Origin of the sequence: Cryobacterium sp. Hz9, assembly GCF_004402825.1 — a bacterium.
Classification (GTDB): Bacteria; Actinomycetota; Actinomycetes; order Actinomycetales; family Microbacteriaceae; genus Cryobacterium; species Cryobacterium gelidum.
Genome location: NZ_SOFC01000009.1, coordinates 1 through 57,671 on the forward strand (window position 1 = coordinate 1; position 57,671 = coordinate 57,671).

Genomic DNA, 57,671 nt, shown 5'->3' on the forward strand with positions numbered 1-57,671 from the left:
GGGTGAGCGTCCGCCGTACCGCGGCAACTCCGACCGCCCTTCCGGTGGTAACGACCGCGCTCCGTACCGCGGCAACTCGGATCGTCCCGCTCAGGGTGAACACCCGCCGTACCGCGGCAACTCCGACCGCCCTTCCGGTGGTAACGACCGCGCGCCGTACCGCGGCAACTCGGATCGTCCCGCTCAGGGTGAACGTCCGCCGTACCGCGGCAATTCGGATCGTCCCGCTCAGGGTGAGCGTCCGCCGTACCGCGGCAATTCGGATCGTCCCGCTCAGGGTGAGCGTCCGCCGTACCGCGGCAATTCGGATCGTCCCGCTCAGGGCGGGGACCGCAAGCCGTGGGCCAAGGATGGCGCACGGCCCGAGCGCAGCGATCGGCCCAGCAGTGATCGGCCCCGCTCCGACAACGACAGCAAGCCGTGGACCCAGCGCGGGGGTTCGCCGAACCGTGCTGGCGCCCCTCGCGTGGATGCCGGCAAGAAGCTGTGGACCCGCGACGGCGCCCCGGCCCGTAACGACCGCGATGCCCGCGTCGTCGAAGAGGAGATGACCGAGGAGCAGCGCATGCAGCGTGAGCTGCGTTCGGTGCGTCCGCGCCACGATGACCCGGAACTTCCCGACGACATCTCGGCCAACGACCTCGACCGCATTGCCCGCAACGAGCTCAAGACGCTGACCAAGGAAAACGCCGAGACCGTCGGCCGCCACCTGGCCATGGCCGCCCGCGTCATCGACGAGGACCCTCAGCTCGCCCACCGGCACGTGATGAGCGCCGCCCGCCGGGCTGGCCGGATTGGTGTGGTGCGCGAAAGCCTCGCGATCACCGCGTATGCCACTGGTGACTTCGCCCTGGCCCTGCGGGAACTGCGCACTTACCGTCGAATCTCCGGCTCGAACGACCAACTTCCCCTCATGGTCGACAGCGAACGCGGCGTCGGCCGCCCCGACCGCGCCCTCGAGCTGGGCCGTTCGGTCGATCGCTCCACACTCTCCCCATCCGTCCAGGTGGGCCTGGCGATCGCCATGTCGGGTGCTCGCCTGGACCTCGGGGAAGCGGACGCTGCGCTCGTCGAACTCGAAATTCCGCAGCTCAACCCCACTACCGCCTTCTCGTACAGCCCCGAGTTGTTCGCCGCGTATGCGGAGGTGCTCAGCGAACTTGGCCGCGAGGATGAAGCCGACGTGTGGCTGGAACGTGCCTCGCGCGCCGACGCCGCCCTCGGGGCTTCCGGTGCAGATGACGAAACCATCGAAATCGAAGAGATGGAAGACGACGACGACGACGCCCTCGCGTCCTTCGCCGCAGACGCCGGAGATGACGACGACGACGATGACAACCACGACGAGGTTGTCGACGACGCCGACGACATCGTCGCTGAAGCTGTCGACACAGCTGAAACTGATGACGAGAGCGAGCCGGATGTTGCATCGCCGAAAGCCTGAGTGGGCGACGCCGCTGGCCGGCGTTGACGTATTGCTGGCGGATCTTGACGGTGTTGTGTACAAGGGCTCGGCGGCTATTCCTTTGGCCGTCGAGAGCCTGAACCGTGCCGCTGAGACCATTCGGGTGGGCTACATCACCAACAACGCTTCCCGCACCGACCAGTCAGTCGCCGACCACCTCACCCAGCTTGGGCTGAGTGTGGCAGCAGCGGACGTTGTCACCTCGCCCCAGGCGGCCGTTCGGCTGCTGGCAGAGCACGTGGAACCCGGCGCCAGCATCCTCGTCATTGGTGGCGACGGGCTCGTCGACGAGGTCGTCAAGGCCGGGTTCGTCGTGACCCGATCGGCCGACGACAAGCCGGCCGCTGTGATTCAGGGCTTCGCGCCAGAGATCGGCTGGGTGCATCTCGCCGAAGCGGCGTTCGCACTCAACGCCGACGGTGTGGGTACGGGTATCCCGTGGATCGCCACCAATACCGACTGGACCATTCCGGTCGCCCGCGGCATTGCTCCCGGCAACGGCACGCTTGTTTCCGCCGTGCACACGGCCGTTGGTCGACTTCCCCTCGTTGCGGGCAAACCCGAAGCAGCCATCTTTCTGGAAGCCACCCGGCGATTTAATGCGCGGAATGCGCTCTTCATCGGTGACCGACTCGACACCGACATTCTGGGCGCCAATCGAGCCGGAATCCCGGCCGTGCTCGTGCTCACCGGCATCGACCGGGCCAAACAGGCCCTCGCCGCCGATAAGGAGTCCCGGCCGACGTTCATCATCGAGAACCTGCAACAGTTGCACGAACCGTACCCGGAGACCGTGTTCTCCAAGGACGGGTCGACCGCCACGGTGAACGGCGCGAGCGTGCGCATCACCGGCAACGACGTGCAAATCGTTAAAGACGGCGACGGCGGAATCAACCTGTTGCGCGCCGCTTGCGCCGCGATCTATCGATCCGGGCGGGCGATCTACGGGCTCAACGTTCCGGAGCGACTGTATCTCGCGCAGTAGCCTAGACAGTGTGAAACCCGAGCCCGTCATGCCCGAACCAGACCCGGTTGATCTCGCCGCGCAACTGGCCGACATCGAGACCCGGCCGCTCGAGCAGCGTGCCGAAGCGTTCACACAGCTCCACGAGCGGCTGCGCGAACAACTCGAAGACGCTGATACCGACCCGGCGGGCCGGGCATGACCGGCGATGAGACCCCCCATGACCATGAGACAGAGGCACCTATGCCTGAGCACCTGACCGACACCAACCCGCTTGACGGGCTACCAGAACGGATGCCCGACTCCCGTCTCGACGCCGCCCTGGCCGACCGCGGGCTGGTTCGCTCCCGAACCGTAGCCGCGAAACTCATTGCCGACGGCCTCGTCACGGTGGATGGCCTCCCGGTCGTGAAGGCCAGCACCAAAGTCTCAGCGGACGCCGTTCTCGAGGTGGCCGCGACCGACCACTACGTCAGCCGCGGTGCCCACAAACTCAACGCCGCCCTTGACGCCTTCACTCTCAGCGTCACCGGTCGCACAGCGCTCGATGCCGGCGCGAGCACCGGCGGTTTCAGCCAGGTGCTACTCGAACGCGGCGCCGCCCAGGTGATCGCCGTCGATGTCGGCCACGGTCAGCTCGCCGCGCAATTGAAGGCCGAGTCGCGGCTGAAGCTGGTCGAGGGTTACAACATCCGCTATGCAACCCCGGAAACCCTTGCCGGTGCATCCGGAATCGACACCCGACCCGACCTCGTCGTGGCCGACCTGTCGTTCATCTCGCTGACCACCGTGTTACCGGCCCTCGTGGCCACAGCCGCGGCGGGCGCCGACTTCGTGCTTCTGATCAAACCGCAGTTCGAGGTAGGCCGCGGCGGCATTCGTGAGGGCATCGTGCACGACAAGGGACTGCGCTCCGATTCCGTGGCCGGTGTACTCTGGGCCGGCTGGGACCTCGGCTTGAAAACCTGCGGCGTCATCGCCTCGCCCATCATTGGGGCGGCCGGAAATCACGAGTATCTGTGCTGGATGAGTGCCACGACCGGCTCAAATCCGACAGAATGGATGGACCGGATCGAAACCATGGTGGGGGCGTGACGAATTGAGCGAGACCCCGCGGTACTTTCTGATCGTGGCCCATACGGGCCGCACCGACTCTGTCGAAGCCGCCTCGACGGTCTGTAAGCAGCTTCTGGCCGCCGGGGCCGTGCCGGTGCTCGCCAGCGATGAACGCGCCGACCTTCTGGCTGCCTGTCCGGAGCTGAACGGCCATATCGCGATTCTCGGTGACACGGTGCGCATGTCCGAGCTTGAACTTGTCATCGTGCTCGGCGGTGATGGCACCATTCTGCGTTCGGCCGAACTCGTACGTGGTTGTTCGGCCCCGCTGCTCGGTATCAATCTCGGCCACGTCGGTTTTCTCGCCGAGAGCGAGCGGGACGACCTCGGTGAGGCGGTGCGCCGCGCCCTCAAGGGCGACTATGAGGTCGAAGAACGACTCGCCCTGTCTGTGCGGGTCAAGGTCGCCGACGAGGTGGTCTACGAAACCTGGGCGCTGAACGAGGTCACCGTCGAAAAGGCCAGCCGCGAACGCATGATCGAGGTTGTCGTCGAGGTCGACGGCCGTCCACTATCGTCGTTTGGCTGCGATGGCGTCGTGCTCTCCACCCCGACCGGCTCGACCGCGTACTCGTTCTCGGCCGGCGGCCCCATCGTCTGGCCCGGCGTCGAAGCGCTGCTGCTGGTACCGCTCAGCGCGCACGCCCTGTTCGCCCGGCCGATCGTGGTCGGCCCGGAATCGTCTCTGGCAGTGGAGGTTCTATCCCGCACCGGTGCCCGTGCGGTGCTCTGCGCCGACGGCCGCCGCACCCAGGACCTTTCAGGCGGCGCCCGCGTGATCGTTCGCCGCTCGGATGTTCCGGTGCGATTGGCCCGCCTGCACATCGGCCCCTTCACCGACCGTCTGGTCAACAAGTTCAACCTGCCGGTCACCGGCTGGCGCGGCCCGGTCGGCCGCGAGTGATCGACGAGCTGTTCATTCGCGACCTCGGCGTCATCGCCGAGGCGACGTTGCCGCTCGGCCCGGGGTTCACCGCCGTCACCGGTGAAACCGGCGCCGGTAAAACCATGGTGGTCACCGCGCTCGGACTGCTGCTCGGTGACCGAGCGGATGCTGGCACCGTGCGCCAAGGCCAGCCGCAGAGTTTCGTCCAGGGTCGCTGGGTCATTGACCCCGCCGGTGCCGTCGCCGAGCGGGTACGCGACGCCGGGGGAGACCTCGACGGCCCCGAGCTCATTCTCGGACGTTCCGTCTCGAGCGAAGGGCGCAGCCGCGCCGTCGTCGGCGGACGGGGAGCTCCGGCGAGCGTGCTCGGCGACCTGCGCAATGACCTCGTCGTCGTGCATGGGCAGAGCGATCAGGTGCGCCTGCGTTCCGCCGCCGCCCAGCGCGACGCCCTTGATCGCTTCGCCGGCGGCGAACTCGCCGCCGTACTCGGCGACTACCAGCATGCCTTCCACCGCTGGCAGACCAACCAGGCAGACCTGGACCGGCTCGTCATAGAACAAGACCTGCGCGCCCGCGAGGCCGACGACCTGCGGGCCGCGCTGATCGAGATCGAAACCGTCGCCCCGCAACCCGGCGAGGACGCCGAGCTGGGTGACCGCGCCGAACGCCTCGGCAACCTCGAAGAGCTGCGTCTGGCCGGCGAACAGGCCCGCCAGCTCATCTCGGCCGAAGACAACCCCGACGATCTGCCCGACGTCGTCGCCCTGCTCGAAACCGCTCGGCGCGCCCTCGACCGGGTCGCCGCCCACGATGTGACCCTGCCGCCGCTCGTTACCGCCATCGCCAATGCTGGTTTCGTCGTTGCCGACATTGCCGCCGAACTCTCGAGCTACCTGGCCGGCCTCGACGCCGACGGTGCGCGCGAGCTCGAAATCGTGCAGGAACGCCGTGCCGAACTGAGCATTCTGGCCCGCAAATATCCGGGCGGCCTCGAGGAAGCGATCGAGTTTCAGGAAACCGGCAGTACGCGTCTGCTCGAGCTCGACTCCGACTCTGACCGCATCAACCAGCTCACTGCCGCAGCGGATGCCGACCATCAGCTGGTCACCGGCCTCGCCGCCGCCCTCAGCGCGTTACGCGCAGCGGCAGCCGTGCAACTCGGTGCCCGGGTGACCGCCGAGCTCGGCGCGCTGGCGATGCCGGACGCCGTCCTCCACGTGCAGGTCGAACCCGGTGCGGAATTCACCGTCACCGGCTGCGACCTCGTGCGCCTGCTGTTCCAGCCGCACGCCGGTGCTGAGCCGAGAGCGCTCGCGCGCGGGGCATCCGGCGGAGAACTGTCCCGAGTGATGCTCGCCATCGAGGTCGTCATCAACGCGACCGACCCGGTGCCCACCTTCATCTTCGATGAGATCGACGCCGGCGTGGGCGGAGCCGCCGCGATTGAAATCGGTCGACGACTGGCCCGACTCGCCGAAACCGCCCAGGTGATCGTGGTCACCCACCTCGCCCAGGTCGCCGCGTTCGCCGGCAACCACCTCAGTGTCGTCAAAGACAGCGACGGATCGGTCACCGCCTCAAGCGTGCGCCAGCTGCGCGGCGACGACCGTGCCGCCGAAATGGCCCGCCTGCTTTCGGGGCTCCCCGACTCGAAGAGCGGCCTCGCACATGCCAGAGAACTGCTCGACCTTGCGCAGCCCGCCACTCCTCCGTCTCACAAGTAAGCGACCAAATTCAGGTGATAGCATTGAAGCCCGTGGTGGAAAATATAATTACACGCGGTTTAGACAACACGCGATCAGACGGCCCGAGCAATTCCAGCGGCACCGTGAAGCACATTTTCGTGACCGGGGGTGTGGTCTCCTCGCTCGGTAAGGGCCTGACGGCGGCCAGCCTCGGAAACCTTCTCACGGCACGCGGCCTGCGGGTTGTCATGCAGAAGCTCGACCCTTACCTCAACGTCGATCCGGGAACGATGAATCCGTTCCAGCATGGTGAGGTCTTCGTCACCGACGACGGCGCCGAGACCGACCTCGACATCGGGCACTACGAACGCTTTCTCGACATCAATCTCGGCCAGTCGGCCAATGTGACGACCGGGCAGATCTACTCGCAGGTCATCGCCAAGGAACGCCGTGGCGAGTACCTCGGCGACACGGTGCAGGTCATTCCGCACATCACCGATGAGATCAAACGTCGCATGCGCCTGCAGGCCAGCGACGAGGTGCGCCCCGACGTGATCATCACCGAGGTTGGCGGGACCGTGGGTGACATCGAATCCCAGCCATTCCTCGAGGCCGCCCGCCAGGTGCGCCACGAACTCGGCCGCGGCAACGTGTTCTTCGTGCACGTCTCGCTCGTGCCGTTCCTCGGCGCAGCCGGCGAGCAGAAGACCAAGCCCACTCAGCACTCCGTCGCCACCCTGCGCTCGATTGGAATCCAGCCCGACGCCCTCGTGTTGCGCAGCGATCGGCCCGTCTCCGAGTCGAACAAGCGCAAAATCGCGCTCATGTGCGACGTCGACGAAGACGCCGTCGTCAACGCCGTCGACGTCGCCTCAATCTACGAGATCCCGACCATGCTGCACGACCAGGGCCTCGACAAGTACATCGTCACCGCCCTCGGCCTCACCGCGGACACGGTCGACTGGACTGGCTGGAAGAACCTGCTCGAGGCCGTGCGCCACCCCAAGCACGAGGTCACCATCGGCCTGGTCGGCAAGTACATCGACCTGCCGGATGCCTACCTCTCGGTCACCGAGGCGCTGCGAGCCGGCGGATTCGCCAATCAGAGCAGGGTCAAAATCGTCTGGATCGGCTCAGACGATTGCGAAACCGACGAGGGAGCCGCACGGCTGCTCGGTGAGCTCGACGGCATCTGCGTGCCGGGTGGCTTCGGTATCCGCGGCATCGAGGGCAAGCTCGGTGCTCTCAAATTCGCCCGGGAAAACGGTATCCCCGTGCTCGGCCTGTGTCTCGGCCTGCAGTGCATGGTCATCGAATACGCCCGCAACAAGGCCAACCTGCCGGGAGCCTCCTCCAGCGAGTTCGACCCGGAAACCGAGTTTCCGGTCATCGCGACCATGGAAGAGCAGGTGGAGATCATCGCCGGCGGCGACCTCGGCGGAACCATGCGCCTCGGCCTCTACCCGGCCAGCCTCGCCGAAGGTTCCCTCGTTGCCGAACTGTACGGCGCCAATGAGGCCTCCGAACGTCACCGCCACCGCTACGAGGTCAACAACGCTTTCCGCGACCAGATCGCCCTGGCCGGCCTGTGGTTCTCCGGTACCTCGCCCGACCGTCACCTGGTCGAGTACGTCGAACTCAAGCGCGACGAGCACCCGTTCTACGTCGGCACGCAGGCGCACCCGGAGCTGCGGTCGCGGCCGAACCACGCGCATCCGCTGTTTCGCGGTCTGATCAAGGCCGCGCTCGAACGCCAGGAGGCCAGCCGGTTGTTCGAGGTGAAAGAAGAACTCAGTGCTTGAAGATTTGCTGCAGGATGACGTTGTACCGGTCCACGTAACCGCGAGCGACGTCGTCTACGACGGTGCCATCTGGAACGTGCGTCGTGACTCGTTCGGCTACAACGGCGCGAGTATCACCCGCGAATATATCGACCACCCCGGCGCAGTCGCCGTGCTCGCCCTCGACGAGCACGACCGGGTGCTCCTGATCAAGCAGTACCGGCACCCGACCGGCCTGCGTGGCTGGGAGATACCGGCCGGGCTGCTCGACGTGACCGGTGAGAACGCCGTCGTCGGTGCCCAGCGCGAGCTGGCCGAAGAAGCGGATGTCGTCGCCTCCGAGTGGTCGCTGCTCACCGAGTTCTACACCTCGCCCGGCGGCAGCAACGAAGCCATTCGCGTCTACCTTGCCCGGGGCGTCTCCGCGGTCGCAGCGTTCGAGCGCACCGAGGAGGAAGCCGACATCGAGCTGCGCTGGGTCTCACTCGACGAGTGCGTCGACGCCGTGATGGCGCGGCGCATTGCCAACCCGATTCTCATCTTGAGCATTCTGGCCGCTCAAGTGGCCCGTTCGCGCGGGTGGGGCGCACTCGCGCCGGCGGACCTGCCGTGGCCGCGGCATCCGCGTAATCGGAACACTACGGCCTGAGAACGCTGGCCTGAGCATGTCGATCGCGGCGCCCGTGGCTACGGCGGTGCATTCCTATCTGCGGCACGTGGCGGTCGAACGTGGCCTCGCCGGCAACACCGTCGCCGCCTACCGCCGGGATCTCGGCCTGTATACGGCCTGGCTGGCAGCCGAACCGGAGACAGACACGGCCGCCACGATTGCCGCCGGTGCTCCGCCGCGACCGATCACCGATCTGCGCGCAGTCACCCGACAGCACATTTCGGCGTTCGTGCAGCACCTCGGCCTGCGTTCGACATCACCGTTGACGGCGGCGTCGATCGCCCGAATCCTTTCAACCGTGCGCGGCTTCCATCGCTTTCTGCTCGATGAGGGCCTGGTCGAAGCGGACGTCGCGCACGATACCAAACCGCCCAAGCTCGCCCTGCGCCTGCCCAAGGCGATCTCGATCGAACAGGTCACCGCGCTGCTCGCCGCCACCGACGGCGGCGACGTGCAGCGGCTGCGCGATAGGGCCCTGCTCGAACTGCTCTACGCCACCGGCGCCCGGGTGAGCGAGGTGGTCAACCTCAACGTCGACGACGTGCTCGTGGAGGGCTTCGACTCGGTGCGCCTCACCGGCAAGGGCGACAAGCAGCGCATCGTGCCGGTCGGCAGTTTTGCGCGCACCGCCGTCTCGGACTACCTCGTGCGGGCCCGGCCGATGCTGTCGGCGCGTGGACGGTCGACGCCGGCCCTGTTCCTCGGCCTGCGCGGACAACGGGTCAGCCGACAGAACGCCTGGCTGATCATTCGCGCCGCCGCCGAACGCGCCGGGCTCACGGTACCCGTGTCGCCGCACACCCTGCGACACTCCTTTGCCACGCACCTGCTCGCCGGCGGCGCCGACGTGCGTGTCGTGCAGGAGCTTCTGGGTCATTCCTCGGTCGCAACCACCCAGATCTACACCCTCGTCACCATCGACACCCTCCGCGACATGTACACCACTGCCCACCCGCGGGCCCGTTGACCGCTGGGCGCACCCATGGTGGCGGGGCGAACGAGAGAACCGGTGCCTCGCGGCCACCAGAGACCGGCCCGCGCGGCGATCCTCCAAGCGACCAGGTGTTCCACTCGCTAGAATCAACCAAGTGATGGATGCAGGACGAATCAAGGACGGGCCAGTGACGCGTAAGTTGAGCGAACGAATTTCGCTTCCCGGTTTCGAGGAGATACCGGTAGGTCCGACGGGGCGCGAAAAGCACGAGTTCGCCGAACCGGAGCCGCTGAAAAGCCACGGTCCCGCCCGCATCATCTCTCTCTGCAACCAGAAGGGTGGCGTCGGTAAGACCACGACGACCATCAACCTCGGCGCAGCCCTGGCCAGGTACGGGCGCCGGGTACTCGCCATCGACTTCGACCCCCAGGGTGCACTGTCGGCCGGCCTCGGCGTACCCACGCATGACGTCACGACCATCTACGATCTGCTGCTCAACGGCAAGGTCGACCCGAAAGAGGCGATTCAGCCGACGTCGGTCGAGGGACTCGACGTCATTCCGGCCAACATCGACCTGTCCGCCGCCGAGGTGCACCTGGTCAACGAGGTCGCCCGCGAGCAGATTCTCACTCGTGTGCTGCGCAAGGTCTCGGGCGACTATGACGTCATCCTCATCGACTGCCAGCCCTCGCTCGGCATTCTCACCGTGAACGCGCTTACCGCCAGCCACGGCGTGCTGATTCCGCTCGAGTGCGAATTCTTCGCGTTGCGCGGCGTCGCTCTGCTCATTGAAACCATCGACAAGGTGCGCGACCGACTCAACCCGGCCATCGAACTCGATGGCATTCTCGCGACCATGTACGACTCGCGCACCCTGCACTCCCGCGAGGTGCTCGAGCGCGTCGTCGACGCCTTCGGCCACAGCGTGCTGGAGACCGTCATCGGCCGCACCGTGAAATTTCCCGACGCGAGCGTGGCCGGGGTGCCCATCACCGACTTCGCGCCCGAGCACGCCGCAGCGAAGGCTTACTTGCAGGTGGCCCGCGAACTGATCCACCGTGGCGCAGTCGCCTAGCGCGGCCGAGAAGCCCGCGTTTTCGGTCGCCCTCGGCAACTTCGAGGGCCCGTTCGACCTGCTGTTGAAACTGATCACCCGGCACGAACTCGACATCACCGAGGTCTCGCTCAGCCAGGTCACCGACGAGTTCATCTCCTACCTGCGCGGCCTCGAGCCGGACCAAGAACTCGACCAGGCCACCGAGTTCTTGGTCGTCGCCGCGACGCTGCTCGACCTCAAAGTGTCCGGACTGCTGCCGCAGGGCGAACTCGTCGACGCCGAAGACGTGGCCTTGCTCGAAGCCCGCGACCTGCTGTTCGCCCGCCTGCTGCAGTATCGCGCCTTCAAAGAAGCCGCGCGTTGGTTCAACGGCCAGCTCGACATCGAGACCCGCCGCCACGTGCGCTCGGTGCGCCTCGAGGAGAAGTACCGTCAGAAGACCCCCGAGCTGGTCTGGACGCTCTCGCTCGCGGACTTCGCCGCTCTGGCCGCCGTCGCCCTGGCGCCGCGCGAGCTGCCCGTTGTGGGCCTCGACCACCTGCACGCGCCGCTGGTCAGCATCCGCGAACAGGCCGCCTATGTCGTCGCCGTGCTCCAGTCGGGGGAGCCGATCTCGTTCCGGGCGCTCATCGCCGGCGCTGATCTGAAGGGCGTCATCATCGCGCGCTTTCTCGCGGTGCTCGAGCTGTACCGCCACGGGGCACTCTCCTTCGACCAAATCGAGCCGCTCGGCGAACTCATCCTGCGGTGGAGCACCGAGTCTCTCAATGGGCTGGCCTGGACCGATGAAAATCTCGCCACACTGGGAGCCGACTATGACCATTAACCGCCTGACACTTCAAGAACCAACCACCGATACGCGCCTCAGCGCCCCGAAAACGGATGCCGCAGCATCCGTTTCCCTCGAAGCTCACGGCCTCGACCGCCAGCTCGAGGCCGTGCTCATGGTCGCCGACGAACCACAGGGCCTCGTGCACCTCGCGACCGCCGTTGGGCGGCCGATATCCGACGTGGCGGCATCCGTTGCGCGGCTCGTGGCCGATTTCAACGGCGTCGCGGGCCCGGACGGTACCCGAACCATTCGCCGCGGTTTTGAACTGCGCGAGGTCGCCGGCGGCTGGCGCATCTACGTGCGCGCCACGCACGACGAACTTGTGACCGACTTCGTGCTCACCCAGAATCCGAGCCGGCTCAGCCAGGCGGCCCTGGAGACCCTCGCCGTGATCGCCTACAAACAGCCGATCAGTCGCGGCCAGGTCGCGAGCATCCGCGCCGTCAACGTCGACTCCGTCGTGCGCACCCTGCTCGGTCGCGGCCTCGTGATCGAAACGTTCACCGACAGTGAAACCGGCGCGATCAACTACGCCACCACAGACTTGCTGCTCACCCAGCTCGGAATCAACTCGCTCGACGAGTTACCCCACCTATCGCCGCTGCTCGACGGCGGCACCGACGGATTCGAGGATCTGCTTTGACCCAGGACAACATGCCCCACGACAACGCCCCCCGCGACCCCAACTTCAATCCAGAGGCCGCGGCCGACGGCGTGCGCCTGCAGAAGGTGCTCGCCTCTGCCGGCGTCGCCAGCCGCCGGGTCTCTGAAGACCTCATCACCTCGGGCCGCGTGCGCGTGAACGGCAAGGTCGTCACCGAGCTCGGCCGCCGCGTGCACCCTGAAACCGACCAGGTCGCCGTCGACAATATCGCCGTGCAACTCGACACCACCCGCCGCTACCTCATGCTCAACAAGCCGGTCGGCGTCGTGTCCTCGATGCAGGACGAGGGCGGCCGCCCTGACCTGCGCGAATTCACCGACCAGTTCGACGAACGGTTGTTCAACGTGGGCCGGCTCGACGCCCAGACCAGCGGCCTGCTCATTCTCACCAACGACGGTGACCTCGCGCACGTGCTCGCCCATCCCTCCTTCGGCGTCTCCAAGACCTACATCGCCAAGGTCGAAGGCCGCGTCTCGCCGCAGACCATCGGCCAGCTGCAAAGCGGCATCGAACTCGACGACGGCCCCATCCACGCCGACAAGGCACGCATCCTCACGAGCCCTCCCGGCGGTGGGCACAGCATGGTCGAGCTCACCCTGCACTCCGGTCGCAACCGCATCGTGCGACGGATGCTCGACGCCGTCGGTCACCCCGTGGTTGACCTCGTGCGGCGCCAGTTCGGGCCGCTGAACCTGGGAACGCTGCAGCAGGGCGCCGTGCGGGAACTCACCCGCGAAGAACTCGGCCAGCTGCTCACCGTGTCCCGCCAGGCGCCCAGTGCGCGGCCCGACGCCAACTAACGAACCAGCGACCTCAGATAGGGGACACAACCATGGCTGAAAGCCGCCTCGTCGGCCCGGTGCGCATCGTCGGCGTCGGCCTGCTCGGAACCAGCATGGGCCTCGGCCTGCGCAATCGCAAGATCGAGACGATCCTCGCCGACGCGTCACCGACCAACCTGCGCATCGCCATCGACTATGGTGCCGGCCGCGCTGCGCAGCCCGGCGACCAACCGCAACTCATCGTGGTTTGTGTGCCTCCCGATGTCACCGCCGAGATCGTCGCCCGCGAACTCGAGGCCTACCCGGGCGCGATCGTGACGGATGTCGCGAGCGTCAAGCTGGCGCCGCTCGCTGAGCTGCGCCAGCGTGGAGCCGACATCAGCCGCTACATCGGCTCGCATCCGCTCGCTGGTCGGGAGAAGGGCGGCCCGCTCTCCGGCCGCGCCGACCTGTTCATCGGTCGCCCCTGGGTTGTGGCCGCGCACGACGCGATCAGCTATCAGCAGGCTGGACCGCTCGACGACCTCATTCTTGACCTCGGCGCGATTGTGGTCGAGATGACTCCCGAGGAGCACGACCTCGGCGTCGCGCTGGTCTCGCACGTGCCGCAGGTCATCTCCACCCTGATGGCTCGTCGACTCACTGGCGCTGCCCACTCCTCACTCAACCTGGCCGGGCAGGGCCTGCGCGATGTGACCCGCGTTGCGGCGAGTGACCCCGATCTGTGGGTGCAGATTCTCGGCGCCAACGCCGGCCCTGTGCGCGATGTGCTGGTGGCCTACCGCGACGACCTCGACCGGTTCATCGACGCTCTCGAAGACCCGGCCAAGCCTGGCGCGCAGCGTCAGGTCGCCGAGGAGCTCGCTGGCGGCAACGCCGGGGTGGCCCGGTTGCCCGGCAAACACGGGCAGGACCGCCGATTTTCCTCGATGGTGGTCATGGTCAACGACCAGCCCGGCCAGATCGCCCGCCTGCTCAACGACATCGGTGAACTCGGCGTTAACCTCGAAGACTTACGCTTGGAACACTCGCCGGGCGCTCAAATCGGTCTCGCCGAAATCTCTGTACTGCCCGAGGCCGTCACTCGCCTCACCGAAGAGCTGGCCGACCGCGGCTGGCGGATTGCTGGTTAAAGCATGGCACGTCACTCCTTCCCCATCCTGGTCGCCATCGATGGGCCGGCCGGCAGCGGCAAGTCGAGCGTGAGCCGTGCGGCTGCGCGCCGCCTCGGTTTCGCCTACCTCGATACCGGCGCCGCCTACCGGGCGCTGGCCTGGCTGGTACTCGACCGAAACATCGATGAGACTGCGCTTTCTGATGCGGCACAAGCGGATGCCGTGACCGCGCTCCTCAAAGACTTCGACTATTCGATCGGTACCGACCCGGACGAATACTTCGTCACGGTGGGCCAGGCCGACGTGACCGACGCCATCCGCTCACCGGAGGTCAGCGCCGCGGTCAGTGCTGTGGCCCGCGTTCCCGCGGTGCGCCAGGCGCTCACCGAGCTGTTCCGCAGCCTCGCCGCCAACGTGGATCGGCCCGGTGTGGTGGTCGAAGGACGCGACATTACGACCATCGTCGCCCCCGAGGCCGAGGTGCGCATCCTACTCACAGCATCTGAGGAGGCTAGAATGACTAGACGCTCTGCGGAAATAACGACCCAATCGGCTGAAACCGTGGCAGAACAGCTGCGATCGCGTGATCGCGCTGACTCACAGGTTGTCGATTTCATGAGCGCTGCAGACGGTGTGATAACCGTCGACTCCACCCATCTCGACTTCGAGCAGACCATTGAAGCGGTCATCGACGTCATACACACACGCACGAAGCGGGCTTTTAATGAGTAACGAATACGACGACACGAGCTCAGTGCTCGACACCGAGCTGGCGGAACGACTTGCCAACCTCGACGAGGAACTGGCCACCCGGCGCTCCGCCGCGCTGCGCACCGGACTCGACGACTACGATCTCGACGAGGAAGACCTCGACGTACTGCAGGCCGTCACCGACGACCCCGACGCCATTCAGTACCTGCCGGCCGTTCCGGTGATCGCGATCGTCGGCCGCCCCAACGTGGGCAAGTCGGCGCTGGTCAACCGCATCCTCGGCCGCCGTGAGGCCGTCGTCGAGGACACCCCCGGGGTCACGCGGGACCGCGTGGCGTATAAGGGCGAATGGCACGAACGCAAGTTCAGCCTCGTCGACACCGGTGGCTGGGAGCCCGACGCCAAGGGTATCGACGCTTCCGTCGCCGCTCAGGCCGAGATCGCCATCGACCTCTCCGACCTCGTCATGTTCGTCGTCGACTCCAACGTGGGCCCGACCTCGACCGATGAGGCCGTCGTGCGCATGCTGCGTAAGAGCGGCAAGCCCGTCTTTTTGATCGCCAACAAGGTCGACGACGTGCGTCAGGAGCCCGAAGCGGCCAGCTTGTGGTCGCTCGGCCTTGGCCAGCCGTGGCCGGTCTCCGCCCTGCACGGTCGTGGTGTTGCCGACCTGCTCGACGCGATCCTGCTCGTGCTGCCCGAAATCTCCAATGTTGCCAAGCAGGAGGTCGGCGGCCCGCGCCGCGTGGCCATCCTCGGCCGCCCCAACGTCGGCAAGTCCAGCCTGCTCAACAAGGTGGTGGGGGAGGAGCGCGTTGTTGTCAACGAGCTCGCCGGCACCACCCGCGACCCGGTCGACGAGCAGGTCGAACTCGGCGGCAAGGTCTGGCGTTTCGTCGACACTGCCGGTATCCGTCGTCGTGTGCACCTCTCGCAGGGCGCCGACTTTTACGCCTCGCTGCGCACCAGCGCCGCCCTTGAAAAGGCCGAGGTGGCTGTTGTACTGCTCGACGTGACCGAGGTCATCAGCGAGCAGGACGTGCGGGTGATCGACCTGGTCATCGAATCGGGCCGTGCGCTCGTGCTCGCCTTCAACAAGTGGGACCAGATCGACGACGACCGTCGCCGCTACCTGGAGCGTGAGATCGAGCAGGACCTGGCCCACGTTGCCTGGGCCCCGCGGGTGAACATCTCGGCCAAGACCGGTCGCCACATGGAGAAGCTGGTTCCGGCCCTCGAGCTTGCGCTCGAGTCGTGGGACACCCGCATCGCTACCGGCAAGTTCAACGCCTTCCTGGCCGAGCTCGCTGCCGCGCATCCGCACCCCGTGCGCAGCGGTAAGCAGCCGCGCATCCTGTTCGGCACGCAGGCTTCAAGCCGTCCGCCGACGTTCGTGGTGTTCACCACCGGGTTCCTCGACCCGGGCTACCGTCGTTACATCCAGCGTCGCCTGCGCGAGATCTACGGCTTCGAAGGAAGCCCGATCAACCTCAGCATGCGCGTGCGCGAAAAGCGCAAACGCTAAATTTCACAACGGATGCGGTCGGCCCTGTTCACGCAGGTCCGGCCGTATTTTTATGCCTCCCGGGCGGTGCGGTAGCCATCCGTCACAACCGTGCCTGACCCGGCCGCAGGCGCTTGAGGCGCCGCTCAACAGCATCGAGGGTGGGATCGAGATCCTAAATCCTGACGTCCCACTGCCGGTCGGCAACAGAACTTGTATCCGCCAGACAACTCGGCATTTTCGACTGCGTGACAAAAATCTAGACGGTGCGGCCAGGAATTTCCCGATGACGCACAGTCTCGCACGGGGCTGCTGCCGGCGGGCACCCTATTGATCGTCGGTCACCGGCACGACCCCGGCTCCGCCGGCCACGGGCAGTACCCTGCCGGGGCGACGGCGACCGGGTCGGATATCCGATGCGGCCTCGACTCGTCCGTGTGGCTCATCGAAAACGCCGAAGAGTGATTGTTGACCGGCCTACTGCGCGGGCCCGCGCTGGCCTCCGTTTGGGGCGCCCCGTGATAGCCTCGAAACCTACCTTGAGGAGAGCTGTGAATACGGCCTTGACTAAACCTGCCCGTATCGGCGCACCTCGTTTCACCGCCACGCTAATGCGAGTCTTCACCCTGGCCGCTGCGCTCGCCATCGCCGTTCTCGGCTTGACCCTCGCTCCTTCGAGCGGGTCTGCTTCCGCCGCTGAATCGATCACGCAGTGCAATGGCGCCGACAACACCGGTGGTTTGGGACTGAACTGTGACGTCACCGTCATCAACAACCTCAACACGACCACGGGAGTGACGAGTTCCGTTGTGACCGTCACAGAATGTCACGCGGCTGCGAATACGGCCCCGATCTGCACGGCGCCGGTTACGACCTCCTACGACTCGCTCACCACGTCGGTGAACCAGTGCAACAACGCCGCGAACGGCGGAGGTGCCAGCGTGGTCTGCAACGTTTTCGTAACCAACAACATCACCGGGGCGGCGTCGACCACCCTCACCGGAGCAACGGTCGACCAGTGCAACGGGTCCGGCGCGGAAGGCACCCAACCGACTCTCGATTGCAATCCGTTCCCCGCCAATACGACGGGCGCGACAATCACGCAGTGCAACGGGTCAGTCAACGGTGGCGGCGCTGCTGCGCGGGTCATCTGCAGCGTTACACCGTCCACGATGAGCGCGCAGCTGCCGGTTTCCATCAACCAGTGCAACGACACGGCCAACGGTGGCGGATCTCTCGTGACCTGCACCGCCTCCCTGACGAACATCGCCCTCGCCTCCGCGACAGCACCGATCGCGACGGCGACGCCGGTTGCGGGAGCACCTGTCGCGACGGCGACGCCGGTCGCGAAAAACACTCTCCATGATTCCAGGACCGACGGCTTCACCCACGTTGCCGCCAGAGGCGACACGTCCCCCCTCCTCATCGTGGTCGGCCTGTTGATGCTGGCTGGGCTGCTGGTTGCGGCCGTTGCCGTGCGCCGGATCGGTGCTCGTCGCTAGACGAGCGCTGCTTGGCGGCGGAGCGGCGCTGCTCTGCGCCGTACTCGTCGGGTGGATCGTCCTCCACCCGACCGAGCAGGTGTCTGCCCCGACGGTCCAGCCGATGAGCACGACTCAGCGGCCGGCCCCGGAAAGATCGGCGTCGCCCGCGGCCGTTTCTGACCTCGTGATCAGCGCATCCGCGCCGCTTCGTCTCCGGGTGCCCTCGATCGGAATCGACGGAGCCGTCCTCGAATACACCCAGACGATGATCGACGAACTGGGCGGATTCGATCCCCCCGAGCTCACCACCATTTCCTGGGACACCACCATTCCTGGCGGTTTGGCCGGAACGGATGCGACGAACACGCTCTACCTCTACGGTCATTCCTCGGTCAACGAGGCCGTTTTCAACGGCCTCCAGGACGTGCCCTCCGGAGCGGTAGCGAGCATCGATACGGCCAACGGCCGGCTCTGCTACGTCGAACAGAAGGCCCTCAAGCTGGCTAAGGCTGAGTACAAGTACAACGACGAACTCACCGACGCGATCCCGAACCGCTTGGTGCTCGTGAGCTGCTACCGCCCTGTCGGCTACGATCCGAACGCCGCCACCGTGCAGAACATCGTTCTCGTACTGCAACTGGACCAGGACAAAACCAACGCCGGGTGCTGATCGCCGCTGCAAGCAGTCAAGGGCGCCCGAGACTAAGTGACACATGGTGACCGTCTGCGTCGTCACGGACCGCGAGAACGGTGGAACATCGCTCTTCCCTTGTCGTTCAGCGTTCTTCCAGCGAAACCCGATTACCTCTAAGTCAGCATTCTGGACAACTCCAACGAACCATTCCGATCACGAGGAGAGAACATGCCCTTCATCACCGTCCCCGGTCAGAACGATCCCGACGTGGAACTGCACTATGAAGATGTCGGCGCCGGGGAGCCCGTCGTCCTGATCCATGGCTGGCCCCTGAGCAGCCGGTCCTGGGAGGGTCAGGTGCCCGCGCTGGTCGACGCCGGCTACCGGGTGATCACGTACGATCGTCGCGGGTTCGGCCAGTCGTCGCAGCCGTGGAATGGGTACGACTATGACACCTTCGCCGCCGACCTGAAGGCTGTTGTCGACACCCTGGACCTACGGGACGTCACCCTGATCGGATTCTCAATGGGTGGCGGTGAGGTTGCCCGTTACGTGGGCACGTACGGTACAGATCGCGTCGCGAAGCTCGTCTTCGCCAGCGCAGTGCCACCATACCTGTGGAAATCGGATGACAACCCAGATGGCGGCGTGGATGCCGCATTGGCACAGTGGTTCCACGACGGGTTGACCGGGGACCGGCCGGCTTTCCTGCACGAATTTGTTCAGATGTTCTTCACCGCCGGTAAGCCGTCGCTGCTGAATAAGCCGAAGGTCAGCTCGGAGCAGATTGCTTACAACCTTGATATCGCCGAAATGGCGTCGCCGAAGGGCACGGTCGACAGCACGACCGCATTCGCCACGACGGACTTCCGCGACGACCTGACGAAAATCACCGTGCCGACCCTGGTGATACACGGTGATTCCGACATCATCGTGCCGTTCGAGGTCAGTGGCAAGCGCACTCACGCGGCCGTCTCCGGCAGCGAACTCGTGGTGATCGAAGGCGCCCCCCACGGTCTCACCGTCTCACATAAGGACGAGTGGAACCGGCACGTACTCGCCTTCCTCGCGAAGTAGCAAAACCAACGAAGGCCCTTCACCACCTGGTGAAGGGCCTTTTTGGGCTTTCACGACCTCGCGCCTCTGGCACCAGATGAAGATACATTCAGTCCCCTCGCAATGGGCGTTGAAAACGAATACTCGGGCCTGGTGGCGACCATGGCAAAGCTCGACCCCTCGCACGGGTCCTGCCCGGGTTGAGCGCGCCTGCTCGTAGACACCGCGCACTCAGGTTTCTGAGATAACCTCGGTTCTTCTGCACTTGGCGTCATGACGATCTCCTTGTCGCAATTTAGGGCTCTTCTCACCGGTAAGTGCCGTTTCCCCGGGCCCTGTCCCGGCTGAAACGCCTCCGGTGAAGTGTTCTACCGCCCCGCGCTCCGCCGCGATAACGAGAGTTGAAGCATGCGTCCCATCCAAAATCTGTTCGCCGTGCGCCGGCGGGCGCCCGTAACTGGCCGCACCGATGGGGCGCCACCAGCCGGCCCTCGTGACGCCTCGCTTTCAACCGTGGGCAGGGTGAGGACGTCGATGCAGCGCTACGTAATCGGGCCGGTCGCTATGGCTTTCGTTGCCGTCCTCGCCGTTAGTGGTTCCGTACCGGCTTACGCGGTGGTCGCGGACGCGTCGTCCGCACCGGGACAGACCTCATCCATTTCCAGGCCCGTCCAGAGCCTGCAGGTCAGTTCGGCTGCACCGCTCACAGTCCAGCGAGATGGCTACACCTCCGCTGCTGCCCCGAAACCGGAGCCCCAGCCCGAGCCCGTCGCGCACGTGCAGGCCGCCGCCACCGATGTTGCCGCAGTAACGGGCGACGGCTGGACGCTCCCGGTATCGGGCCGCCTCAGCTCTCCTTTCGGAGAGCGCCCCAATGCGCCAGTCGCCGGTGTTAAGCCATTCCACTCGGGTGCCGATATAGCCGCACCGTGTGGTCAGCCCGTTCAATCCGCCCAAGCGGGAACTGTCGTCGAGTCTGGCTTCCAGGGCAGTTACGGCAACTGGGTTTTGATCGATCATGGCAATGGGATCCAAACCGGTTACGCGCACAACAGCGAGCTCCTCGTCAGCACGGGCGAGCAGGTTGCCGCTGGCGCCACCATCGCCCTCGTCGGATCGACGGGGGCTTCGTCGGGTTGCCACGAGCACTTCGAAGTCCGTGTCGGCGGAGCCCCGGTTGCGCCGGTACCGTTCATGAGTTCCCGGGGTATTCCGCTCGGCTGAGCCCCGAACGCTTTACTCCAAACGGTCCTCTGAGGCCGTGTCACTGCCCGCGTTGGCGATGGGCTGGCGTTCGAGGGTGATTTCTTCAGGGATCATCGGCACCGTAACGGTGTGGGGTGAACGGTGAGGGGCAGTTACGGGTGCCGCTGTTCAACGCCCGAAGCCAGCCTTGTCGACCTTGCGATGAAATCGCATCCCCGCGATGCCACCCAGGACGGCACCGCCCAGGCTGACGATTGCGATCGCGACCGCCGTGATGACGCCGCTCAAGGCGAGTTCGCCTTCGTTGATCGGGATGCGCGGGAAGCTGTTCAGGTTGGCGAGAATGTCGAACTGGCTACCGGCAATGGCTGTCACGACGGCCAGGACCACTGCGATGATCAGCGCCCACAGCCAGACCGCGATGCCCTGCTTCGCGCCGCTAAACCGCGCTATGCGGCCGGCTACGTAGCCGCCGCACAGATACGAGACGAAAACGACGACGATCAGGGCGATGGCTCCAATGAGGCCGGCAGCCGACGCGTTCTCGGCCGCGAGATCAGCGGACCGGTTGGGGTCGGCCTGTGTTCCAAGCCCGACGGCTGCGCCGGCTCCGGCAACAAGCGCTGTCAGGAGTACCGCGGCTCCGGTGGCGGTCAGCCATCCAAAAAATGCCGTGCGAAACCTCATGCCACCGAACTGTTCTTTCTCTCTCGCGACGACGCCTTTCCGAACGGTATTGTCGTTCGGCGCTGCGTGGGCACCCGGCTGGGCTGCGTTGGGCGTCGTGTCTCGATTATCAGAGCGGGGTTCAACAGGTGCAGAGGACATCAGGTTCTTCCTTTCCATGAAACGAGCAGCAGATCGAAGGTCAGGAAGGCCGGTGGTCTTCCCCGCCAGGAGGCGCTATCTCTAAGACGTGGAATGTTGCGAATCTGTCACGTCCGTCATTGAAAAAATATTCACAACATTCGATTCTCACTCACGGGCGCCGGACGATGAGCGACACGGTGTGGCGGCCAGCTGACTGTGCCGCATCGGCCACCGGAATACCGCTGCTTACCAACACGGCGGCGTACGCCCGCTTTGTTTTTGCAGGGGCCGCGGAATTGCCGGGTGCGGTTCGCGCGCGGCAACGCCGAACGTGATCAGGTCAGTGATTGGGGCCAGCGCCGGCTAGATGAATGCGGACCCGGTGACAACGCACCGGGGGATCGGCCTCAGTCAGGCGGTTCGGTTTCACCGTACGGGGGCGAGTTGATGCCGACCCATCCATATCCACGTCTCCGGGACCGTCCGGTCCGCCGGCCCCCGGGGCCACCTTGACGTCGTCAGCGGCGTCCGCATCGATCGATTGTGGTACGAACTGAGCCTGCTTCGCTTGGGCCTCGGCTTCGCTCGCCGAGCTCTAGCTACGGTCTTTGCGTTTTTGAACGTTGTTTTGAGACATTTGTCTACTTTTTCGAGAACCTATTCGGTTCAAGGCTGGCGATGCGCTGTGCATGATCTTGAAGGGTGTCCTCGCTGACGTGTATTCCGACGTCAGTAAAACGCTGACGCAGAGCGCTCAAGACGTGCGCCTCGTCATGACCGGCCAGATCAGCCTCCTGCTGCACCAGGATCCCCGCCACCTTGGCGTCATCCGGTTGGGTATGTTGATCTTGGATCGGTTCGTCTTGGGTGCTGCTGTCATCGGTCATTCTTACCTTCTCTTCATCGGATACGTCATGAGCGTTGGGCCTGACTGCGTCAACGACTACGTGGTCTAGCCACGGACGTTCATTAGCGGGTGGAAAAGCAACGGTAGTCCTCGAAGTTGTGGCTGACCAGTGTGATGAGTTCTCTATTTAGACTCGTGCACCTCGCACGGCCATCCCGCCACCCGCGTGAGCACGAAGTACGATCCCGCGCGGCGGCTTCGTTCCCACCGTGCCTGGCCGACCCTGGGCAAGACCAACCCCACCCTGCTAGCCCACATCCGCTTCCGTCCGTATGCTTCGAGGATGACGGACTTCAGCAAAGGTGACCGGGTAAGTTGGGCGACATCTCAGGGGCGAACTCAGGGAGAAGTAATCGAGAAGAAGACGAGCGACTTTGATTTCGCGGGCCAAGCGTTCCACGCTTCGAAAGAGGAGCCAGCGTTTATCGTGAAATCTGACAAGACGGATGCGGAAGCCGCGCATAAGGCCAGTGCCCTTCGCAAGCTGACGCCACACAAAGGCAACTAAGCGCGCGGCCTCCGACAGATGCAACCTGGCCGGACTGCCCCGGGTAGGTGACAGTACGACTCAGCCTCTCAAAACCAAGCGTTGGCCCGCGGCGAGTCAAAGTATGCCGCTGAGCAACTAAGCAACTGAGCAACTGAGCAAGGAATCAGCCTTAGTGATTCAGGCGACGGCGCGGACGGTAGGCGTGCACGGTCGGATTCGGCTCCTCACGCTACTGCACACGCCGGTGAGTGAAACAATTCCGGACTATTTCGGCTGCGTAAGATTCTTGCGCCACGCCGAAAAACTCTGGACAGAGCCGGCATGTGGTTGGCCAAGCCAGGGCCACGGATGAAGCTCCGCGGCGGTCCCGGAGTATTTTTCAAAGCTCGGGACCGGCGCCCAGGTGATCGCGGCGCGGAGGTCTGGAGCGATCTGCCTCGGGTCTCCGAGATGCACGATCACCTCACGGCGCATCGCCAGATCCTGGAGCGTCTCGACGAAAAATACCAGCCGTTTGCTCGAAAGCTGAAGTTTTGCAAGGGCCGGTTCGTCGAAGATAAAGAAGGCCGGTAGCTGTGGATGCGCAAGAAGAGCTGGATCCGCATCGCCAAGCGATTCGACGGTGAGCAAGACCGATTGTGGCGTGGTGCGCTGGACGACCGTGGTGGGACCTCGGGTCGTTGCAAGATCGTCGTCTCGCGCGAGCAGCGGCGTCGGATTCGAAACGGGGCGCAGATCCAGGTCGGGAGGAAAGTTTTGAATCGGGCAGTTGCGGTTGAGGGGGCAAGCCGCACACAATTGGGGCGCGCGTTTCTCGACCTGCCAACGTGCGAATCCGTAGGGTTTGCTCGAGCCCGCACCAACCGTCCATTGCCATCCGAGCAGGTTGGCAGCGCGAGAACCATCTAGCAGGTGGCGATGAAAATACTCCTGCCCGGCTACCCATCCCGCTCCGGATCGCACCGCATACTGCGAGGCGAGCCACATACGAGACTGGTTCACCAGCCAGCCGTCCGTTTCCAAACTCGCGAGTGCCCAGTCAATGCAGGCCATTTCGCGCGGCCAGGCCGCTGGCGCAAAATCCCCCAACCATGCAACGTCGAACCGCAAATTGCGGTGCAGATGCATGCCAACTCGAGCATATAAATGTCTGGCATACTCCTGCCAGAGCAATTCGTCGCGGAATTTGGAGACATCCGAAGCCGGACCTGCTGCCACCGCGTTCCAGACCTCCGGTAACGGAAGTAACCCGTGGCGAATGTAGGGCGACAACCGGGAGGCTCCGCGACCTGATTCCGGAAGCACTTGGTTGCGCGTCGCGGCGTACCGTGCCACATCGAACGCGTCGAGCGCAGCATCCGCCGCCATTTGGCCACCGCGAATGTTGGGACTCGCCCTGATGCCATCACTCACGAGGTGCGACAGGTGTTGATCGACAACGGCTTCCGGGGAGATACCAGCAAGTGCAATGATCACCGGATGATTCTAACGCCCGAAAATATCGAAGTGCGATACACGAAACCCACGTCCCCGGCAGGCGTCATCCGTGCCAACGCGCCTTCGATCCCGTGCAAGGTGCGGATCGGGTGATGAACACAATCACCCCGAGAAACCCAAAGCTGACCAGCATTTCTAGGAATCCGTCTTGAATTGGCTGGCAAACTCTTGTCTGCCGGAGTACGTTGAGAAACATAACCTAATCAGCTATTAATTTTCGTTTGATCCCCGTCATTTCGGCGAATGCTCGTGAACAGCAGAGGACATCGTGATACCTGACTCCCTGACCCAGACCCAGTACGACACCATCTACAACATGTTCTCCCTCGTGATCGCTTCGCAGTTGTTCACGTCTCTTTTTCTGGTCATCTGCCTACCGCGAGTACTTCCGCGCTACCGCCAGGCGATGACCGTTGCGGCCATCGTTTGTGGCATTGCGGCGTACCACTACTTCCGCATCTTCAACTCCTTCACCGAAGCGTTCGTTACAGAAGCCGTCGGCGGCCGCGGGAACTATGCCCAAGTCGCCGGAGCATCCTTCAACGAGGGCTACCGCTACGTCGACTGGCTACTGACCGTGCCGCTGCTGCTGCTTGAGCTCGTGGCCGTTCTGGCCTTGGCGCGTAAAGTGCAGACCAGCCTGCTCACACGGCTGATTCCCGCCGCCGCCCTCATGATCGCCCTCGGCTACCCCGGCGAAATGGCCGGCGACAACATGACCCGCGGCATCTTCGGCCTGCTGTCCTCGATCCCGTTCGCATACATCCTCTACGTGCTTTTCGTCGAACTCACTCGATCGCTGGAACGTCAGCCCGCCACAGTGCGCAAGACCATCAGCCTGCTGCGACTGCTGCTGCTAGCCACCTGGGGCGTCTACCCGATCGCCTACCTACTGCCCGGCATCGGCATCGACGGATCCGACGCCTGGGTAGGCCTGCAAATCGGCTACTCCGTGGCCGACATCCTCGCCAAGTGCCTCTACGGCCTGATCATCTACCGCATCGCACGCATGAAGTCCTTCTCAGACGATCAGACCTTCGCCGACTCCGAACTATCACTGGAAAACATAACAGGCCTCAAACGATCCACCACCAAATCGTAGGTGGCGCTGGAGCTAACAGCGGCGCTTGTGCAGCCGAAAGTGGGACGTACGTTCTCGGTGCCGGCCGCTTGCAGAGCAGCGATCGACTTCCGGCGGAGCACGGCGACAAGCGTTGGTGGTGTCAAGGAATCGCTCACCGTGTCCTCGCGGCGCAGCGGAGAGGACGGCCCTCGCTGACATATCCGGTCGCTTCAATAAAATACGGGTCGCAGTCAACGAGAAGCTCGTGACCGTGGCACCTGAGGCGTTCTGAGCGGACTCTGCTGTGGCCGACGGCCTGCGGTCTCACCGAAGAAGAGCGACGCACTGCCGGTGTTCCGGCCCGGAACGGGGGCTTCGCAGTTGCCTTCATGGGCCTGGGGCGATGCGTGTGATCATTCATCGTCTCGGTCAGACGCGGCTCAACCGCCGAACTTAGCGGGCATAGTGACGGAGGACCCAGCAGCGTGGCAGGCCTGGGCAATGGCAGACGTAAGACTGCGCCAGTCAGCGGTCTCATGATCAAATCGTGCACCGCTGGCTGAAGGCTCCGCTGCTTTCAGGAACGACACGGAATCCTGACAGGGTCCCCGACCTCAAAATCGTGCACTAACACGTGGTCGTACCCGGTGACAACTATGTCCAGCTGGGCAACGAGTCGACCGTCGCTCAAGACCCCGGCCGCAAAACCGGGTGCAGTGTGTCCTTTCATCGAGGCTATTGCCGTGACTTGTCCGCAAACATGGTCTGTGCTGGGGGTGGATTCACCTGGTTACGGGGCGGTCTCGCCGGTGGCGCCGCACCGATCCGTGCCTCCCCGATGGCTGGAGGATCTCACTGCGCTTGACAGCTGAACCAGCATCTCGTCGCTATATCGAACGGGATCAGGGGTGCGAGATACCCATGGGCTGCTGTGGTCTAAGGAGTCGCAATCAGGCGCGGCATGACGATGTCGGTTCTTGACACATTTCCGGCAGCATGCCACACTCGACCCTAGGCCGAATGGTCGATCAACTAATGAATAAATATTTGACTCATCGTGAATAGTTTCAAAGGAGAAACGCATGCACAGGACTAAATTTCGACCGAAAAGTATGATCGCCTCCGCAGCCGCGCTGTCGGCCGCCCTGCTCTTTACCGGCTGCAGCGCGACTGTTGCCCCGGCAGACGCTTCCGGGAACGGCAGCGAGAATGGCAAAACGATTGGGATCGCAGTCGCGGACCAAAAATCACTGTTCTACGTCGCAGCAGTGGACGGAATGAAGCAGGCTGCAGACGAGGCCGGTTATAAGCTCGTCACGCTCTCCGCCAACAACAATTCCGGTCAGCAGGTCAACCAGGTTCAGGATTTGATCACCCAGCAGGTCGATGTGATCATTTTCATCGCCCAGGACGCGACGTCAGCAGCAGCCGGCGTCAAGCTGGCCAATGACGCCGGTATCCCGATCGTTGCCGTCGACCAAAAGCCTGAGTCTGGCAACGGCAAACTTGCGACCTATATCGCGACGGACAGTGTCGCGGCAGCCGAGAAGCTGTGCACCTGGATGTTTGACCAGTTCGGTGGCGCCGGCGACATAGCGATCCTCCAAGGCCCGCTCGGCTCCACCGCGGAGTTGCAGCGCAGCGAAGGCTGCGCAAACGCACTGGCGAACTATCCCGACGTTAAAGTCGTCGCTCAGGAATCAGCCGGTTGGGACGAGACCAAGGCATTCACCGCCGCGCAGAATATCCTGACGGCAAATCCCAACTTGAAGGCAATTTTCGGCGAAAGCGACGCCATGGCTCTGGGCGCAGCTAAGGCTGCACAGCAGGAAGGCCGCACCGGCCTGGTCTTCGTCGGTATCGACGGATTTCCGACGATGTTCACGGCGGTTGCAGACGGACTCACCCAAGCCACGATGGCGCAGCAGCCGTACCTTATGGGGCAACTGTCGGTTCAGGACGCGGTGAAGATTGCCGAGGGAAACGGCGGCGACATTCCCGCACTGCAGTACCAGGACACGGTGCTCGTCACCGGTGAGAACGTCGCTGACAACGATCCCGCGAAGTTCTACGGTCCCGACTTCAAGTAATCGAACAGCTGCCGGTGGGAGACGTGGTAACCACGTTGGACCGTCTCCCACCGGCCTCTATTCCGATCGCGATGAATGGATGAGAGTGGTACAGACACTTACACAAACAACTCACGACGGCCGGGCAGACGGAGATTCTGCGGGTCTCATTTGCACGGGGCTGTCCAAAAGCTACTGGGGAATTCCCGTACTCAAGGACGTTGACATTACGCTCCGGCCCGGAAACGTCATTGGACTCATCGGCGAGAACGGGGCCGGAAAGTCGACAACGTCGTCGATTATCGCGGGCATAGTTGAAGCCAACGGCGGGTCGATGACCATTGACGGCGTCCCTTACGAACCAGCTCGGCCTTCAGACGCATTAAAAAATGGCGTCGCGCTTATTCACCAAGAGATTCGGATGGTTCCTGAGCTGTCGGTAGCGGAAAACATTTTTATCGGGCGGCTGCCTCGTCGCCGAGGAGTGATCGATCGGAATCGCATCAACGACGAGGCGAGGGAATACCTCGAGCTCGTCGGTTCACAGACTGACCCACGCCGCTTCGTTGCCGGACTTTCCATTGCGGCGCAGCAGGAAATCGAGATTGCACGCGCCCTCTCCCGCGAACCGAAATACATCATTTTCGATGAGCCCTCGGCTTCCCTCGGACAGTCCGAAACGCAACACGTTTTCGCCCAGATCGCAGCGTTGAGACAACGTGGCGTGGGGGTCGTGTACATTTCCCATCGCCTCGACGAGATCAAAGAAGTCGCGGACACGATCGTGTGCCTCAGGGATGGAGCGTTGGTGGGAAATTGGCCAGCGAGTGAGATCACGAAAGACGAAATGGTCAAGGCAATGGTTGGCCGCGACTTTGTCTTTTCGCACCGGGCGCCCAAGCCCGCTACCGACGAGATCGCACTCTCGGTCACAGGATTGAGCAAAACCGGAGTATTTGAGGGCATCGACTTCGATGTTCGTCGCGGAGAAATATTCGGCTTCGCTGGCCTCGTGGGGGCTGGCCGAACCGAGGTCGTGCGAACCATCGCCGGGGCAGATCAAGCCGACGCCGGAGAGATCAGCGTGCGCGGCGGGGTCGTTCATATCAGAAACCCACGGTCTGGCATCGACGCTGGGATCGCGATGGTTCCCGAGGACCGGAAGGGCCAAGGACTCAACCTGGACCGCACCGGTGCCGAAAACATCACTCTCCCGTGGGAGAAAGAGCTGAGCTCAGCCGGAATTATCACGAAGAAGAAGGTGACGGCCACGGCGAACAAGCTGCGCGACTTCCTGGACATCCGCGGACGACTCGACATTCCCGTGGGCTCTCTCTCCGGCGGAAATCAGCAGAAGGTCCTGCTGGCGAAGTGGCTAGTGAACGAACCCAAGGTGCTCATCCTCGACGAGCCCACCAGAGGGGTCGACGTCGGAGCGAAGATGACGATCTACGAGACCATCAGAGCACTAGCCGAAACCGGCGTCGGCGTCATCGTCGTCTCATCAGAACTCGAAGAGGTACTCGGCCTGTCGCACCGCGTGCTCGTGATGTCCGGTGGCCGCCAGCGTGCGATTCTCGACCGCGCGGACGCGACACCGGAAGCAGTCATGGCCCTTGCGCTCAGCAACGTCCCAAGAGAATCCCCACTCGAGTCGCCAATCGACGGCGAAGAAGAGTTCCGAACGCCGATCAGCACGCAGGAGAACTGAATCATGGCCATAGTCGACCGCAACGTCACCCCACCTCGGCCAGACTCTCCGCCCACGCAGAGCGAGATCGCGCCGCGGTCTGCTGCGTCCGGCAACACGAGTCGAGTCCGGCAAATAATGAGCCAGATTCCCGGTCCCCTGATCGGCCTGATCGTTATATTCGTCGCACTCTCATTCCTATCCCCGTACTTCCTGACCCCTCGCAACTTGCTCAACATCCTGAGCCAAGTCTCAGCTGTCGGCGTCATGTCGGTCGGAGCTCTTCTGATCATCCTCCTGGGAGGCATCGACCTGTCGGTTGGCTCCGTACTGGCGCTCAGCTCCATGTCCATGGCCGCGATTTACAAAATGGCCGGGTGGCCTTTCGAAGTCGCGCTGCTCGCGGGCCTTATCGTGGGCGCCCTCGTTGGCCTCATCAACGGCATCCTCACCGCCTACGGCAAACTGCAACCGTTCATCGCGACGCTGGCAACTATGTCGGCAGCGGCTGGCCTCGCGTTGTTCATCACCAACGGCAACCCAATCACGGGGTTCCCCGACTGGTTCATTGCGATCACAGCGACGAGCATTCTTGGCGTTCCTATTGAAGGCGTTATTCTCGTCGCGATATTCGCCACTGCGGCATTCTGGCTCAAGTTCAGGCCGTCGGGCCGTGCGCTCTATGCGATCGGCGGAAACGAGGAGGTGGCTCGCCTATCCGGACTTTCCGTGCGGCGCGCCAAAATTTTGGTCTACACCATCGCCGGATTACTAGCCGCAGTAGCCGGTCTTCTGGTCACATCGCGACTCGACTCCGCTCAGCCCACCGCTGGCGCTGCCGACCTCCTGAACGTTATCGCCGTAGTGGTCATCGGCGGAGCCAGCCTCTCTGGCGGATCGGGCAGCCTCCTTGGCACGTTCGTCGGACTCCTCATCATCGGAGTCCTGAATAACGGAATGTCGCTGCTGAACGTCTCCGCCAACCTCCAGCCCGTGGTTATTGGCGCCGTCATCGCCGCCGCGGTACTTACTGACCGAAAGTCGAGCAGGAGACACACATGAGTGCATTCGCCACGATCACCGATCCCACCGACCTCGACGCGATCCGCGCGGTCATCGCCTCAACACCCGACGCGGTCGAACTGGTGCCACTCGGCATCCGCTCACTGGTGATATCGCCCGAAGCGAGCCTCGGCTTGGTCCCAGCGGTGAAGGGCCTGATAGCCGTTGGATCGACGGGAATGCAACGAGTCGTAGTGCTCGTCGACGAGACGACCATCCTGCGCGACGGCCGCGACCTGAAGCAGCAACTGTGCGAACTCCTTGCCGAGGCGTTCGCGGTCCAGATTGTCGTGCTTGGTCACGCGGGACAGCTGCACGCCGACGAAGACGCGCTCGAAACTGCGACGGCTGCCATTGAAGGATATGACTGCGCCGTGGCGATCGGTAGCGGCACGATTTCGGACATTGGAAAGGTGGCCACCGACCGCCAAGGTGGAATCCCGCTCGTGATCGTGCAGACCGCAGCATCCGTCGACGGCTTTACCGACAACGTCTCGGTGGTCTTGCGCAATGGGGTGAAGCGCACTATTCCGTCCCGGTGGCCCGACGTCGTGCTCGCCGACACGACGACAATCGCAGACGCACCCGTTGCCATGAACACTGCCGGTTTCGGTGAGGTGCTCTCGCTGTACACCGCTCCTGCCGACTGGGAACTCGCCAACCGCCTGGGCTTTGACAATAGTTTTCGGCTGACCCCCCGGGATTTCCTGCTCGAGTTCGCCGGCGACCCCGCCACCTGGGCAGACGGTCTCGCCAATGGTGCGCCCGGAGCCGTGCTGGACCTCACCCGGATGCTCGCCATCCGCGGAATGGGCACAGGGATTGCGGGTACCACGGCCTGCCTCTCCGGTGTTGAGCACGTCGTTTCGCACATGCTCGACATGTACGCCGCCGCCCACAACCTGCCGACCGGCCTCCACGGAGCCCAGGTTGGCGTTGCAACTCAGGTCGCGTCCGCAGCGTGGGACCTACTGCGCCGCCGGGTCGCCGAAGGTGAGTTCACCCTACGTTTCCCCGCAGCGAGCGACCTCGAACAGCACGTGAAGCGAGCGTTCGATGTGTGCGACGAGACCGGCGGTCGCGGTGAGGAATGCTGGTCCGATTACGCCCGCAAGATCAAGGCGTGGAACGCCGACCCCGAGCGTATGAAGGGCCTCGTCGCCGACGCGATCTCCGATGGTGTCGCTATCGCTGCCACAGTGCCCACGCCCGCGTCATTGTCGGCCGGTCTGCTCGCCGCGGGCTCACCCACCACCCCGGGCGACCTTGTCGAATGGGTCACCCCGGATATCTGGCGGTGGGCTGTCGCGAACTGTCTTTTCATGCGCGACCGGTTCACGGTCATCGACCTGCTCTTCCTCCTTGGTTGGTGGACGCCGGCCGACGTGGACGTGGTGATTGAGCAGGCCTTTCAGACGGAGAGTGAGCCGACGTCATGAGCGATGATCGCGTGGTCATCGCGGTGGACTGCTCAACCACCGGCGCGAAAGCGAGTGTCTGGAACGCGAATGGCACCGAGGTTGCCAGTGGGCGGGCCGAGCTCGACTTGAGTATCCCCGCGCCGGGGCGCGGTGAACAAGATCCGCGCCAATGGTGGACAGCTATGCAAAGCGCGGTGCGCAGTGCCGTCGAGGGCCTCGACGTCAGCCGTGTTGTCTCCCTGACCGTAACTCACCAGCGCGAGAGTTTCGTATGCCTCGACGTCGACGGCGAAGCCGTGCGACCCGCGATGCTCTGGCTCGATTCCAGGGCCGGTGAGCAGGTGGACCAGTTTGGTTCGGCTGATGTGCACGACCGCACAGGGAAGCCGCCGAACACGACCGTTTCGTACTATAAATTGCTGTGGCTGGCCGAGCATGAACCCGAGGTTTTGCGCCGAACGGCGCACGTCGTCGAGGTGCACGGCTATCTGGTGCACCGCATGACCGACCTCTGGGCGACCTCGACCGCAAGCATGGACCCCACCGGCCTCGTCGACATTCGAACCGGCGACTACGATGCAGCTGTCCTGACGCACCTCGGTCTCGACCGCTCTCAACTGTGCGCCCTGCACTCTCCCGGAGACGTCATCGGGGGCCTCACGATCGATGCCGCCGAGCTTCTTGGCCTGCTCCCTGGCACGCTCATCGTCGCGGGAGCCGGTGACGGACAGTGCGCCGGCCTCGGGGCGGGGGTCGCGGCACCGGGACGGGCGTACCTCAATATCGGCACGGGCTTGATCTCCGGCACCTACTCCTCTCACTACCAGCCCGACAGGGCGTATCGGGCGATGATGGGTACCATTCCAGGGAGCTTCGCATACGAAACCTTCGTGGGGGCCGGCACATACATGATTTCCTGGTTCATCGATACGTTCACCCACTCCTCGGAGAAGTCTCGAGGCGGAATCGAGGCGGCCCTGGAGTCCGAAGCCTCGGTGGTGCCCAGGGGCAGTGACGGCCTGTACGTTGTCCCCTACTGGAACGGAGCGCTCACGCCCTACTGGGACCATGAGGCCCGCGGGATCATGGTGGGCCTGCAGGGTGTGCACCGCCGCGCCCACATCTACCGCGCCGTGCTCGAGGGCGTTGCCTTCGAACTGCGGCTCAGCCAGGACCAGGTCGAGCAGGCCACGGGGGACACCGTAGAAGAATTCGTCGCCATGGGTGGCGGGTCGCAATGCCCGCTCTGGTGTCAGATAATCGCGGACGTTCTGCGCCGGCCCGTTGTATTGTCGCGCCAGAGGGAAACAACCTGTCTCGGCGCCGGCATGCTCGCGGCCTTCGGGGCGGGACTTTTTCCCAGCATTCGCCACGCCGCCGAGGCCATGAGTGCCACCGATTTGCGATATGAACCCGACCCGAAAGCGGCCGACGACTACGAAGCGCTTTATCGCCGATACGCGGCGATCTACCCCGCGTTCCGCTCCTTTTTCCACGACCGGATCGAAGTGATGGCGTGAGTGAAACGACAGCGACCAGCCTCGGCCTGCCCGCGGCGCCGACGGGGGGCACCGCACTGCGGGCGCTGCCCAAACGGGTCTACGACGCCTACCTGTTCGACCTGGACGGCACCATTTATCTGGGCGAGGAGCTTCTTCCAGGAGCGCTCCAGCTCCTGGCGCACCTCCGCGAGACGCAACGTCGGGTGGTGTTCCTCTCGAACAACCCAACGCTCGACCGGGCAATGTACGTATCCAAACTCACGAAACTCGGCATTCAGGTTGCACCCGAGGAGGTTGTCAACTCCGTGGTGAGCATGGTCGCCTGGCTCAGTCGCGAACACCCCGGTAAAACGGTTTACCCGATCGCTGAACAACCGCTGATTACGGCGCTGCGGGATGCGGGCATCCCTACGTCGTCCAACCCCGACGAGATAGAGATCGTCTTGGCGAGCTATGACCGAGGGTTCGACTATTCCAAGCTTCAAATAGCATTCGACGCTTTGTGGAAGCGGGATGCGATCCTCGTGGCGACCAACCTTGATCGCTATTGCCCATTTCCTGGTGGCCGCGGCGAGCCTGACGCGGCGGCGATTGTCGCGGCGATCGAGGCGTGCACCGGTGTGTCCTGCGTCGCCAACGCCGGAAAGCCCAGCGTGATCATGCTTGAAACGGTGATGGCGACCCTGGGGCTACGGCCTGAGCAATGCCTCATGACGGGCGATCGGCTCTACACGGACGTGAAAATGGCCGTGGATGCCCGGATGGACTCCGCGCTCGTTCTCACCGGAGACGCCGACCTCGACTCGGTGGCGCGCACCGCTGCAGCGGACCAGCCCACCTACATTCTCGACCGAGTGGACCATGTCATTCCGGCGGCTGTACGGCATCAACTCGGTTGGTCTGATGTCCCATCGGATTCGCTTGCAGTGGGACACAGAAGTGCGTAGCATAGAGTTTCACAACGCGAATGAATATTCACTCGCGAACGCAGACGAAGACGTCGAGAGAAAGGCGGTTCCCAATGGCCGAACTGGCACGCGATACCCTGCGTGAAATGCAGCTGCGAATGTTGAGAATCCGAGCGTTCGATGAGCGTGCATCCAAGATGGTGAAACGAGGCCACATTCCCGGCACCGTTCACACCAGCATCGGGCAAGAAGCGCAGGTTGTCGGCGCCACCATGGCCCTCGGCGCCGGTGATTACATGAGCGGAAACCACCGCAGCCATGGCCACCCCATCGGAAAAGGCTCACCGCTCGGCCCGCTCATGGCTGAGCTTGTAGGCAAGGCGACGGGCGTCTGCAAAGGCAAGGGCGGCTCGCTGCACCTTGCTGACTTCGCGGTGGGAAGCCTCGGCGAGTCCGGCATCGTGGGGTCGTCGATCCCGATCGCCAATGGAGCAGCCCTCTCGTCGAAGGTGCTGAACAACGGCAAAGTAGCGCTCGCGTTCTTCGGCGATGGAGCCGCCAATCAGGGCGTCCTCTACGAGTCGATGAACATGGCCGGCGTGTGGGACCTCCCGATGATCTTTCTGTGCGAAAACAACCAGTACGCGCTGAGCACCCCGGCTCACACCGTGACATCGGGCATCATTTCCGAACGTGCCGCTGGATTCGGGATGCCCGGAATCAGAGTTGAAGAAGGACAAGACGTTCTGGCTGTCTACGACGCGGTCTCCGCAGCGGTAGCACGGGCGCGCGCCGGGGACGGCCCCACACTGGTGGAGGTCATGACCTACCGGTACAACGAACACTCCGAAGGGCTGAGACTAGGTACGGACTACCGAAACGCCGAAGAGCGCGAGGCCTGGTTGAAAAAAGATCCGATCATGCTCTTTCGCCACTATCTGGCATCCCATGGATTCTCTGACGATGAACTCGATGGCCTCCAAGCCACTGCGCTCGCCGAGGTCGACGCGGCTGTCGCATTCTCGGACGCGAGTCCCTACCCCGATCTTTCGGTCGCCTTCGACGACCTCTACACTGACAAGGAGTCCGCAGCATGACTGTGATGAGCTATCTGGGTGCTATCGGCGCAGCCCAGCGCGAGGCCATGGACGCCGACGAGCGCGTCATAATCATCGGCGAAGACGTCGAAGCCAATGTCTATGGCACGACCGGCGGCGGCAAATCCCGCAGCGACAAGGGTGATTTTTTGCAGCGCTACGGCAAGAACCGCATTCGCAACACCCCGATCTCCGAGGAGGGCATTGTCGGCGCGGCCGCTGGTGCTGCGATGACCGGGCTGCGCCCGATAGTCGACCTCTCCTACTCGAGCTTCCTCTACATGGCCATGGACCAGTTCGTGAACCAGGTGGCGAAAAACCGGTACATGTTCGGCGGCCAGGCCTCTATGCCCGTGGTCTTCCGCTCCGCCATGTTCTATGGACTGAACACCGGCGCGCATCACTCGGACCGTCCGTATCCGATGTTCATGAACGTCCCCGGACTGAAAATCATTGCCCCCGCCACGCCCTCAGACGCAAAAGGGCTTCTCCGCTCCGCGGTCGATTCCGACGACCCAATCCTCAGCTTCGAGGCCTGCCTCCTGTGGAGCGCGAAGGAGGACGTAGACGAGAACGAGTTTTGGGTGCCGCTGGGCGTCGCACGCACGGCGCGGGTAGGAACGGATGTCACCGTCGTAGCTATCTCGAGCTCAGTGCCGGAGGCCGTGGCTGCAGCGGAAGAACTCGCAAAGGAAGGCGTGTCCGTCGAGGTCATTGATCCACGAACGCTCGTTCCACTCGACCGTGATGCCATTTTGCGGTCGGTGGCGAAGACGGGTCGATTGGTCGTTGCCGAGCCGGCGCACCGCACCTGCGGTGCAGCGGCGGAGATCAGTGCGCTCGTCGCGGAAGAAATCTTTGATTCGCTTAAAGCCCCGATCATTCGTGTAACGGCACCGGACATGCAAATTCCCTTTAGTCCCTCGCTCGAAAAGCAGATGTATCCGACGAAGGCCACCATTGCGGCCGCCATCCGGCGCGTCGTCGACCTGCCGGCGCTTCAGCCGGTCGCAGCCGCAGTTTAATTACGAAAGAGGATCAAATGGCGCGTATAGATGTGTTGCTTCCCCAGTGGGGAATGGGAATGAGTGAAGGGGCAATCGTCGAGTGGCTCAAGAAGGTGGGCGACCACGTCGATGAAGACGAACCCCTGGCGGAGGTTGAGGCGGAGAAGGTTGAGGAAACCCTCGAGTCACCCGCCACGGGAACCCTGGTGGAGATCTTGGTCGAGGAAGGTGCCTCAGTCGAGGTCCGCACCATTCTTGCTGTGATCGAAACCGACTAAACGCGAGCGTAGACGAAAACAACGAAGGAGGAGGAGCCATGAGCGCATCTTTAGTGAACGCCGGCGACACCCGCGCACCCTATGACCTCATCGTCGTGGGTGCCGGTATAAATGGACTCGGCATAGCGCGCGACGCTGCCGCGCGTGGCTTGCGAACCATCGTCATCGACCAGGAAGATATTTGCAGTGGTGTGTCCGCGTGGTCGGGGCGACTCATTCACGGTGGCCTCCGATACCTGGAGCATAAGGACTTCGCCCTGGTGCGCGAATCCCTGAAGGAGCGCGAGCGCCTCTTCAAGCTCGCTCCGCACCTCGTGAAGCCTGTGCCGCTTCTCATGCCTTTCTACGCCCGCAACAAGCGGCCGTCGTGGTTGATCCGCCTTGGCATGATCGCCTACGACGTACTCTCGTGGGACAAGAAGCAACCCAATCACAGCATTCTGACGAAGCGCGCGGTGCTGTCCCGCTTCACCGGGATGGAGCCTGCTGGACTCACAGGTTCCGCGGTCTTCATCGACGGGCAGGTTGAATATGCTGAGCGCCTCTGTGTTGAACTCGCGGTGGCAGCAAAGAGTGACGGGGCCGACATCGTCACCCACTCCCGAGTCGATGGGCTCCTGAAGTCCGACTCTCGAGTGACCGGCGTCGAGTACATTGATTCGATCACCGGAGAACGTCATTCCGTGCGCGGACGCGTGGTCATGAACGCCGCTGGCCCGTGGGTCGACCGCCTGCTGGCTGATTTTGGGGGAGTCAGTTCACCCCGATTCATCGGCGGCTCCAAAGGCAGCCATATCGTCGTGGCTCCCTTCCCCGGGGCTCCTCGTGACGTCGTGTACTACGAGTCGCAGGCGGATGGCCGTCTGGTCCTCGTCATACCGTGGATGGACAGATACCTCATCGGGTGCACCGACAACCTCTACGACGAGGAGCCGGACTCTGCTCGCGCAGAACAGTCGGAAATCGACTACCTGCTCAACGAGGTCAACACTCTCGTGCCGGGCGCAAAACTCAGCACCGACGATGTTCTGTACACCTATAGCGGGGTGCGGCCATTGCCCTACGCGCCCGGTGTGCCCGAATGGAAGATTCCGCGCAGTCACATCATCCACGACCACGCTAAAGATGGCGTCGAAGGCCTCTTCTCCGTTATCGGGGGCAAGCTCACGACGTTCCGGCAGCTCTCAGAGGACGCCGTCGACTTGGCGCTTCGCAGCCTGGGCGCCAAGAAGGTCAAAACAATCACTTTGACGAGCCCACTTCCTGGTGCTCGAGTCGCGAACTATGAGACGTTCTCGAAGGCGTTCATTTCGAACGGTGCTCTGCCACCATTAGTGGCGAAGCGCCTCCTCGCTCTGTACGGAGTGCGGGCAGCGAACATAGTGGCTCTCGTGAGTAACGACGCCAGTCTTGCTGAGATCGTCGACGAGAAGTCGGGGGCTCTGGCCGCTGAAGTGGTCTTCGCCATCAATGAAGAATTTGCGCGAACTCTCACAGACGTTATGGCGAGACGTCTTCTGCTGGCGTTTGAACCGGATCACGGCATTGAGGGTGCCGAGCGGATCGCGACGATCATGGCGGCCATCAATGGCTGGGATGAAAACCGTATCCAGAATGAGATCGACGGCTACGTTGAGTGGCTCGGCCACCTAGCCGTCCCCGGCCGACCCACAGCGCAAATTCCGGGTCGCACGACATCCGGTGCACGTGAAAGTGGGTTGACCGTCGGCGACGTCGGCGTCCACGCCGGCCGGGCAGACCTATGACAGGCCGCTATGTCCTCGCGCTCGACGAAGGGTCGAGCAGCGCGAGGGCGGTACTCGTCGATACGGACGGGCGGATCGTCGCCGAGGCATCAAATTCGCTCACGCCCCTTTTCCCCAACCACGGCTGGGTTGAACTTGACCCGGCCCAGCTGTGGACTGCGATGCGGGCAGCGATCGACGAGGTAATGGACCGGTCGGGGTTGACGGCGCGCGATATCGCAACGGTCGGGGTGACAACTCACCGGGAGACCTGTCTGATCTGGAACCGATCCACCTCCATCCCCGTTCACAATGCGATCATGTGGTCTTCCCACCAGACCGATGAGATCGTGCAGCGCTGGTCCGACATGGGGCTCGACGCCGAGATCCGCACGCGCACCGGCCTCCGGAACGACTCGTTTTTCTCAGCCCCCAAACTGGCCTGGTTCATCGAGAATGTCCCGGGACTCAAAGCGCTTGCAGGCACAGGCGCCTACGCTGCCGGAACGGTCGACACCTGGCTTGTCTGGAACCTCACCGGCGGGCGTGAGCACGTCACCGATGCGACATCGGCGTCGCGAACGGCATTGCTCAACATCGACCAACTCGTGTGGGACGACCGACTGTGCGACGTGTACGGAATCCCTCAGGAGCTACTCCCCGAGGTGCGTGCTTCCAATTCGCACTTCGGCTACCTTGACCCCAGCATTCTGCCCGGCGGCGCCGGTCATCACATACCCATCCACGCGATCATCGCTGATCAACAGGCCGGGCTCTTTGGGCAGGGATGCTTCGACGAGGGTTCAGTCAAGAACACGTTTGGAACCGCTGGCGTGCTCGTCGCCAACGTCGGGAGCAGCCCGCTGCTCCTGGCCGGAATGACTACCAGCGTGGCGATGAACATTCCTGGACTCACCAGCTACGAAGTCGAAGGGGTGGTATTCCACAGCGGGCAGACGCTTCATTGGCTGCGTGACAAGATGCGGGCAGTTGGATCCATAGCGGAGATGGAGCGCATCGCAGAACGGGTCACGGATACTCAGGGCGTGTACTTTGTTCCCGCGTTCGCCGGCCTCTGCGACCCTTACTGGGACAAAGACGTCCGCGCATCAATTTTTGGGTTGACCCTTGACACGGGCATCGACCAAATTGTTCGCGCGGCGCTCGAAGCCATGGCGTACCAGACGCGCGACAACCTTGATGCTTTGCGCGCCGGCGGTATGAACGTGACGTCGCTGAAGGTAGATGGAAAAGCGGTCTGCAACAACTTCCTGTGCCAGTTCCAAGCAGACATCCTCGGCATGCCGGTCGTTCGGCCGGAGGGCCTCGAACGCACCGCTCTCGGAGTTGCCTATATTGCGGGAGCGGAGGTGGGTCTTTGGAACGCGCAAGATCTCGTGCGCGAAACGTGGCGCGCGGAGCGAGTATTCGAGCCCCGTATGAGCAGCGATCGTCGCGACCAGCTCTACGGCGGTTGGCAGGCCGCCGTGCGATCCGCGCGCATGATGCCGCCGGCACCACCTCACCCGACTAACGGGACGGTCCCAGATTCCGTCCCGATACTGGCCGCACACTGACGTGCTGGTCCAACAACAGAATCAATCGAGAGGATCATGATGACCACGAAGACAGCCGAAAACTACGTTGCCCGCGCCCGAGCAGGCGGCTATGCGGTAGGTGGTTTCAATATGCACAACCCTGAGACCACGCAAGCACTGATCGAAGCGTCAATTCGCGCTCAATCACCAGTGTTCCTGCAGGTTGGGCGGGCGATCGTTCCTCACATGGGCCTCGAGGCCGCCTACCGCATGACCCGTCGTGAACTTGACGGCAGGGGAGCGGATGCGGTTGTCCACCTCGACCACGGAACGTACGACGAGGTGTTCGAAGCGCTGCGTCTCGGATTTGACTCGATCATGTTCGACGGCTCGCACTTGCCATTCGAAGAAAACTTGAAAACTACCCGCTACGTCGTTCAGGTCGCCCATTCATTCGGCGTTCCAGTGGAAGCCGAACTGGGCAGCATTCCCGATGCATCCAATGGGATCGACTGGTCGGCGCACTACACCAACGTCGACGAAGCCGAAAGATTCGTCGCGGAAACCGGTGTCGACTTCCTGGCGATCTCGGCAGGCGTGATGCACGGCATCACTTCCGGTGACCCCCTGCCCCTGGACATCGAACGAATCCAGCGCATTCGGGATGTCACGGGCGTTCCCCTCGTTCTGCACGGAGCGTCGGGAGTACCGGAGTCGGATATCAGCGCCGCGATCGCGGCTGGTGTGCACAAGCTGAACGCCGATACCGATCTGCGCCATGCCTTTCGCCGCGGAATTGAAGAGACCTGGGCCCAGGGTGACCGCCAGCTCGAAGATGCCATGTCTGAAGGAAAGCGCCAGATGATCGTCGCGACGATCGCAAAGATGCGCGAGTACGGGTGTGCCGGCGCCTCGACGACCGCCGTCTTGACCGAAGCGCGGGCGTGATGACGCAACCACTGGATCTCGACGAGGGTCAGCGCACCGAGCTGAAGGGTATGCGTCGAACCGCGGCGCGGCGCATGGTCACGGCGTGGGAAGCGCCGGTGTTCCACCTCACGGTAGAGGTCGACATGACGGAGGCGTCGCGTGCCAAGGTCGTCGTGCCGGGGGCGACAGTGACTGACGTGCTTGTTCGCGCAACCGCGCATGCGCTGACCGTGGTGCCGGCGGTGAATGTCCACGTCGACGGCGAAGCGGTCGTATCTTTCCCCCGAGCTCACGTCGGTATCGCGGTCGCCACAGATAAGGGTCTGACAGTACCGATTATTCACAACGCCGATCAGTTGGATCTTGAAGAGATCGCTCAGCGCAGGCGCGACATCGTCGGCCGTGCACGTTCCGGCGGACTGGGGCGCGACGACATCACTGGAGGGACGTTCACGATTTCGAATCTCGGCATGCTCGGGGTGACCCGCTTCGATGCCATCGTGAATGCGCCCCAAGCCGCGATCCTTGCGGTTGGAGCCACGATCCGCCGAAATGTCTGGACTGAGGATGGCGGGGGGTGGCGGCCGATCGCCGAACTGACCCTGACGTCGGATCACCGCGCCCTGGATGGCGCGGTTGCGGCCGAGTTCCTCGCGGCGTTAAAGACGAAACTCGAAGCGCCGCTCTAACAGAGTGCATGCGGTGACGGCGGCGGCGGCTCGCGGTGCGGGCCGCCGCTCACCTGCGATTACTCCCGCAGGAGTCGCTCTGCCGTTTCCATATCCGTGATCAGGGTGTCGATCCAGTGACCGCGCAGGGCCGCGCGCACAGCCTCGTACTTCGACCTTCCACCAGCGACGGCAAATCGTCCGCCCTTTGCGGGAAGCTGGGCCAGGGTCACGCCGATCACAAGGGAGTCAAGCTCGCTCTCGATCGGGATTCCTTCCGCGTCGATAAACCTGAGGTTGATCTGTCCGACGGCGCCGAGCGACTTTGCCATTTCGAATTGTTCTACTGTGAAAAAGTTGCCGCCCGGCTCCAACGGTGCGTCGATATTACAGGTACCAATACCGACAAGGGCCACGTCCAACTCATCTAACGCCGCGATCGCTTCGCGGGTGTGTGCGTCGTAGCTAATCATTGCTTCACGCACTTCCGCAGAAGAGAGAACCCCCGGAGCGCGGATGAACAGGGGAGTCCCACCGATCAGGTCGGCAAAGCGCTGCGTGGAACGGGTGGAATCATGCTGCAGCTGTGGCGGGCCGACGTCCCCGAGCATCTCGACGATGCGAGTGGCGTCGGACTTCTTTTTCGACGGTTCGAGGGTAGCCACGAGTGAACGCAGTGACCGGCTCCACGAAGTGAAGCCAATAGTTTTCCCCGATAATTGCATTGCCGAGAGGATGAGCGCGGCGGCCTCGCCGAGGTCGCGATTGATGCCGGCCTCGTCGTTCGGATCCAGCGCCTCCACGACGTGAACCTGGGACAACCCATAGCGCCCCTGAAGATCTTCTTCGATCTCCGCGTGCAGGCCCTCCGGGATGACAACAATCGTTCGCACGATTTTCGCTTGCTCGGCGGCCTGCAGTAGCCGGGAAACGCGGGCTTGCGATATGCCCAGGTTCGCCGCGATCTCGATCTGGCGGATGCCGTGCGTGTAATACATGCGCGCCACCTTCGTCATGAAGCGGCGCGGTTCAGAATCAGCAGCCAAGGCTTTTCCTTTCGCTAAGATACTTGAGTGTATCAAGATTCGTCAATTGCAAGAATATCCAGCACGATCTAGGCTATTTCTGGAAGCGATAAATTCGAATCAATGCGTGAGGAGGCCGACGGATGGCGATCCCACGGCGTGTTGGCCCGTGTCGAATTCGTCCAGCCCTGCATCCTGGCCGCGACAGCAACCAGGACTGCACCCGCACCTCGTGGCGTGCAGACAGAACTGCCAGCTGATCAGTCAAGCGAACGGTCTCCTGTCCATGAATACAGAAAATAGGTCTCGCACGTCATGACCGATGCGAAACAGCTGCCCGCTCGCATGCCGGAATTATCACTGGGCCGGGTCGGCACCACAGCGCAAGACGACATCGACGAAAGCTTGCGTGTGCTCCGCGGCATGCAGGAAGACCTCAACGATCATGCTCGGATCAGGGCTTACCGCCCCGTTCCCACCGTGGCGTTCAGCCGGCGGGAGAGTTTGATGCCAGAATTCGCCGCCGCGTCGGCAGCGGCTCGTGAGCACGGCTTTGACCCGGTGATTCGCCTCGCAGGAGGACGGGCGGTGGCGTATGACCAGACCTGTCTCGTCATCGATCTCATGGCACCGCTGGCGCTCTTCAACAATCACATTGCGGCCTTCGATGCCGGCGCTGCCTCTTTTCGGGACGTACTGATGGACCTGGGCATCGACGCACGAATAGGGCAAGTCGCCGGCGAATACTGTGCGGGTATCCATAGCGTAAACGCGCGGGGGCAGGTGAAGATCGTGGGAATCGCTCAGCGCGCCATGCGCCGAGCCCGGCTTCTCACCGCTTGCATCGTGCTTGAGACACCCGGGCGACTGAGTCCAGTCGTGGACGCGGTCTACAGCGCCATGAAACTTGATTGGTCGCCAGAGAGCCTGGGAAGCGTGCGCGACGAGGGGGTGCAAGGGTCACCCGACGAAATCGTGCACGAGCTTGTGACGGGGCTCCAACAACGACACGCCGCATGGGCGCTGCCGCAGGCAGCCCCCGTTCGAGGTGCGCTTGCGTGAGTAGCCCCTCAACCGTCGCAGACGACTCCGCCGGATGCTCGCCATTCATCGTGGTCTGGACCGGCACAGGAGTTTCGTCGGACGCGGATCAGCGGATGTTGTACAGCGCTCTCGCCTCGTCCGCGGTCGCTATGGGCCGGCCGACCTCCCGAGCGATGTCCTGGGCTTGCTGAAGCAGTTCAAGGTTTGTCGGGTTGCGGGCCGGATCATAGAACAGCTCCAGGCCGGTCTTGATGTGACCCCCGAGCTCGATCGCCCTTCGGAGAATTGAGGTGTCATCGAGTGCCCCCTGACCCCAGATCGAGATGTACCACGGGTGCTTCACCTTCGCTTCCTCGATCATCCAGAGGTAGTAGTACAGGCTCTCAAGACTCGGCTTCATTCCGTTCGTCCCGATAGGATCCGTGGCGGTGAGGCCGTAGTCTCCGATGAGGTAGAAATCCCACATGGAGCCGGGCGTGGAGAGCCCGTTGTTGACGTAGTGCATGGCGTGGCGAAGGTGCCCAGGTTCGTAGACGCCGAAGACCATGGGGGTACCGTGCTCACGCAGCATCTTGATTTGGCTGCCGACGCGCTCGTAGTTGAACCCGAATTCGGGGCCGGCGAGGTAGCCCTCGGCGTCCGCTTGCGTAGCGAAGAGCGTGAGTCCGGTGTCGACACAGGCGATCCGAACGTTTGCCTTCTCGATGAGGAAGGGAACGTGCTGGAGCCCGTTCTCGTCGCCCTTGAGGCGAAGATTGTTACAGGTGGTGGGGTACCACGTTATGTCAGGGTGCTTTTGCAACACCTTGTCCCACGTGCGCATGTAATCCTTGTACGCGTCTTCGCCCATGAGATCGAAACTGGTGTTGTGGGCGTGGATCGCGCCGGCACCGGCCTCCCAGCAGCGTATCGCGTCTTCCGCAATCTCCTCGTAAGAAATGGGGGTGTTCGGGTTCATTTCTTTGGTACGGATCCCATTGATGTGAGACTCAATGATGACCGGGTAATCCCAGTTCGGCTTCATATCTGCGTACTTGTCGAGGGCAGTGCCCATGATCCACTTCGCTTTCTCGTGAAGACTGCATCGGTAGCGATCCGACGCTTCGGCAAGACCCGACGACGGCATTTGATCCCTGTCCGCAGACTCTAGCGCAGGTTCTGGGCCCCAATTTCACGCATTCGACGGAGTCTCTAAGCGAGGCAACCGCACAGCGCCACACGCGGATTTGAGCAAATTGACACAATTCGTTGACATGCAGACCCGGTCAAGATGTAAACTGAATATGTACGCACATGTTGAATATAAAACGCAGCGCTGATGCGGCACGGAACAAGGAGGTTCTACATTGTCGAATTCGTTTGAGGTCCGTCCGTACGAGATCCGCATCCCCGACGCAGATCTTGACGACATGATGGAGCGGCTGAAGCGGACACGGTTTCCCCAGGACTTTGGGAACGAAGATTGGCGCTACGGCTACAACACCGAGTATCACCGCACCCTTATCGACTACTGGATCAACGAGTACGACTGGCGCGCCGTGGAGCGCCAGATGAACGAACTCCCACACTTCAAAGTGGATGTGATGGGCGTTCCCCTTCACTTCATTCACGTGCGCGGCAAAGGGAAGAACCCGATGCCGCTGCTGCTCCACCACGGTTGGCCCTGGACGTTCTGGGACGTGCGCAAGATCATCGAGCCTCTGACAGACCCGGTGAAGTACGGCGGCAAGGAATCCGACTCGTTCGACGTGGTTCTCATCTCACTGCCCGGTTATGGGTTCTCGTCACCGCTGACGGAGACGGGATGGAACTTCTGGAAGACCGCCGATCTCGAAAACGTGCTCATGAAACAGATTCTCGGGTACGACCGCTACGCGACGGCGGGGGGCGACTGGGGAGCGCTGATCGCCCAACAGCACGGTCACAAGTACGAATCAGACGTCATCGGGGTCTACACCCACTTTCCGGCTCAGATGTCGCATTATCTCGCGGAACATCCCGATCAGCCGGAAGGCGTCAGGTACGACTCTGCTCTGGGACTGCCGGCGGCGAGCGAGTACTCCGCGGACGAAGCCGGGTGGTTTGATCGCGGCAAGCTGTTCGTCGAGAATGAAAGCGGCTACGGGGAGCTCCAACTGACGAAGCCACAGACACTCGCGGCGCTTGTCGCCGACTCCCCGGCGGCTCAGCTAGCGTGGATCACCGAGAAGCGGTACTTTTGGGGACTCGCGGAACGTGGTAGCGGCACTGCGGCATTCGAGAAAGTCTGGCCAAAAGATGACTTGATCACGACCGCCGCGGTGTACTTTCTTACCGGAACGGGAGGGACCTCTTCCCGGTACTACTGGGAGTGCCGCGGAAATCCCTGGACGCCGAGTCACAGCCGCTTCCCCGTTGTGGGAGCGCCGACTGCGGTTTCGATCTACCCGGGAGAAATTTACAAGCCTCCGAAAACCTGGACGGAAAAGTATTTCAACCTCAAGCAGTACCGGGTCCACGGCAGCGGTGGCCACTTCGCTCCTCTGGAGGAACCGGATATCTACGTAAATGACGTTCGGGATTTTTTCCGAACCTTGCGCTGACGCATGATCTCCCGGCGCCACATCGTAACGAATCGGTCACGTGTGGACTGTGGGGTGAAATCCTCTTGCGCGCACGCGCAAGTACCCTTATCCTCACAGTGAATCAAAATTTATTTACTGAATAAAAATGCAAGCGACTTGAATTCAAGCCTTACCCACGACAAAGGAGTCAAAGATGTCTCTCAGAAACAAACGCGGCGCGCTCCGACTCGCCGCTTTCGCGGCCGTCGCTGCGCTCGCACTCGCCGGGTGCACGTCGACCGCGGGTGGAACCGCTACCGGTTCCTCCGGGCCGATCGCCAAAGAGGATCTCGTCCTCGTGGCATCCGTCATCAATACTACCAACCCCTACTTCATTGCCAACATTGAAGGGGCGAAGGCTCTCTCCAAAAAGCTTGACATTCCCCTCGAGATCATTGACTCGCAGGGCTCGTCGCAGACTGAAATCTCGAAGATCCAGGCCATCCTGGCGCAGGGCAAAAAGGTCGTGATGTTCGTCAACACCGTAGCGAGCTCGGACACCCCGACGATCGTGGACGCGGTGAAGCGTGCCGGTGGCTACGTATCGATTTGGTGGAACAAGCCAGATAACTTCGAACCCTGGGATTCGGGCGACAACTTTGTGGCCTTCCAGAAGCACCCCGGTGTGGACTCTGGTCGCTGCAACGCTCAGGCGATCGGCGATGCGCTCGGTGGCAAGGGCAATGTCATCATGTTCCCCGGAGTGCAGGACAGCACGACCAGTCAGACGCGTGTCGCCGGCTTCGAGGCTGAAATGCGTGAAAATTACCCCGATATTAAGATCCTCGAGAACCAGCCCTCGAACTGGGACCCGCAGCTCGCCAACCAGAATGCAAAGGATCTGATCGCCAAGTACGGAGATCAGATCAATGGCGTTTGGAGCGCCGATGACGGCATGCAGCTCGGCGCGATCCAGGCCTTTGACGATGCGGGTTTGCTGGACAAAGTGAAGTTCGCCTCCGATGGCCTGTACCCCGACACGGTGAAACTGATGAAGGAGGGCTACGGAAATAACGCCATCGTCGGGGAAACTTTCCACCGCGGCTACATGGCCTCCGCCATCGGCCTGTACACGGCCTACCTGGCCGCGACCGGAGAGATCGTTCCGTCCGAACTGCCGAAGGAGAAGCGCACGAGCTTCTTCGACATTAAGTGTGTGACGCCCGACACCCTTGGCGAGTACCTCAAGTACGACACTCCCACGGCGGCAGCTGATTTCGTCGACCAGCTCGTTGAGAAGGGCCCGTGGGACACCGAGCCGGCGACCCTCACCGGCGGCGGTGGGCCCGAGGTCCTGCCCAAGCCGTAGCATTACGGCCAGCCTGTTCCCGGCCCTCGTCTAATCGATGAGGGCCGGGAACAGGCGCATCACCACTATGCGATCGGTTTCTGCGAGGAGAATGCTCATGGTTGACAAAGTTTTATCGGAACAGGGCGCTGGGAGTATAAGCACCACCGCGATCAGGATCCGCGAATCCGGCATTGAGCGCCGCGCTCGGTTCCGCGGTCTCGCCGAGCCGCTGAGTCTACTCGTGGCGCTGGCCGTCCTTATCGGTGTGTTTTCCTTGCTCAACGAACGTTTTCTGACTGCCTCCAACTTTCAGAATGTACTGACCCAGTCCGCCATCCCCTTGATCGTTGCTGTGGGGGCGACCTTGGTCATCCTCCTCGGATCGATCGATTTGTCCGTAGAGGGAGTCATGGGGGCAACCGGAATGACCTGGATCCTCCTCAGTGCCAATTCGCGCGGAGGAGTGGACCTGGGGCCATGGGCTTGGGTTATCGCGCTCGGCGTGGCACTCGTGCTCGGTGTGGCCAGCGGCCTCATTTTCACCGCACTGAAGGTTCCCTCATTCATCGTCACTCTGGGAATGTGGTATGTCGGGCTCGGAATCGCCACCATGCTCTATGGGACCGACCTCCTCCCTCGCCTCGAGGACGAGGGGCTCAAGGGCTGGACCTCCACCATTACTTTGGGGCTCCCTAATTCGTTCTGGGTGGCGCTGCTCGTCATCGGTCTCGGCATATTCGTTCTACGCAGTACCCGGATCGGCCGAGTGACTCTCGCCATTGGAAACAGCGAGACCATCGTGCGCTCGGCGGGCCTTCCCGCTTTCCGTGTAAAGGTCGCCGTCTTCGCCATCGCCGCTCTGCTGAGCGGTCTCGGCGGCATCCTGGCCACTGTTCAACTCGACATCGGGTCACCCACCGTCGGCTCCGGTGTGCTCTTCATCGTCATCCCAGCCGTTGTCATCGGAGGAACGCACCTCGGCGGCGGAAAAGGGGGGATCCTGCGCACGGTATTGGGCGTATTCCTGCTCACGATCCTCAATAACGGCCTGATACTCTCCGGCGTTGAGTCGAGTTATCAGTCGGCTGTTACCGGCGCGATCCTGGTCGCCGCCATCGTGTTCGCCGCGTGGTCGCAGCGCGACAGATTGCAGGTGGCAAAGTGAACGACGTCATCACAACTCCCGCAGTGCTTCGCCTCGACAGCGTCTCCAAAAGCTTCGGATCGAATCGTGCCGTTCGCGGGGTGTCGCTTGAAATCCAATCGGGTGAGGTCATCGGCCTGATCGGAGAAAACGGCGCTGGCAAGTCCACGCTACTGAAGATCCTCTCGGGCAACTATCGCCACGATGAAGGAACAATCGCGGTAAACGGGCAGGCAGTCCAGTTCCGCGGACCAGCCGATGCCCTGCGCGCGGGGATCGGGGTCGTTCATCAGGAGCAATCGCTGTTCACGAACCTCACCGTCGCCGAAAACATCGAGGTGAACACCCCGATCGGCCGGGGCGGGGTCAACCGCCTCGGGCTATACAACTGGCGACGCCTGTACGCCGACGCGGCCAAGGCTCTCGACCTCATCGGATCGCACTTGAATCCGAAGACGCGGGTCAGCGACCTGTCGTTCGTTGATCGCCAGATGGTCGAGATCGCAAGGGCGATCCGGGTAAGTGCTGCCAGCCACACCACTCCTCTCGTGATCCTCGATGAACCGACCGCGATCCTGGAGAGGACCGAGACCGCGATCCTGGAGAGGGAAATTTCTAAGCTTCGCGACATCGGCTCGGTAATCTTCGTCTCGCACCGCCTCGACGAGGTCATGCGCATCTGCGACCGCGTAGTCGTCATGCGCGATGGTGAATTAATCGCCGACCGTCGAGTAGATGACGTGACCGAAGAGGAACTCTTCCGCCTCATGGTTGGTCGGGAGACCCACGCTGCTGTTCGAAACCGGCGCAGTATTGAGCCGACGAGCAGTCCAGTCATCTCGATCCACGACCTCACCCGAGCAGGCTCCTATGCGGATGTGTCGATCAATGCCTACCCCGGCCGAATCCTGGCCATTCTGGGCACCAGTGGCTCCGGCCGCGAGTCCGTGGCGCGTGCGATATTCGGGGCCGAAGGCTTTGACTCCGGATCGGTCTCGATCGCGGGCTACTCCGGTCGCCAGTTGTCCATCAAGCATGCCGTCGACCTTGGGGTCGGCTATGTCCCCGCGGAGCGCAAGACTGAGGGAATGGTGGGGGAAATGCCAGCGGATCAAAACATCACGCTCACGCATCCCGGCTCCGCAGCACTTGGGCCGTTCGAGCTTCCCCGACGCAGGCTTGCTCTGGCACGGATGTGGTTTGAGAAGTTGGACATCCGGCCGAGGGAACCCGAGCATATGCTGCAAGACTTTTCTGGCGGCAACCAGCAGAAGGTTGTCCTCGCGAAGTGGTTGAACTCTTCGAATTTGAAGGCGCTCGTGCTGGACCACCCGCTCCGAGGCCTCGACCCGGGCGCGGCCGAAACAGTCAATGCGCAGATCCGGTCGGTGTGCGATGACGGCACCGCAATCATCCTCATACCCGACACGATCGATGAGGCATTAGATATCGCCGATGACATCGTGGTGATGCGCGACGGTCGGATCTCAGGGGTCTTCGACCTCGGCCACGATAGTCCCGCGACTCTGGACCTGCTCGAAAGGATGCTCTGATGTCCAAGATTGACAACGAGACAACGAAGGTTGCCGTCCCCGTCCCCGTCCCCGCCCCCGTCCCCGCCCGCGCTAAGTTCCCGTCCGTGAAGCGCATCGGAGGCTGGCATGCGATTGGCCCGATCGTCATCTTCCTCGCGATACTCCTGGTCGTTGCGATCCTCACGCCAGCTTTCATCGGGGGAGGAGGATTGGCGATCATCGCGTCGTCGTCGGCCCCTATCCTCCTGCTGGCCCTCGGGCAGGCAATGGTGCTCAACGTCGGGTCGATCGACCTGTCGAATGCCGCGATCGGCCTGTTGGGTGCAATCCTGCTTGCGCTCACGCTCGGGCCCGTAGCGGGTCTATCGCCGCTGATCGTTCTCCTTGCCACCACGGCTTTTGGAGCCGTGAACGGTTTGATCCTCGCCTATGCGCAGGTACCGTCCTTTGCGCTGACACTCGGCACGCTGGGAATTTTTCAAGCCGTCGCGCTCGTGGCCAGCGGCCGCACGACCGTCTATGTCTCCAGCAACGGGGAGGGCGTTCACTCGTTGTATGAAAGCGGAATCGCGAATGTGCCGATGACGTTCTGGATGGGCGTGCTGCTTGCGGTCGCTCTCTGGGTACTTCTGCGCTATACCCGCGTAGGCCGAGGGATGACGGCCATCGGGAAGAACGAGTCCGCCGCGATCTTCTCTGCGGTCCGAACGCGCTCGCTCAAGGTGCTGGCGTTCGCGCTCTCTGGGTTCGCCGCCGGACTCGCCGGCATCGCGATCATCGCGCAGGCGGGTTCCGCGTCGCCCACCGGCCTTGGTAGCGACCTGCTGCTTCCCGCCATCGCCGCAGCGCTGATCGGAGGAACGTCGATCTCCGGGGGCGTCGTCAATCCGCTCACGGTGATCTTCGGAGCGCTGACCGTTGCACTTGTTCCCATCGCGACGACCGCAGTCGGTATCGACGCCCAAGCGCAGAGCCTGGTCTACGGCGCGGTCATCATCGCGGTGGTCGCCCTCACCATGTCCCGCAACAAGTCAAGCATTGTCAAGTAACCAACGAGAGGGATCGCACATGACTGCTACGGAGATCCTGGAGACGACCAACTCTGGCGTGCTCAAAGACCTCGAGCCCCGCGAGGTATTCCGATTTTTCGAGGTGATCACGAGCATCCCGCGAGGCTCAGGTAATGAGGAGCAGGTCGCCAACTGGATCGTGGATTTCGCGCGCTCCTGTGGGCTCGAGGCGATGAAGGATGACCTGCACTGCGTTCTCGTGCGTAAGCCCGGTCAGGGAGGCCTCGAGAACGCAGCGCCGCTGATCCTGCACGGCCACCTCGATATGGTCTGCGAGAAGGCAGAGGGCGTCGAGTTCGACTTCCTGAACCAACCGTTGAGCCTCGTGGTCGACGGCGAGTACATCTCGGCGACGGGAACGTCTCTGGGGGCGGACAACGGAATCGGAGTGTCCTACATTCTCGCGCTGCTGGAATCGAAGGACATCCCTCATCCGCCGCTGGAGGCAGTGCTCACAGCCATGGAGGAAAAGGGGAAGGTGGGGGCCGGACAGTTCGACGTCTCGCAACTCTCTGGGCGTCGCATGATCGACTTCAACTGGATCACCGACGCAGAGATCCTCGCGGGTTGCAGCGGGGACGTGACGTTCACGGTTGACGTCCCGGGCGAGTTCGAGTCAACACCGGATGCCTTGACCAGTGCGCGTTCGCTGGAGGTGCGCGGGCTCAATGGCGGTCACTGCGAATTCGACATCCAGCTGGAGCGCGCGAACGCCCTGCAGGTGCTGGCCCGCGCGATCCACAGGCTCGCGGGTGCGCACGAGGTGCGCATTGCCAATCCTCTCGGAGGCGCGCAAAATAGCGCTATCCCGGCCGATGCCTCCGCTGTTATCGTCTTCAACGACATGGACGCGGATTCGGTTGAGGCTCTGATCGCCGAGCTAGACATAGAACTCAAGAGTGAGTACCAGATTTCTGACCCCGCGATTCGGGTCGAGCTCAAGGATGCACGACGTCCCGATGTTGCGTTTTCGCGGGCTGCCGGGCTCCGGCTCATGTCCATCTTGCGCCTTATCCCCCAGGGGGTGATCAGTTGGAATCTGCACGTCCCCGGTCGCGTCGAGACGTCGAACAACGTCGGAACGGTGCGGCCGACTCCTGAGGGTGCACGTGTGATGTCGACGGTCACGTCGGCCCTCACCTCGCGCAAGCACGAGCTGATCGAACGCGTACAGGCGCTCGTGGCGCTCGCCGGTGGTGGTGTCGTGTGCGAGCTCTACGGCCTCGACGCTCCAGAATTCCCGTATCGTCCTCAATCTCAACTCCTGGCTACGGCATCCGAGGCCTACCGTGACGTGCTCGGCAAGGAGCCCAACGTCGAGGTGTCTCAGTGCTCGCTCGAGCTCGGCATGTTCAGCAGGCGAGTGCCGGTCACCGACATCATCTCGATCGGCACCGAACTTCAGGCCCTGCATTCCTCTGCGGAGCGGGTGAATCACAAGTCCGTGGAACGCGTCTGGCCGCTGATCAAGACGGTCGTGTCGCGGCTGGGATAGGCACGGGCGGTCCAGGGGCAACGAGGTTGCGGGCCATTCCCGCCTGTCACACAGAGAACGCGATTCTGCGACTCGAAGGTGATTTAGGGCGGCCGACCGGTTTGACCTCGACGACCGGGTTGTGAAGACGGAGGACCGTAGACGCATGTAGGTTATCCTTACCTAACAAGCTTCCACGTATCGTTCGAAAGTGTTCCGTGTTCCAAACCGTACCCGCTCCACGACTAAGGCTCCTCAGCGGCGCAGACGAGGACGTCGCCTTCGTCACTGACAGTGGAACTGTCAGCTATGCCCAGGTGGCCCAGCTGGCCGCTGCACGTCGACACGAGCTGGGCAGTGTCCGGCGACTGGTGATGCTGGAGGCGACCAACGCCGTCGAGTCGATCGTCACGTACCTTGCAGCGTTGGAAGGCGGACACCCCGTACTTCTAGTCCCGCCGGGTGACGACGAAGCATCGCGGACTCTTCGCGCGTCGCTCGCTGACCGGTTCAATCCTGATGTCCTTTTTGCCGGCAGCGGGGGTGACGCGGCTCTGCGGGAGATACGGCCCGGCTCCGCGCACAGCTTCGCTGATGACCTCGCTCTGCTGGTGAGCACGTCCGGGTCGACCGGGACGCCCAAGCTCGTGCGTTTATCGCGACAAAACGTGTTGAGCAACGCACACGCCATAGCGTCGTATCTGCGTCTTACCCCCGCTGACCGGGCAGTGACCACGCTCCCATTGCATTACTGTTACGGGCTCTCCGTATTGAACAGTCATCTCGTGGCGGGAGCGAGCGTTGTCCTCACTGAACGGTCGGTAGCCGACGCGGCGTTCTGGGACGAGGCCGCGACGCACCGGATCACCTCCATCGCTGGCGTCCCGTATACCTTCGAGCTTCTTGAGGCGGGCCAGTTCACTGATCGGTTGCCCGCGAGCATCCGCTACCTCACCCAAGCCGGTGGCCGCCTCGCCCCCGACGCGGTGCGCCGCTTTGCGCGCCTCGGGGAACGTCGCGGATTCCAATTCTTCGTTATGTACGGGCAGACAGAGGCAACCGCGCGCATGGCGTACGTCCCCGCGGAGTTCGCCTCCCATTCCGCTGGCGCAATCGGCCGCGCCATCCCAGGCGGTCGCCTACGCATCGATGCTGCGCCGGGAACGGATGTCGGCGAGCTGGTCTACCAGGGCCCCAACGTCATGCTCGGTTACGCAGAAACACCCGCAGACTTCGCCCTCGGGCGCACCGTTCACGAGCTTCGCACCGGCGATCTTGCCCGGCACCGCGACGACGGCATGTTCGAGGTCGTGGGCCGGCTGAACCGATTTGTGAAGCTGTACGGACTCCGGGTCGACCTCGATTCCGTTCAACGCCTCCTTACCCAGGAAGGATTCGAAGCTCGTACCGCGAGCACCGGAGAAGACGTGCTCGTATTCGTCCGCGCGGCCCGCTTCGTTGACCGCGCACGAACCCGCGCCGCTGCACTACTCGGCATTCCCGCTCACGCGATACGTGTCTACCCGATCAGTGAGTTTCCGCATACGGTCACTGGCAAGCCCGATTTTGCCGCGCTCGTGCGGTACGCCGAAATGATTGACGCTCAAAAGGCGTCGGTAGGGGTGAACGGGGGGCAGGGCGCAACCGCCGACATGATTCGTGACCTGTTCATCGTGTTTCTCGAGCGACCCGACGCCACGATCAACGACTCGTTCGCCGGGCTTGGTGGGGATTCGTTGAGCTACGTTGAGGTGACCCTGCGGCTGGAAGATTTGCTCGGGGCCCTGCCACGAAATTGGCCCAGCCAATCGGCTCAGACCCTCGCCTCCTTGGCCGAAGGATCTTCCCCACATGCTGATCGCACTGTTGCGGGCGAATGGGAGAAACGAACAGCGGCGACAGGCAGAGGATGGTGGGGCCGTTTTCCCCGAGTAGAGACTCCCGCCGTACTTCGCGCTGTGGCTATCGTGCTGATCGTTGCCACCCATGCTGATCTGATCACACTGAAGGGCGGCGCGCATCTGCTGCTCGCCGTCGCCGGGTACAACCTTGCCAGGTTCCAGCTTGCCAACGTGGCGGGGGCGACGCGCGTTCGCCGCCTGTTCACGAGCGCAGCCCAAATCGCGGTTCCGGCCGCGCTGTGGATCGGTGCCGTCGCGGTGTTCACCGGCAAGTACACCTGGACCACCACTTTGTTGGTCAACAACATTGTTCCCGGCGACGGTGGCTGGAACGAGCAATGGCAATTCTGGTTCCTCGAAGCCGCCGTCTGGACGATACTCGGCTTGGCGGCCATGTTCCTCATTCGCCCAATCGATCGTCTTGAGCGCCGACATCCATGGATGTTTTCCGTTGCTCTCTTTGTGGCAGCGGTCACGCTCCGGTTTGCGCTCGTGGGGATCGAAGCTGAAGGTGTTGAACGCTACGCCGTGATCACTGTGCTGTGGTCTCTCGTGCTCGGGTGGGTCATCGCCCGGGCCGACAGCCGGGGAAAGCGACTGGCAGTGTCCGTGGCGGCGATCGTCGCCACGGCCGGTTTCTTCGGGGATCCAGCGCGCGAAGCGGTTGTAGTGGGCGGAATACTGTTATTGATCTGGGTACAGCAGCTGCGAATACACCGGGCCCTCGTGCCGGCCGTGCGACTTCTGGCCAGCGCATCCCTGTTCATATACCTCACCCACTGGGTCGTCTACCCGGCTTGGGAGATCAGCGCTCCCTGGTTCGGGACGGTCTTGTCACTCGCCATTGGAGTTGCGGCGTGGTACCTGTATCGCTTGGGCGGCCGAGCGCTGAACCACTCTGTCCCCACTGGTATCAGGGGGCAGAAGTTTGCTTTGTCACGCCGCGACGAATCGCCACATGCAACCGACTGAAACGCCACCAGATACCGGTGCGGGACGACGCCACAACTACTGGCGGTGACACCAACCCTGGCGTCACGTCCCGCTGGGTGACGGCGTTTTTCAACACCGTGCGGGTCAGCGGTTCCAATTCGGGAGGCGCCGAAAGTGCGGTGCAAACGCTCGACTCGGCCGTTCGTCTGTGAGCGATGGGGGAGTGTCTTATCGACCTCGATGTTCAGGTCGCGACAGGTGTCGTGCGCAATGTCATTCGTAGGCTGAGCCGATATCGAAGACAACCGTGCGGTGGCGACGAAGCGAAGACAGTGATCAAAGACGCCGTAGCGCTGTCTCGCCGTTTAGCGAGGCCAGGCGCGCACCTGCGCACCCGGCTTCGCCAATTCCCTGACCCGAATCATGGACAATTGACCTGCGGGTCGATGCCGACGTGGAAGCATTCGTCGGCGTTTTTCGGCCACGCTCTCCGCTTTCGTCGCTCTAGAAAGGTCACCCAAGAATGAAGTACACCACCCTCGGACGCTCCGGGCTCGCCGTTTCCTCGCTCGCGTTGGGAACGATGACTTTTGGCGCCGAAACTGACGCCGAGCAGGCGCATGCTCAGCTGGATCAGTACACGGAGGCCGGCGGCACCATGCTGGAGACCGCCGATGTGTACAGCGGTGGACAGTCGGAGGAGATCGTTGGTGAATGGCTGCGCGGCCAAAGTGGTGTCGCGCGGGACCGGCTCGTGATTGCGGGCAAGGGGCGGTTTCCCGTCGGCGTGGACCCGCGCGATTCCGGCACGTCGCGCCGGCACCTGCGGCGCGCGCTCGACGGCACGTTGCGGCGGCTGGGCGTCGACCACATCGACCTTTATCAGGTGCATTCGTGGGACCCCATCACCCCGCTTGATGAGACCCTCGGGTTTCTTGAATTTGCGGTTCAGTCGGGCAAAATTAGTTACGCCGGCCTCTCAAACTTCCTTGGCTGGCAGATTGCTCAGGCAGCGTCGGCCGCTCGCGGTCGGTTCCCGCTCATCTCAATGCAGCCGCAATACAATCTGCTGGCGCGCGAGGTGGAGTGGGAAATCTTGCCTGCCTGCGAAGCCAACGGCCTAGGAGTGCTCCCGTGGTCGCCCCTCGGTGGCGGCTGGCTGGCTGGCAAGTACTCACAGCACCAGCGCCCCTCCGGCGCGACTCGCTTGGGCGAGGATCCCCAGCGCGGCGTCGAGGCCTACGACCTGCGCTCCGCCCAGGCGAGGACGTGGCGTGTACTCGAGGCGCTGCAAGGTCTGGCTGACGTTCACAGTCAGTCGATGTCGCGTATCGCACTGGCCTGGGTGAGCGCGCAACCGGCAGTCAGCTCGGTCATTCTCGGCGCACGCACCACCGAGCAGCTTGCCGACAACCTCGGCAGCGTCGACGTCGCGCTCACCGCAGTGGACCTTGCAAGGCTCAACACAGCAAGCGACCCGGAGCCCTCGGCGTGGCCGTACGGCGAATCGGGACGCGAGCAGCGCTCCCGCGTGCTCGACTAGGTGTAGAAGCCGGCAATCGGCCGGTTTGTTCAGTTGTCGGGCCACTGCGCTCCTCTTGCCGCAAGTACCACGGCCTTTCTTGGTTTACTCAGCCGTGTCATGGCCGTCCTCTTCGGCTGGAGAATCACCGGTGAGGACCTCACCCCAATGTGGATGGCCGGGATCGTCATCGCCGTAGGTGCAATCTCCGCCGCCATAATTTTCAGACCCGCACGGACCGCCGTGTTTTTAAAGGACTCACCGGGGAGGCTGTCAGTTGGGTGGTGAGCTCGCGGGCGAAGCAGGGGCAAGTTCTCAGGTGCCCGGGCCGCCCGGATCGGGCAATCGTTGATGACGTGCAGCCTGGCGGTGCCCGAGCATCCAGCCGGCACCGAATGCGAGCATCGCCAACCCGATAACGAACATCCGATGTCGAACAATTGCTGTCGATGCGCATCCCCACAGTGAGCATCGGGGGGCATTTATCTGGTGTCGACTCGCTCGTCGTAGACGAAGAAGCCGTGGGGCGCCTTGCTACCGAACACCTGATCAGCCTTGGTCACACCCAGATCGCCCATGTCGGGGGCGAGAACGAATCGCTCAACTGCTTCTCCGTCTCCCGAGCACGGCGCGACGGATACACCGCAGCAATGACAGCCGCCGGCCTCGAGCAACGCTCCGCCTGGTCAGTGGTCGGCGACTACACGATCAATGGCGCCTACGCAGAAGCCAAATCGCTCCTGGCAGATCTCTGCAACCGGCTCACCGGTATTGTCTGCGCCTCCGACGAAATGGCCGTTGGAACCATCGTCGCCGCACGCGATCTCGATATTTGCATTCCAGAGCAGGTCTCCGTCATTGGAGTCGATTGCCATCCGCTCGGCGAGGTCTTCGGGCT

50 protein-coding genes (1 of these 50 running past the window's edge) are annotated in these 57,671 nt (G+C 63.0%); 45 read left to right on the top strand and 5 right to left on the bottom strand.

The annotated features are described in order from the left end of the window. From E3N85_RS16660 to E3N85_RS03700, 20 genes are all read left to right on the top strand, one after another. Positions 1-1,444 (top strand): proline-rich domain-containing protein (locus E3N85_RS16660; RefSeq protein WP_241978286.1); only part of this gene is annotated, 1,444 nt, incomplete at its 5' end. After that, positions 1,422-2,450, top strand: coding sequence for an HAD-IIA family hydrolase (locus E3N85_RS03615; RefSeq protein WP_241978287.1), 1,029 nt, complete (start codon positions 1,422-1,424; stop codon positions 2,448-2,450). The genes E3N85_RS16660 and E3N85_RS03615, both read left to right, overlap by 23 nt. Positions 2,451-2,460: 10 nt before the next feature. Further along, the gene (locus E3N85_RS16190; RefSeq protein ID WP_166783840.1) at positions 2,461-2,631 is read left to right on the top strand and encodes a hypothetical protein; all 171 of its coding nucleotides are present in this window, start codon (positions 2,461-2,463) and stop codon (positions 2,629-2,631) included. Between the two features lie 41 nt (positions 2,632-2,672). Further along, positions 2,673-3,524, top strand: a complete 852-nt coding sequence (locus E3N85_RS03620) for a TlyA family RNA methyltransferase (RefSeq protein ID WP_304990919.1) — start codon at positions 2,673-2,675, stop codon at positions 3,522-3,524. A gap of 4 nt (positions 3,525-3,528) precedes the next feature. Beyond that, complete coding sequence (locus E3N85_RS03625) at positions 3,529-4,449, top strand: NAD kinase (RefSeq protein WP_134459473.1); 921 nt, start codon at positions 3,529-3,531, stop codon at positions 4,447-4,449. Continuing rightward, positions 4,446-6,158, top strand: a complete 1,713-nt coding sequence (gene recN, locus E3N85_RS03630; RefSeq protein ID WP_134459475.1) for a DNA repair protein RecN — start codon at positions 4,446-4,448, stop codon at positions 6,156-6,158. Before E3N85_RS03625 ends, recN begins: the two co-directional genes overlap by 4 nt. 104 nt (positions 6,159-6,262) lie before the next feature. After that, on the top strand, positions 6,263-7,921 hold the full coding sequence (locus E3N85_RS03635) for a CTP synthase (protein WP_174722455.1): 1,659 nt from the start codon (positions 6,263-6,265) through the stop codon (positions 7,919-7,921). Next, positions 7,914-8,549 carry an NUDIX hydrolase gene (locus E3N85_RS03640; RefSeq protein WP_134459478.1) on the top strand — a complete coding sequence of 212 codons (636 nt, stop codon included), beginning with the start codon at positions 7,914-7,916 and terminating at the stop codon, positions 8,547-8,549. The genes E3N85_RS03635 and E3N85_RS03640 overlap by 8 nt, the downstream gene beginning before the upstream one ends. 16 nt (positions 8,550-8,565) lie before the next feature. Further along, positions 8,566-9,537 carry a site-specific tyrosine recombinase XerD gene (locus tag E3N85_RS03645; RefSeq protein WP_134459481.1) on the top strand — a complete coding sequence of 324 codons (972 nt, stop codon included), beginning with the start codon at positions 8,566-8,568 and terminating at the stop codon, positions 9,535-9,537. A gap of 154 nt (positions 9,538-9,691) precedes the next feature. After that, positions 9,692-10,579, top strand: a complete 888-nt coding sequence (locus E3N85_RS03650) for a ParA family protein (protein ID WP_241978288.1) — start codon at positions 9,692-9,694, stop codon at positions 10,577-10,579. Then, positions 10,563-11,387, top strand: coding sequence for a ScpA family protein (locus E3N85_RS03655; RefSeq protein ID WP_134459484.1), 825 nt, complete (start codon positions 10,563-10,565; stop codon positions 11,385-11,387). Before E3N85_RS03650 ends, E3N85_RS03655 begins: the two co-directional genes overlap by 17 nt. After that, positions 11,377-12,036, top strand: a complete 660-nt coding sequence (locus E3N85_RS03660; RefSeq protein WP_134459487.1) for an SMC-Scp complex subunit ScpB — start codon at positions 11,377-11,379, stop codon at positions 12,034-12,036. The genes E3N85_RS03655 and E3N85_RS03660 overlap by 11 nt, the downstream gene beginning before the upstream one ends. Positions 12,037-12,047: 11 nt before the next feature. Continuing rightward, positions 12,048-12,857 carry a pseudouridine synthase gene (locus E3N85_RS03665; RefSeq protein WP_134459730.1) on the top strand — a complete coding sequence of 270 codons (810 nt, stop codon included), beginning with the start codon at positions 12,048-12,050 and terminating at the stop codon, positions 12,855-12,857. Between the two features lie 32 nt (positions 12,858-12,889). Further along, positions 12,890-13,972 (top strand): prephenate dehydrogenase, encoded by a 1,083-nt coding sequence (locus E3N85_RS03670; RefSeq protein WP_134459490.1) that lies wholly within the window; start codon positions 12,890-12,892, stop codon positions 13,970-13,972. 3 nt (positions 13,973-13,975) lie between these two features. Beyond that, the gene (gene cmk / locus E3N85_RS03675; protein ID WP_134459493.1) at positions 13,976-14,686 is read left to right on the top strand and encodes a (d)CMP kinase; all 711 of its coding nucleotides are present in this window, start codon (positions 13,976-13,978) and stop codon (positions 14,684-14,686) included. After that, entirely contained in the window at positions 14,679-16,190 is a 1,512-nt protein-coding gene (gene der, locus E3N85_RS03680) for a ribosome biogenesis GTPase Der (RefSeq protein ID WP_134459496.1), read from the top strand. Before cmk ends, der begins: the two co-directional genes overlap by 8 nt. A 590-nt stretch (positions 16,191-16,780) precedes the next feature. Beyond that, positions 16,781-17,671 carry a hypothetical protein gene (locus E3N85_RS03685; RefSeq protein WP_206751234.1) on the top strand — a complete coding sequence of 297 codons (891 nt, stop codon included), beginning with the start codon at positions 16,781-16,783 and terminating at the stop codon, positions 17,669-17,671. Beyond that, positions 17,658-18,323: a class F sortase gene (locus E3N85_RS03690; protein WP_134459501.1), complete on the top strand. Its 666-nt coding sequence runs from the start codon at positions 17,658-17,660 to the stop codon at positions 18,321-18,323. Before E3N85_RS03685 ends, E3N85_RS03690 begins: the two co-directional genes overlap by 14 nt. A gap of 192 nt (positions 18,324-18,515) precedes the next feature. Next, the gene (locus E3N85_RS03695; RefSeq protein ID WP_134459504.1) at positions 18,516-19,364 is read left to right on the top strand and encodes an alpha/beta fold hydrolase; all 849 of its coding nucleotides are present in this window, start codon (positions 18,516-18,518) and stop codon (positions 19,362-19,364) included. A 513-nt stretch (positions 19,365-19,877) separates the two neighbouring features. Next, complete coding sequence (locus E3N85_RS03700; RefSeq protein WP_166783843.1) at positions 19,878-20,567, top strand: M23 family metallopeptidase; 690 nt, start codon at positions 19,878-19,880, stop codon at positions 20,565-20,567. A 150-nt stretch (positions 20,568-20,717) separates the two neighbouring features. Here E3N85_RS03700 and E3N85_RS03705 read toward each other — a convergent pair whose 3' ends face one another. Together E3N85_RS03705 and E3N85_RS03710 are read right to left on the bottom strand one after the other, a co-directional pair. Continuing rightward, positions 20,718-21,377 (bottom strand): hypothetical protein, encoded by a 660-nt coding sequence (locus E3N85_RS03705; RefSeq protein ID WP_134459510.1) that lies wholly within the window; start codon positions 21,375-21,377, stop codon positions 20,718-20,720. 623 nt (positions 21,378-22,000) lie between these two features. Next, on the bottom strand, positions 22,001-22,246 hold the full coding sequence (locus E3N85_RS03710) for a hypothetical protein (protein WP_134459513.1): 246 nt from the start codon (positions 22,244-22,246) through the stop codon (positions 22,001-22,003). 303 nt (positions 22,247-22,549) lie between these two features. Between E3N85_RS03710 and E3N85_RS03715 the strand changes: the two genes are divergently transcribed. Beyond that, the gene (locus E3N85_RS03715) at positions 22,550-22,774 is read left to right on the top strand and encodes a DUF2945 domain-containing protein (RefSeq protein WP_134459516.1); all 225 of its coding nucleotides are present in this window, start codon (positions 22,550-22,552) and stop codon (positions 22,772-22,774) included. Positions 22,775-23,020: 246 nt separating this feature from the next. On the opposite strand, the gene E3N85_RS03720 is transcribed toward E3N85_RS03715, so the two are convergent. Next, complete coding sequence (locus tag E3N85_RS03720; RefSeq protein WP_241978289.1) at positions 23,021-24,232, bottom strand: FAD-binding domain-containing protein; 1,212 nt, start codon at positions 24,230-24,232, stop codon at positions 23,021-23,023. A 289-nt stretch (positions 24,233-24,521) separates the two neighbouring features. On the opposite strand from E3N85_RS03720, the gene E3N85_RS03725 reads away from it, so the two are divergent. The 14 genes from E3N85_RS03725 (at position 24,522) to E3N85_RS03790 (ending at position 41,252) form a co-directional block, all read left to right on the top strand. Further along, positions 24,522-25,355, top strand: coding sequence for a bacteriorhodopsin-like (locus E3N85_RS03725; protein WP_198412044.1), 834 nt, complete (start codon positions 24,522-24,524; stop codon positions 25,353-25,355). 1,073 nt (positions 25,356-26,428) lie between these two features. After that, positions 26,429-27,406: a substrate-binding domain-containing protein gene (locus E3N85_RS03730; protein WP_134459519.1), complete on the top strand. Its 978-nt coding sequence runs from the start codon at positions 26,429-26,431 to the stop codon at positions 27,404-27,406. A 79-nt stretch (positions 27,407-27,485) separates the two neighbouring features. Further along, positions 27,486-29,096, top strand: coding sequence for a sugar ABC transporter ATP-binding protein (locus E3N85_RS03735; RefSeq protein ID WP_134459522.1), 1,611 nt, complete (start codon positions 27,486-27,488; stop codon positions 29,094-29,096). A gap of 117 nt (positions 29,097-29,213) precedes the next feature. Then, on the top strand, positions 29,214-30,137 hold the full coding sequence (locus tag E3N85_RS03740; protein WP_241978290.1) for an ABC transporter permease: 924 nt from the start codon (positions 29,214-29,216) through the stop codon (positions 30,135-30,137). Then, positions 30,134-31,576, top strand: a complete 1,443-nt coding sequence (locus E3N85_RS03745) for an iron-containing alcohol dehydrogenase (protein ID WP_134459528.1) — start codon at positions 30,134-30,136, stop codon at positions 31,574-31,576. Before E3N85_RS03740 ends, E3N85_RS03745 begins: the two co-directional genes overlap by 4 nt. Continuing rightward, positions 31,573-33,078, top strand: coding sequence for an FGGY-family carbohydrate kinase (locus E3N85_RS03750; protein ID WP_134459531.1), 1,506 nt, complete (start codon positions 31,573-31,575; stop codon positions 33,076-33,078). The genes E3N85_RS03745 and E3N85_RS03750 overlap by 4 nt, the downstream gene beginning before the upstream one ends. Next, positions 33,075-34,007 carry an HAD-IIA family hydrolase gene (locus E3N85_RS03755; protein WP_198412045.1) on the top strand — a complete coding sequence of 311 codons (933 nt, stop codon included), beginning with the start codon at positions 33,075-33,077 and terminating at the stop codon, positions 34,005-34,007. Before E3N85_RS03750 ends, E3N85_RS03755 begins: the two co-directional genes overlap by 4 nt. Before the next feature lie 74 nt (positions 34,008-34,081). After that, on the top strand, positions 34,082-35,065 hold the full coding sequence (locus tag E3N85_RS03760) for a thiamine pyrophosphate-dependent dehydrogenase E1 component subunit alpha (protein WP_198412046.1): 984 nt from the start codon (positions 34,082-34,084) through the stop codon (positions 35,063-35,065). Continuing rightward, complete coding sequence (locus E3N85_RS03765) at positions 35,062-36,090, top strand: alpha-ketoacid dehydrogenase subunit beta (protein WP_134459533.1); 1,029 nt, start codon at positions 35,062-35,064, stop codon at positions 36,088-36,090. Before E3N85_RS03760 ends, E3N85_RS03765 begins: the two co-directional genes overlap by 4 nt. 17 nt (positions 36,091-36,107) lie before the next feature. Next, on the top strand, positions 36,108-36,350 hold the full coding sequence (locus tag E3N85_RS03770) for a biotin/lipoyl-containing protein (protein ID WP_092341282.1): 243 nt from the start codon (positions 36,108-36,110) through the stop codon (positions 36,348-36,350). A 38-nt stretch (positions 36,351-36,388) separates the two neighbouring features. Next, the gene (glpD, locus tag E3N85_RS03775) at positions 36,389-38,116 is read left to right on the top strand and encodes a glycerol-3-phosphate dehydrogenase (RefSeq protein ID WP_134459536.1); all 1,728 of its coding nucleotides are present in this window, start codon (positions 36,389-36,391) and stop codon (positions 38,114-38,116) included. After that, on the top strand, positions 38,113-39,672 hold the full coding sequence (locus E3N85_RS03780; RefSeq protein ID WP_134459539.1) for a glycerol kinase GlpK: 1,560 nt from the start codon (positions 38,113-38,115) through the stop codon (positions 39,670-39,672). Before glpD ends, E3N85_RS03780 begins: the two co-directional genes overlap by 4 nt. A gap of 36 nt (positions 39,673-39,708) precedes the next feature. Next, positions 39,709-40,581 carry a class II fructose-bisphosphate aldolase gene (locus E3N85_RS03785; RefSeq protein ID WP_206751235.1) on the top strand — a complete coding sequence of 291 codons (873 nt, stop codon included), beginning with the start codon at positions 39,709-39,711 and terminating at the stop codon, positions 40,579-40,581. Further along, on the top strand, positions 40,581-41,252 hold the full coding sequence (locus tag E3N85_RS03790) for a 2-oxo acid dehydrogenase subunit E2 (RefSeq protein WP_134459745.1): 672 nt from the start codon (positions 40,581-40,583) through the stop codon (positions 41,250-41,252). The genes E3N85_RS03785 and E3N85_RS03790 overlap by 1 nt, the downstream gene beginning before the upstream one ends. Before the next feature lie 59 nt (positions 41,253-41,311). Here E3N85_RS03790 and E3N85_RS03795 read toward each other — a convergent pair whose 3' ends face one another. Beyond that, on the bottom strand, positions 41,312-42,247 hold the full coding sequence (locus tag E3N85_RS03795; RefSeq protein WP_134459545.1) for a sugar-binding transcriptional regulator: 936 nt from the start codon (positions 42,245-42,247) through the stop codon (positions 41,312-41,314). A 324-nt stretch (positions 42,248-42,571) separates the two neighbouring features. Between E3N85_RS03795 and E3N85_RS03800 the strand changes: the two genes are divergently transcribed. Then, positions 42,572-43,318, top strand: a complete 747-nt coding sequence (locus tag E3N85_RS03800; RefSeq protein WP_134459548.1) for a lipoate--protein ligase family protein — start codon at positions 42,572-42,574, stop codon at positions 43,316-43,318. Positions 43,319-43,406: 88 nt separating this feature from the next. On the opposite strand, the gene E3N85_RS03805 is transcribed toward E3N85_RS03800, so the two are convergent. Further along, complete coding sequence (locus E3N85_RS03805; protein WP_166783844.1) at positions 43,407-44,354, bottom strand: 3-keto-5-aminohexanoate cleavage protein; 948 nt, start codon at positions 44,352-44,354, stop codon at positions 43,407-43,409. A 292-nt stretch (positions 44,355-44,646) separates the two neighbouring features. Between E3N85_RS03805 and E3N85_RS03810 the strand changes: the two genes are divergently transcribed. The 9 genes from E3N85_RS03810 to E3N85_RS03850 all read left to right on the top strand — a co-directional run. Continuing rightward, entirely contained in the window at positions 44,647-45,882 is a 1,236-nt protein-coding gene (locus tag E3N85_RS03810; RefSeq protein ID WP_134459553.1) for an epoxide hydrolase family protein, read from the top strand. Positions 45,883-46,057: 175 nt separating this feature from the next. Beyond that, on the top strand, positions 46,058-47,212 hold the full coding sequence (locus E3N85_RS03815) for a sugar ABC transporter substrate-binding protein (RefSeq protein ID WP_134459556.1): 1,155 nt from the start codon (positions 46,058-46,060) through the stop codon (positions 47,210-47,212). A gap of 97 nt (positions 47,213-47,309) precedes the next feature. Continuing rightward, positions 47,310-48,359, top strand: a complete 1,050-nt coding sequence (locus E3N85_RS03820; RefSeq protein WP_166783845.1) for an ABC transporter permease — start codon at positions 47,310-47,312, stop codon at positions 48,357-48,359. Then, on the top strand, positions 48,356-49,891 hold the full coding sequence (locus E3N85_RS03825) for a sugar ABC transporter ATP-binding protein (protein ID WP_166783846.1): 1,536 nt from the start codon (positions 48,356-48,358) through the stop codon (positions 49,889-49,891). Before E3N85_RS03820 ends, E3N85_RS03825 begins: the two co-directional genes overlap by 4 nt. Continuing rightward, a complete protein-coding gene (locus E3N85_RS03830; RefSeq protein WP_134459565.1) occupies positions 49,891-50,922 on the top strand; it encodes an ABC transporter permease in 1,032 nt (343 codons plus the stop codon). Before E3N85_RS03825 ends, E3N85_RS03830 begins: the two co-directional genes overlap by 1 nt. Before the next feature lie 19 nt (positions 50,923-50,941). Then, positions 50,942-52,438 carry a beta-Ala-His dipeptidase gene (pepD, locus tag E3N85_RS03835; protein ID WP_134459568.1) on the top strand — a complete coding sequence of 499 codons (1,497 nt, stop codon included), beginning with the start codon at positions 50,942-50,944 and terminating at the stop codon, positions 52,436-52,438. Between the two features lie 197 nt (positions 52,439-52,635). Further along, positions 52,636-55,290, top strand: a complete 2,655-nt coding sequence (locus E3N85_RS03840) for an AMP-binding protein (RefSeq protein WP_134459570.1) — start codon at positions 52,636-52,638, stop codon at positions 55,288-55,290. Between the two features lie 484 nt (positions 55,291-55,774). Beyond that, the gene (locus E3N85_RS03845; RefSeq protein ID WP_134459572.1) at positions 55,775-56,794 is read left to right on the top strand and encodes an aldo/keto reductase; all 1,020 of its coding nucleotides are present in this window, start codon (positions 55,775-55,777) and stop codon (positions 56,792-56,794) included. Positions 56,795-57,222: 428 nt separating this feature from the next. Continuing rightward, positions 57,223-57,671, top strand: the 5' portion of a protein-coding gene (locus E3N85_RS03850; RefSeq protein ID WP_134459574.1) for a LacI family DNA-binding transcriptional regulator. 184 nt of this gene lie beyond the right edge of the window; 449 of the gene's 633 nt are visible here — the first part of the coding sequence; it begins with the start codon at positions 57,223-57,225; the stop codon falls past the right edge of the window.

What these genes read in the sequence shown, in the direction of transcription:
- E3N85_RS03615 (WP_241978287.1), top strand. Translation starts at nt 1,422, where the DNA reads ATGTTGCATCGCCGAAAGCCTGAGTGGGCGACGCCGCTGGCCGGCGTT.
- E3N85_RS03620 (WP_304990919.1), top strand. Translation starts at nt 2,673, where the DNA reads ATGCCTGAGCACCTGACCGACACCAACCCGCTTGACGGGCTACCAGAA.
- E3N85_RS03645 (WP_134459481.1), top strand. Translation starts at nt 8,566, where the DNA reads ATGTCGATCGCGGCGCCCGTGGCTACGGCGGTGCATTCCTATCTGCGG.
- E3N85_RS03660 (WP_134459487.1), top strand. Translation starts at nt 11,377, where the DNA reads ATGACCATTAACCGCCTGACACTTCAAGAACCAACCACCGATACGCGC.
- E3N85_RS03665 (WP_134459730.1), top strand. Translation starts at nt 12,048, where the DNA reads ATGCCCCACGACAACGCCCCCCGCGACCCCAACTTCAATCCAGAGGCC.
- E3N85_RS03670 (WP_134459490.1), top strand. Translation starts at nt 12,890, where the DNA reads ATGGCTGAAAGCCGCCTCGTCGGCCCGGTGCGCATCGTCGGCGTCGGC.
- cmk (WP_134459493.1), top strand. Translation starts at nt 13,976, where the DNA reads ATGGCACGTCACTCCTTCCCCATCCTGGTCGCCATCGATGGGCCGGCC.
- der (WP_134459496.1), top strand. Translation starts at nt 14,679, where the DNA reads ATGAGTAACGAATACGACGACACGAGCTCAGTGCTCGACACCGAGCTG.
- E3N85_RS03685 (WP_206751234.1), top strand. Translation starts at nt 16,781, where the DNA reads ATGCGAGTCTTCACCCTGGCCGCTGCGCTCGCCATCGCCGTTCTCGGC.
- E3N85_RS03695 (WP_134459504.1), top strand. Translation starts at nt 18,516, where the DNA reads ATGCCCTTCATCACCGTCCCCGGTCAGAACGATCCCGACGTGGAACTG.
- E3N85_RS03700 (WP_166783843.1), top strand. Translation starts at nt 19,878, where the DNA reads ATGCAGCGCTACGTAATCGGGCCGGTCGCTATGGCTTTCGTTGCCGTC.
- E3N85_RS03705 (WP_134459510.1), bottom strand. Translation starts at nt 21,377, where the DNA reads ATGTCCTCTGCACCTGTTGAACCCCGCTCTGATAATCGAGACACGACG.
- E3N85_RS03710 (WP_134459513.1), bottom strand. Translation starts at nt 22,246, where the DNA reads ATGACCGATGACAGCAGCACCCAAGACGAACCGATCCAAGATCAACAT.
- E3N85_RS03715 (WP_134459516.1), top strand. Translation starts at nt 22,550, where the DNA reads ATGACGGACTTCAGCAAAGGTGACCGGGTAAGTTGGGCGACATCTCAG.
- E3N85_RS03730 (WP_134459519.1), top strand. Translation starts at nt 26,429, where the DNA reads ATGATCGCCTCCGCAGCCGCGCTGTCGGCCGCCCTGCTCTTTACCGGC.
- E3N85_RS03735 (WP_134459522.1), top strand. Translation starts at nt 27,486, where the DNA reads ATGAGAGTGGTACAGACACTTACACAAACAACTCACGACGGCCGGGCA.
- E3N85_RS03740 (WP_241978290.1), top strand. Translation starts at nt 29,214, where the DNA reads ATGAGCCAGATTCCCGGTCCCCTGATCGGCCTGATCGTTATATTCGTC.
- E3N85_RS03745 (WP_134459528.1), top strand. Translation starts at nt 30,134, where the DNA reads ATGAGTGCATTCGCCACGATCACCGATCCCACCGACCTCGACGCGATC.
- E3N85_RS03750 (WP_134459531.1), top strand. Translation starts at nt 31,573, where the DNA reads ATGAGCGATGATCGCGTGGTCATCGCGGTGGACTGCTCAACCACCGGC.
- E3N85_RS03760 (WP_198412046.1), top strand. Translation starts at nt 34,082, where the DNA reads ATGGCCGAACTGGCACGCGATACCCTGCGTGAAATGCAGCTGCGAATG.
- E3N85_RS03765 (WP_134459533.1), top strand. Translation starts at nt 35,062, where the DNA reads ATGACTGTGATGAGCTATCTGGGTGCTATCGGCGCAGCCCAGCGCGAG.
- E3N85_RS03770 (WP_092341282.1), top strand. Translation starts at nt 36,108, where the DNA reads ATGGCGCGTATAGATGTGTTGCTTCCCCAGTGGGGAATGGGAATGAGT.
- glpD (WP_134459536.1), top strand. Translation starts at nt 36,389, where the DNA reads ATGAGCGCATCTTTAGTGAACGCCGGCGACACCCGCGCACCCTATGAC.
- E3N85_RS03780 (WP_134459539.1), top strand. Translation starts at nt 38,113, where the DNA reads ATGACAGGCCGCTATGTCCTCGCGCTCGACGAAGGGTCGAGCAGCGCG.
- E3N85_RS03785 (WP_206751235.1), top strand. Translation starts at nt 39,709, where the DNA reads ATGATGACCACGAAGACAGCCGAAAACTACGTTGCCCGCGCCCGAGCA.
- E3N85_RS03790 (WP_134459745.1), top strand. Translation starts at nt 40,581, where the DNA reads ATGACGCAACCACTGGATCTCGACGAGGGTCAGCGCACCGAGCTGAAG.
- E3N85_RS03795 (WP_134459545.1), bottom strand. Translation starts at nt 42,247, where the DNA reads ATGACGAAGGTGGCGCGCATGTATTACACGCACGGCATCCGCCAGATC.
- E3N85_RS03800 (WP_134459548.1), top strand. Translation starts at nt 42,572, where the DNA reads ATGACCGATGCGAAACAGCTGCCCGCTCGCATGCCGGAATTATCACTG.
- E3N85_RS03805 (WP_166783844.1), bottom strand. Translation starts at nt 44,354, where the DNA reads ATGGGCACTGCCCTCGACAAGTACGCAGATATGAAGCCGAACTGGGAT.
- E3N85_RS03815 (WP_134459556.1), top strand. Translation starts at nt 46,058, where the DNA reads ATGTCTCTCAGAAACAAACGCGGCGCGCTCCGACTCGCCGCTTTCGCG.
- E3N85_RS03820 (WP_166783845.1), top strand. Translation starts at nt 47,310, where the DNA reads ATGGTTGACAAAGTTTTATCGGAACAGGGCGCTGGGAGTATAAGCACC.
- E3N85_RS03830 (WP_134459565.1), top strand. Translation starts at nt 49,891, where the DNA reads ATGTCCAAGATTGACAACGAGACAACGAAGGTTGCCGTCCCCGTCCCC.
- pepD (WP_134459568.1), top strand. Translation starts at nt 50,942, where the DNA reads ATGACTGCTACGGAGATCCTGGAGACGACCAACTCTGGCGTGCTCAAA.
- E3N85_RS03845 (WP_134459572.1), top strand. Translation starts at nt 55,775, where the DNA reads ATGAAGTACACCACCCTCGGACGCTCCGGGCTCGCCGTTTCCTCGCTC.